Source organism: Streptomyces yangpuensis, from assembly GCF_001005295.1.
Taxonomy (GTDB): domain Bacteria; phylum Actinomycetota; class Actinomycetes; order Streptomycetales; family Streptomycetaceae; genus Streptomyces; species Streptomyces yangpuensis.
Genome location: NZ_LBMK01000005.1, coordinates 355,284 through 412,161 on the forward strand (window position 1 = coordinate 355,284; position 56,878 = coordinate 412,161).

Annotated in this window: 52 protein-coding genes and 4 tRNA genes (1 of these 56 running past the window's edge); 17 read left to right on the top strand and 39 right to left on the bottom strand. The window is 70.7% G+C overall.

The features are described 5' to 3' along the window. From AAT21_RS25460 to AAT21_RS25505, 10 genes are all read right to left on the bottom strand, one after another. Positions 1-3,775 (bottom strand): DNA-directed RNA polymerase subunit beta' (locus AAT21_RS25460; RefSeq protein ID WP_046779251.1); only part of this gene is annotated, 3,775 nt, incomplete at its 3' end. A gap of 101 nt (positions 3,776-3,876) precedes the next feature. After that, a complete protein-coding gene (rpoB, locus tag AAT21_RS25465; RefSeq protein ID WP_030026653.1) occupies positions 3,877-7,359 on the bottom strand; it encodes a DNA-directed RNA polymerase subunit beta in 3,483 nt (1,160 codons plus the stop codon). Between the two features lie 568 nt (positions 7,360-7,927). After that, positions 7,928-8,311 carry a 50S ribosomal protein L7/L12 gene (gene rplL / locus AAT21_RS25470; protein WP_046779252.1) on the bottom strand — a complete coding sequence of 128 codons (384 nt, stop codon included), beginning with the start codon at positions 8,309-8,311 and terminating at the stop codon, positions 7,928-7,930. 111 nt (positions 8,312-8,422) lie between these two features. Next, positions 8,423-8,953, bottom strand: coding sequence for a 50S ribosomal protein L10 (gene rplJ, locus AAT21_RS25475; RefSeq protein WP_030026650.1), 531 nt, complete (start codon positions 8,951-8,953; stop codon positions 8,423-8,425). A gap of 246 nt (positions 8,954-9,199) precedes the next feature. After that, entirely contained in the window at positions 9,200-10,096 is an 897-nt protein-coding gene (locus AAT21_RS25480) for a hypothetical protein (protein WP_046779253.1), read from the bottom strand. A 174-nt stretch (positions 10,097-10,270) separates the two neighbouring features. Beyond that, positions 10,271-10,999: a 50S ribosomal protein L1 gene (gene rplA, locus AAT21_RS25485; protein ID WP_030773774.1), complete on the bottom strand. Its 729-nt coding sequence runs from the start codon at positions 10,997-10,999 to the stop codon at positions 10,271-10,273. 88 nt (positions 11,000-11,087) lie between these two features. Then, a complete protein-coding gene (gene rplK / locus AAT21_RS25490; protein WP_030773771.1) occupies positions 11,088-11,522 on the bottom strand; it encodes a 50S ribosomal protein L11 in 435 nt (144 codons plus the stop codon). 184 nt (positions 11,523-11,706) lie between these two features. Next, positions 11,707-12,585 (bottom strand): transcription termination/antitermination protein NusG, encoded by an 879-nt coding sequence (nusG, locus tag AAT21_RS25495; RefSeq protein WP_046779254.1) that lies wholly within the window; start codon positions 12,583-12,585, stop codon positions 11,707-11,709. An 82-nt stretch (positions 12,586-12,667) separates the two neighbouring features. Then, positions 12,668-12,949, bottom strand: a complete 282-nt coding sequence (secE, locus tag AAT21_RS25500; RefSeq protein WP_030825982.1) for a preprotein translocase subunit SecE — start codon at positions 12,947-12,949, stop codon at positions 12,668-12,670. A 106-nt stretch (positions 12,950-13,055) separates the two neighbouring features. Further along, positions 13,056-13,128, bottom strand: a tRNA-Trp gene (locus AAT21_RS25505). 193 nt (positions 13,129-13,321) lie between these two features. On the opposite strand from AAT21_RS25505, the gene AAT21_RS25510 reads away from it, so the two are divergent. Beyond that, entirely contained in the window at positions 13,322-14,548 is a 1,227-nt protein-coding gene (locus AAT21_RS25510; RefSeq protein ID WP_046779255.1) for a pyridoxal phosphate-dependent aminotransferase, read from the top strand. Between the two features lie 205 nt (positions 14,549-14,753). Next, on the top strand, positions 14,754-15,773 hold the full coding sequence (locus AAT21_RS25515) for an adenosine deaminase (RefSeq protein WP_046779256.1): 1,020 nt from the start codon (positions 14,754-14,756) through the stop codon (positions 15,771-15,773). Here the strand turns inward: AAT21_RS25515 and AAT21_RS25520 are convergent. From AAT21_RS25520 to AAT21_RS25565, 10 genes are all read right to left on the bottom strand, one after another. After that, the gene (locus AAT21_RS25520) at positions 15,763-16,134 is read right to left on the bottom strand and encodes a hypothetical protein (RefSeq protein ID WP_235439221.1); all 372 of its coding nucleotides are present in this window, start codon (positions 16,132-16,134) and stop codon (positions 15,763-15,765) included. The two genes, AAT21_RS25515 and AAT21_RS25520, sit on opposite strands and share 11 nt — an antisense overlap. Positions 16,135-16,195: 61 nt before the next feature. After that, positions 16,196-17,335, bottom strand: coding sequence for a UDP-N-acetylmuramate dehydrogenase (locus tag AAT21_RS25525; protein ID WP_268768204.1), 1,140 nt, complete (start codon positions 17,333-17,335; stop codon positions 16,196-16,198). Beyond that, positions 17,332-17,733, bottom strand: a complete 402-nt coding sequence (locus AAT21_RS25530) for a DUF3291 domain-containing protein (protein ID WP_046779259.1) — start codon at positions 17,731-17,733, stop codon at positions 17,332-17,334. Before AAT21_RS25530 ends, AAT21_RS25525 begins: the two co-directional genes overlap by 4 nt. Positions 17,734-17,841: 108 nt before the next feature. Continuing rightward, a complete protein-coding gene (locus AAT21_RS25535) occupies positions 17,842-19,263 on the bottom strand; it encodes an MFS transporter (RefSeq protein ID WP_079025971.1) in 1,422 nt (473 codons plus the stop codon). A 161-nt stretch (positions 19,264-19,424) separates the two neighbouring features. Then, entirely contained in the window at positions 19,425-19,994 is a 570-nt protein-coding gene (locus AAT21_RS25540) for a TetR/AcrR family transcriptional regulator (RefSeq protein ID WP_046779261.1), read from the bottom strand. 161 nt (positions 19,995-20,155) lie between these two features. After that, a complete protein-coding gene (locus AAT21_RS25545; RefSeq protein ID WP_046779262.1) occupies positions 20,156-20,584 on the bottom strand; it encodes a MaoC family dehydratase in 429 nt (142 codons plus the stop codon). 1 nt (position 20,585) lies between these two features. Further along, the gene (locus AAT21_RS25550) at positions 20,586-21,038 is read right to left on the bottom strand and encodes a MaoC family dehydratase N-terminal domain-containing protein (RefSeq protein WP_046779263.1); all 453 of its coding nucleotides are present in this window, start codon (positions 21,036-21,038) and stop codon (positions 20,586-20,588) included. Positions 21,039-21,173: 135 nt separating this feature from the next. Next, complete coding sequence (gene rpmG / locus AAT21_RS25555; RefSeq protein WP_007265873.1) at positions 21,174-21,338, bottom strand: 50S ribosomal protein L33; 165 nt, start codon at positions 21,336-21,338, stop codon at positions 21,174-21,176. A gap of 88 nt (positions 21,339-21,426) precedes the next feature. Next, positions 21,427-21,499 (bottom strand) — tRNA-Met (locus AAT21_RS25560). 48 nt (positions 21,500-21,547) lie between these two features. After that, positions 21,548-21,620 (bottom strand) — tRNA-Thr (locus AAT21_RS25565). A gap of 484 nt (positions 21,621-22,104) precedes the next feature. On the opposite strand from AAT21_RS25565, the gene AAT21_RS25570 reads away from it, so the two are divergent. Both AAT21_RS25570 and AAT21_RS25575 read left to right on the top strand, forming a co-directional pair. Then, complete coding sequence (locus AAT21_RS25570; protein WP_046779264.1) at positions 22,105-23,385, top strand: amidohydrolase family protein; 1,281 nt, start codon at positions 22,105-22,107, stop codon at positions 23,383-23,385. Between the two features lie 49 nt (positions 23,386-23,434). Then, a complete protein-coding gene (locus AAT21_RS25575) occupies positions 23,435-24,091 on the top strand; it encodes an SDR family oxidoreductase (protein ID WP_046779265.1) in 657 nt (218 codons plus the stop codon). A gap of 81 nt (positions 24,092-24,172) precedes the next feature. Here the strand turns inward: AAT21_RS25575 and AAT21_RS25580 are convergent, their stop codons facing one another. Both AAT21_RS25580 and AAT21_RS25585 read right to left on the bottom strand, forming a co-directional pair. After that, complete coding sequence (locus tag AAT21_RS25580; RefSeq protein ID WP_157879783.1) at positions 24,173-24,697, bottom strand: DUF3574 domain-containing protein; 525 nt, start codon at positions 24,695-24,697, stop codon at positions 24,173-24,175. A 35-nt stretch (positions 24,698-24,732) separates the two neighbouring features. Beyond that, positions 24,733-24,814 (bottom strand) — tRNA-Tyr (locus AAT21_RS25585). A gap of 439 nt (positions 24,815-25,253) precedes the next feature. Here AAT21_RS25585 and AAT21_RS25590 point away from each other — a divergent pair. The 3 genes from AAT21_RS25590 (at position 25,254) to AAT21_RS25600 (ending at position 28,626) form a co-directional block, all read left to right on the top strand. After that, positions 25,254-25,742, top strand: a complete 489-nt coding sequence (locus AAT21_RS25590) for a YajQ family cyclic di-GMP-binding protein (RefSeq protein WP_030030284.1) — start codon at positions 25,254-25,256, stop codon at positions 25,740-25,742. Between the two features lie 202 nt (positions 25,743-25,944). Beyond that, on the top strand, positions 25,945-27,372 hold the full coding sequence (locus AAT21_RS25595) for a SulP family inorganic anion transporter (RefSeq protein WP_046779266.1): 1,428 nt from the start codon (positions 25,945-25,947) through the stop codon (positions 27,370-27,372). Between the two features lie 18 nt (positions 27,373-27,390). Next, on the top strand, positions 27,391-28,626 hold the full coding sequence (locus tag AAT21_RS25600; protein ID WP_046779267.1) for an APC family permease: 1,236 nt from the start codon (positions 27,391-27,393) through the stop codon (positions 28,624-28,626). On the opposite strand, the gene AAT21_RS25605 is transcribed toward AAT21_RS25600, so the two are convergent. The 13 genes from AAT21_RS25605 to AAT21_RS25665 form a co-directional block, all read right to left on the bottom strand. After that, positions 28,610-29,134: an SMI1/KNR4 family protein gene (locus tag AAT21_RS25605; protein WP_046779268.1), complete on the bottom strand. Its 525-nt coding sequence runs from the start codon at positions 29,132-29,134 to the stop codon at positions 28,610-28,612. The genes AAT21_RS25600 and AAT21_RS25605 overlap by 17 nt on opposite strands. A gap of 111 nt (positions 29,135-29,245) precedes the next feature. Next, a complete protein-coding gene (locus tag AAT21_RS25610; RefSeq protein WP_030842592.1) occupies positions 29,246-29,638 on the bottom strand; it encodes a YccF domain-containing protein in 393 nt (130 codons plus the stop codon). Further along, on the bottom strand, positions 29,635-30,498 hold the full coding sequence (htpX, locus tag AAT21_RS25615) for a zinc metalloprotease HtpX (protein WP_046779269.1): 864 nt from the start codon (positions 30,496-30,498) through the stop codon (positions 29,635-29,637). The genes AAT21_RS25610 and htpX overlap by 4 nt, the downstream gene beginning before the upstream one ends. Before the next feature lie 205 nt (positions 30,499-30,703). After that, a complete protein-coding gene (locus tag AAT21_RS25620; protein WP_046779270.1) occupies positions 30,704-32,236 on the bottom strand; it encodes an NADH-quinone oxidoreductase subunit N in 1,533 nt (510 codons plus the stop codon). Beyond that, positions 32,233-33,810, bottom strand: coding sequence for a complex I subunit 4 family protein (locus tag AAT21_RS25625; protein WP_079025952.1), 1,578 nt, complete (start codon positions 33,808-33,810; stop codon positions 32,233-32,235). Before AAT21_RS25625 ends, AAT21_RS25620 begins: the two co-directional genes overlap by 4 nt. Positions 33,811-33,824: 14 nt before the next feature. Beyond that, positions 33,825-35,873, bottom strand: a complete 2,049-nt coding sequence (locus AAT21_RS25630) for an NADH-quinone oxidoreductase subunit 5 family protein (RefSeq protein WP_046779272.1) — start codon at positions 35,871-35,873, stop codon at positions 33,825-33,827. Next, positions 35,870-36,253 carry an NADH-quinone oxidoreductase subunit NuoK gene (gene nuoK, locus AAT21_RS25635; protein WP_046779273.1) on the bottom strand — a complete coding sequence of 128 codons (384 nt, stop codon included), beginning with the start codon at positions 36,251-36,253 and terminating at the stop codon, positions 35,870-35,872. Before nuoK ends, AAT21_RS25630 begins: the two co-directional genes overlap by 4 nt. Beyond that, positions 36,253-36,864 carry an NADH-quinone oxidoreductase subunit J family protein gene (locus AAT21_RS25640; RefSeq protein ID WP_046779274.1) on the bottom strand — a complete coding sequence of 204 codons (612 nt, stop codon included), beginning with the start codon at positions 36,862-36,864 and terminating at the stop codon, positions 36,253-36,255. Before AAT21_RS25640 ends, nuoK begins: the two co-directional genes overlap by 1 nt. Further along, entirely contained in the window at positions 36,861-37,475 is a 615-nt protein-coding gene (locus AAT21_RS25645; protein ID WP_046779275.1) for a NuoI/complex I 23 kDa subunit family protein, read from the bottom strand. Before AAT21_RS25645 ends, AAT21_RS25640 begins: the two co-directional genes overlap by 4 nt. Further along, positions 37,475-38,443, bottom strand: coding sequence for a complex I subunit 1/NuoH family protein (locus tag AAT21_RS25650; RefSeq protein ID WP_046779276.1), 969 nt, complete (start codon positions 38,441-38,443; stop codon positions 37,475-37,477). The genes AAT21_RS25645 and AAT21_RS25650 overlap by 1 nt, the downstream gene beginning before the upstream one ends. Then, entirely contained in the window at positions 38,440-39,699 is a 1,260-nt protein-coding gene (locus tag AAT21_RS25655) for an NADH-quinone oxidoreductase subunit C (protein ID WP_046779277.1), read from the bottom strand. Before AAT21_RS25655 ends, AAT21_RS25650 begins: the two co-directional genes overlap by 4 nt. Further along, complete coding sequence (locus AAT21_RS25660) at positions 39,696-40,289, bottom strand: NADH-quinone oxidoreductase subunit B (protein ID WP_046779278.1); 594 nt, start codon at positions 40,287-40,289, stop codon at positions 39,696-39,698. Before AAT21_RS25660 ends, AAT21_RS25655 begins: the two co-directional genes overlap by 4 nt. Further along, positions 40,280-40,687: an NADH-quinone oxidoreductase subunit A gene (locus tag AAT21_RS25665; RefSeq protein ID WP_030012240.1), complete on the bottom strand. Its 408-nt coding sequence runs from the start codon at positions 40,685-40,687 to the stop codon at positions 40,280-40,282. Before AAT21_RS25665 ends, AAT21_RS25660 begins: the two co-directional genes overlap by 10 nt. Before the next feature lie 147 nt (positions 40,688-40,834). Between AAT21_RS25665 and AAT21_RS25670 the strand changes: the two genes are divergently transcribed. The 8 genes from AAT21_RS25670 to AAT21_RS25705 all read left to right on the top strand — a co-directional run bounded on the left by AAT21_RS25670 (position 40,835) and on the right by AAT21_RS25705 (position 51,640). After that, the gene (locus tag AAT21_RS25670; protein WP_046779279.1) at positions 40,835-42,037 is read left to right on the top strand and encodes a sensor histidine kinase; all 1,203 of its coding nucleotides are present in this window, start codon (positions 40,835-40,837) and stop codon (positions 42,035-42,037) included. A 395-nt stretch (positions 42,038-42,432) separates the two neighbouring features. After that, the gene (locus AAT21_RS25675) at positions 42,433-43,743 is read left to right on the top strand and encodes a sensor histidine kinase (RefSeq protein ID WP_046779454.1); all 1,311 of its coding nucleotides are present in this window, start codon (positions 42,433-42,435) and stop codon (positions 43,741-43,743) included. Positions 43,744-44,158: 415 nt separating this feature from the next. Next, entirely contained in the window at positions 44,159-44,818 is a 660-nt protein-coding gene (locus AAT21_RS25680) for a response regulator transcription factor (protein ID WP_030026962.1), read from the top strand. Positions 44,819-44,969: 151 nt separating this feature from the next. Further along, positions 44,970-46,913 carry a 2-oxoacid:acceptor oxidoreductase subunit alpha gene (locus AAT21_RS25685; protein ID WP_046779280.1) on the top strand — a complete coding sequence of 648 codons (1,944 nt, stop codon included), beginning with the start codon at positions 44,970-44,972 and terminating at the stop codon, positions 46,911-46,913. Then, on the top strand, positions 46,906-47,985 hold the full coding sequence (locus AAT21_RS25690; protein ID WP_046779281.1) for a 2-oxoacid:ferredoxin oxidoreductase subunit beta: 1,080 nt from the start codon (positions 46,906-46,908) through the stop codon (positions 47,983-47,985). The genes AAT21_RS25685 and AAT21_RS25690 overlap by 8 nt, the downstream gene beginning before the upstream one ends. Before the next feature lie 166 nt (positions 47,986-48,151). Continuing rightward, positions 48,152-49,006, top strand: a complete 855-nt coding sequence (locus tag AAT21_RS25695; RefSeq protein ID WP_046779282.1) for an SDR family oxidoreductase — start codon at positions 48,152-48,154, stop codon at positions 49,004-49,006. Between the two features lie 142 nt (positions 49,007-49,148). Next, entirely contained in the window at positions 49,149-50,096 is a 948-nt protein-coding gene (gene rarD / locus AAT21_RS25700; RefSeq protein WP_046779283.1) for an EamA family transporter RarD, read from the top strand. Positions 50,097-50,323: 227 nt separating this feature from the next. Next, positions 50,324-51,640 (top strand): M28 family metallopeptidase, encoded by a 1,317-nt coding sequence (locus AAT21_RS25705; RefSeq protein ID WP_046779284.1) that lies wholly within the window; start codon positions 50,324-50,326, stop codon positions 51,638-51,640. Positions 51,641-51,737: 97 nt separating this feature from the next. Here the strand turns inward: AAT21_RS25705 and AAT21_RS25710 are convergent, their stop codons facing one another. The 4 genes from AAT21_RS25710 to AAT21_RS25725 form a co-directional block, all read right to left on the bottom strand. Then, on the bottom strand, positions 51,738-52,154 hold the full coding sequence (locus tag AAT21_RS25710) for a translin family protein (protein ID WP_235439222.1): 417 nt from the start codon (positions 52,152-52,154) through the stop codon (positions 51,738-51,740). Then, complete coding sequence (locus tag AAT21_RS25715) at positions 52,151-52,354, bottom strand: ribbon-helix-helix domain-containing protein (RefSeq protein WP_225884906.1); 204 nt, start codon at positions 52,352-52,354, stop codon at positions 52,151-52,153. Before AAT21_RS25715 ends, AAT21_RS25710 begins: the two co-directional genes overlap by 4 nt. Before the next feature lie 105 nt (positions 52,355-52,459). Continuing rightward, positions 52,460-53,674, bottom strand: coding sequence for a LolA family protein (locus tag AAT21_RS25720; protein WP_046779285.1), 1,215 nt, complete (start codon positions 53,672-53,674; stop codon positions 52,460-52,462). Positions 53,675-53,912: 238 nt separating this feature from the next. Next, positions 53,913-54,923 carry a polyprenyl synthetase family protein gene (locus tag AAT21_RS25725; protein WP_046779286.1) on the bottom strand — a complete coding sequence of 337 codons (1,011 nt, stop codon included), beginning with the start codon at positions 54,921-54,923 and terminating at the stop codon, positions 53,913-53,915. Positions 54,924-55,172: 249 nt separating this feature from the next. On the opposite strand from AAT21_RS25725, the gene AAT21_RS37755 reads away from it, so the two are divergent. After that, positions 55,173-55,352, top strand: a complete 180-nt coding sequence (locus AAT21_RS37755; RefSeq protein ID WP_157879784.1) for a hypothetical protein — start codon at positions 55,173-55,175, stop codon at positions 55,350-55,352. Next, on the top strand, positions 55,349-56,878 hold the 5' portion of the coding sequence (locus AAT21_RS25735) for a CocE/NonD family hydrolase (protein ID WP_046779288.1). 477 nt of this gene lie beyond the right edge of the window; the window shows 1,530 of its 2,007 coding nt (coding positions 1-1,530); its start codon is at positions 55,349-55,351; its stop codon lies off the right edge, out of view. The genes AAT21_RS37755 and AAT21_RS25735 overlap by 4 nt, the downstream gene beginning before the upstream one ends.

A 56,878-nucleotide genomic window follows, 5' to 3' on the forward strand; every position in this document is an offset into this window, starting at 1 on the left:
CGGTGGGCTCCACCCGGATGTTGCGGTAGCGGGCGAGGCCCGTACCGGCCGGGATGAGCTTACCGATGATGACGTTCTCCTTGAGGCCGATCAGGGAGTCGGACTTGGCGTTGATCGCCGCGTCCGTCAGGACCCTGGTCGTCTCCTGGAAGGACGCCGCCGACAGCCACGACTCGGTCGCGAGCGAGGCCTTGGTGATACCCATCAGCTGCGGACGGCCGGAGGCGGGGTGACCGCCCTCGGTGACCACGCGACGGTTCTCGGTCTCGAACTTCGACCGCTCGACCAGCTCGCCCGGCAGGAGCTCCGCGTCGCCGGACTCGATGATCGTCACGCGGCGCAGCATCTGCCGGATGATGATCTCGATGTGCTTGTCGTGGATCGACACGCCCTGCGAGTTGTAGACCTTCTGGACCTCGCCGACCAGGTGGACCTGGACGGCACGCTGGCCGAGGATGCGCAGCACGTCGTGCGGGTTGGTGGCACCCATGGTGAGCTTCTGGCCCACCTCGACGTGGTCGCCCTCGTGCACGATGACCTTGGCGCGCTTGGAGATCGGGAACGCCGTCTCGTCGCTGCCGTCGTCGGGCGTGATGACGATCTTCTTCGTCTTCTCGGTCTCCTCGATCCGCACGCGGCCGGCGGCCTCGGAGATCGGGGCGACACCCTTCGGGGTACGGGCCTCGAAGAGCTCGACGACACGCGGCAGACCCTGCGTGATGTCGTCACCGGCCACACCACCGGTGTGGAAGGTACGCATCGTCAGCTGGGTACCGGGCTCACCGATGGACTGGGCGGCGATGATGCCGACCGCCTCACCGATGTCGACCAGCTTGCCGGTGGCCAGCGAGCGTCCGTAGCAGAAGGCACAGGTGCCGACCGCGGACTCACAGGTCAGGACCGAGCGGGTCTTGACCTCCTCGACGCCGTTGGCGACCAGGGCGTCGATGAGGACGTCACCGAGGTCGACGTTGGCCGGCGCGATGACCTTGCCGTCGATGACGACGTCCTCGGCCAGCATGCGGGCGTAGATCGAGGTCTCGACGTCGTCGGCCTTGCGCAGCACGCCGTCCTCGCCGCGGACGGCGATCTTCAGCTTCAGGCCGCGCTCGGTGCCGCAGTCCTCCTCGCGGATGATCACGTCCTGCGAGACGTCCACCAGACGACGGGTCAGGTAACCCGAGTCGGCGGTACGCAGGGCGGTGTCCGCCAGACCCTTACGGGCACCGTGCGTGGAGATGAAGTACTCCAGAACGGTGAGGCCCTCACGGAAGGACGCCTTGATCGGACGCGGGATGGTCTCGTTCTTCGCGTTCGACACCAGACCACGCATACCGGCGATCTGTCGCATCTGCATCATGTTTCCTCGGGCACCCGAGTCAACCATCATGAAGATGGGGTTCGTCTTGGGGAAGTTCGCGTTCATCGCCTCGGCAACCTCGTTGGTCGCCTTGGTCCAGATCGCGATGAGCTCCTGCGTGCGCTCGTCCTTGGTGATCAGACCGCGCTCGTACTGCTTCTGGACCTTCTCGTCCTGCGCCTCGTAGCCCGCGACGATGGCCTTCTTGGCCTCGGGCACGACGACGTCGGAGATGGCCACGGTGACGCCCGAACGGGTCGCCCAGTGGAAGCCGGCCGCCTTCAGGTTGTCGAGCGTCGCCGCCACGATGACCTTGGGGTAGCGCTCCGCCAGGTCGTTGACGATCTCGGAGAGCTGCTTCTTGCCCACCGAGTAGTCGACGAACGGGTAGTCCTCGGGCAGCAGCTCGTTGAAGAGCGCGCGGCCCAGGGTGGTGCGCAGGCGGAAGCTGTCGCCCGGCTGGAACTCCTGCTCGCCCTCCTCGGCGACCGGCGGCACCCAGCCGCGCGGCGGGATGGTGCCCACCGGGAAGCGGATGTCGACGGACGACTGCAGCGCGAGCTCGCCGGCGTCGAACGCCATGGTCGCCTCGGCCGTGGAGCCGAACGCGCGGCCCTCGCCCTTGGTGTCACGGAGTTCACCGTCGGTGGTCAGGAAGAACAGACCGAGGACCATGTCCTGGGTCGGCATCGTGACCGGACGGCCGTCGGCCGGCTTGAGGATGTTGTTCGAGGACAGCATCAGGATGCGGGCCTCGGCCTGCGCCTCCGCGGAGAGCGGCAGGTGCACGGCCATCTGGTCACCGTCGAAGTCCGCGTTGAACGCGGTGCAGACGAGCGGGTGGATCTGGATGGCCTTGCCTTCGACCAGCTGGGGCTCGAAGGCCTGGATGCCGAGACGGTGCAGCGTGGGCGCACGGTTCAGGAGAACCGGGTGCTCGGCGATGACCTCTTCGAGCACGTCGTACACGACCGTGCGGCCGCGCTCGACCATGCGCTTCGCGCTCTTGATGTTCTGCGCGTGGTTCAGGTCGACCAGGCGCTTCATCACGAACGGCTTGAAGAGCTCCAGCGCCATGGCCTTGGGCAGACCGCACTGGTGCAGCTTGAGCTGCGGGCCGACGACGATCACGGAACGCGCGGAGTAGTCCACACGCTTACCGAGAAGGTTCTGACGGAATCGACCCTGCTTGCCCTTCAGCATGTCGCTGAGGGACTTCAGCGGACGGTTGCCGGGGCCCGTCACCGGGCGGCCGCGACGACCGTTGTCGAAGAGGGCGTCCACGGCCTCCTGGAGCATGCGCTTCTCGTTGTTCACGATGATCTCGGGGGCACCGAGGTCGAGAAGGCGCTTCAGGCGGTTGTTGCGGTTGATCACGCGGCGGTACAGGTCGTTCAGGTCGGAGGTCGCGAAGCGGCCACCGTCGAGCTGCACCATCGGACGGAGGTCCGGCGGGATGACCGGGACGCAGTCCAGAACCATGCCCTTGGGCTTGTTGCTGGTCTGCAGGAACGCGGAGACGACCTTGAGGCGCTTGAGCGCACGGGTCTTCTTCTGGCCCTTGCCGGTACGGATGATCTCGCGGAGGCGCTCGGCCTCCTCCTCGAGGTCGAAGGACTCCAGGCGCTTCTGCAGCGCGGCGGCGCCCATGCAGCCGTCGAAGTACGTGCCGAAGCGGTCACGCAGCTCGCGGTAGAGCAGCTCGTCGCCCTCCAGGTCCTGGACCTTGAGGTTCTTGAAGCGGGCCCACACCTCGTCGAGGCGGTCGATCTCGCGCTGGGCGCGGTCACGGAGCTGCTTCATCTCGCGCTCGGCGCCTTCGCGCACCTTGCGGCGCACGTCGGCCTTGGCGCCCTCGGCCTCCAGCTCGGCCAGGTCGGACTCGAGCTTCTTGGCACGGCCTTCGAGGTCGGCGTCGCGGCGGTTCTCGATCTGCTGGCGCTCGACGGAGACGTGGGCCTCCAGCGACGGCAGGTCGCGCTGACGGCGCTCGTCGTCGACGAACGTGATCATGTACGCGGCGAAGTAGATGACCTTCTCGAGGTCCTTCGGCGCGAGGTCCAGCAGGTAGCCCAGGCGCGACGGGACGCCCTTGAAGTACCAGATGTGGGTGACGGGAGCGGCAAGCTCGATGTGGCCCATGCGCTCACGGCGCACCTTGGCGCGCGTGACCTCGACGCCACAGCGCTCACAGATGATGCCCTTGAAGCGGACACGCTTGTACTTGCCGCAGTAGCACTCCCAGTCCCGGGTCGGACCGAAGATCTTCTCGCAGAAGAGTCCGTCCTTCTCGGGCTTGAGGGTGCGGTAGTTGATGGTCTCCGGCTTCTTGACCTCGCCGTGCGACCAGGTTCGGATGTCGTCCGCGGTGGCAAGGCCGATCCGCAGCTCGTCGAAGAAGTTGACGTCGAGCACTGTGCGTCAATCCCTCTTTCGGGGTCGTGTCTCTTGATCAGTGGTCTGAACGGTCCCGGGGATGACGGGGGGCTCAGGGTGTGAGCCCCCCGTCAGGCCCGTCAGACCTCTTCGACGCTGCTCGGCTCGCGCCGGGACAGGTCGATACCGAGCTCCTCCGCCGCGCGGAAGACGTCCTCGTCGGTGTCGCGCATCTCGATGGACATGCCGTCCGAGGACAGCACCTCCACGTTGAGGCAGAGCGACTGCATTTCCTTGATGAGCACCTTGAAGGACTCGGGAATGCCCGGCTCGGGGATGTTCTCGCCCTTGACGATGGCCTCGTAGACCTTCACGCGGCCGGTGACGTCGTCGGACTTGATGGTCAGCAGCTCCTGGAGGGCGTAGGCGGCGCCGTACGCCTCAAGCGCCCACACCTCCATCTCACCGAATCGCTGGCCACCGAACTGTGCCTTACCACCCAGCGGCTGCTGCGTGATCATCGAGTACGGACCGGTCGAACGGGCGTGGAGCTTGTCGTCGACCAGGTGGTGGAGCTTGAGGATGTACATGTACCCGACCGAGATCGGGTCCGGGAACGGCTCACCGGAGCGGCCGTCGAACAGGCGCGCCTTGCCGGACGGGAGGACCAGGCGGTCACCGTCGCGGTTCGGGATGGTGTGCTCGAACAGGCCGGCGAGCTCGTCCTCGCGGGCGCCGTCGAACACGGGGGTGGCGACGTTGGTGCCGGGCTCGACGCGGTCGGCGCCGATGGCCTTCAGTCGCTCGGCCCACTCCTCACCCAGACCGGAGACGTCCCAGCCGCGGCTGGCGAGCCAGCCGAGGTGGATCTCCAGGACCTGTCCCGGGTTCATTCGGGACGGGACACCCAGCGGGTTCAGGATGATGTCGACCGGGGTGCCGTCCTCCAGGAACGGCATGTCCTCGATCGGGAGGATCTTGGAGATGACACCCTTGTTGCCGTGACGGCCGGCGAGCTTGTCACCGTCGGTGATCTTGCGCTTCTGGGCGACGTAGACGCGGACCAGCTGGTTCACGCCCGGGGGAAGCTCGTCGCCCTCCTCGCGGTCGAAGACGCGGACACCGATGACCTTGCCGATCTCACCGTGGGGGACCTTGAGCGAGGTGTCACGCACCTCGCGGGCCTTCTCACCGAAGATCGCGCGGAGCAGACGCTCCTCCGGGGTCAGCTCGGTCTCACCCTTGGGCGTGACCTTGCCGACCAGGATGTCGCCGGCGACGACGTCCGCACCGATGCGGATGATGCCACGCTCGTCGAGGTCCGCGAGGACCTCCTCGGAGACGTTCGGGATGTCCCGGGTGATCTCCTCGGGGCCGAGCTTGGTGTCACGGGCGTCGACCTCGTGCTCCTCGATGTGGATCGAGGAGAGGACGTCGTCCTGCACGAGGCGCTGCGACAGGATGATCGCGTCCTCGTAGTTGTGGCCTTCCCACGGCATGAACGCGACGAGCAGGTTCTTGCCGAGGGCCATCTCGCCCTCTTCGGTCGCCGGTCCGTCGGCGAGGACCTGGGACTCGACGATTCGGTCACCCTCGTTGACGATGACCTTCTGGTTGACCGAGGTGCCCTGGTTCGACCGGGAGAACTTGGCGACGCGGTACGTGGTGTACGTGCCGTCGTCGTTGGCGACGGTGATGTAGTCGGCCGAGACCTCCTGGACGACACCGTCCTTCTCCGCGCGGATCGAGTCACCGGCGTCGACCGCACAGCGGTACTCCATGCCGGTGCCGACGAGCGGGGCCTCCGCCTTGATGAGCGGAACGGCCTGGCGCATCATGTTCGCGCCCATGAGGGCACGGTTGGCGTCGTCGTGCTCGAGGAAGGGGATCATCGCGGTCGCGACGGACACCATCTGGCGCGGGGAGACGTCCATGTAGTCGACGTCGCCGCCGGCGATGTAGTCGATCTCGCCGCCACGACGGCGGACCAGGACGCGGTTCTCCGTGAAGCGCATGTCCTCGGACAGGGCCGCGTTGGCCTGCGCGATGACGAAGCGGTCTTCCTCGTCGGCCGTCAGGTAGTCGACCTCGTCGGTGACGACACCGTCGATGACCTTGCGGTACGGGGTCTCGACGAAACCGAACGCGTTGACGCGGCCGTAGGACGCGAGCGAGCCGATCAGACCGATGTTCGGGCCTTCGGGCGTCTCGATCGGGCACATGCGGCCGTAGTGCGACGGGTGCACGTCACGGACCTCGAAGCCGGCCCGCTCACGGGACAGACCGCCGGGGCCCAGCGCCGACAGGCGGCGCTTGTGGGTCAGGCCCGAGAGCGGGTTGTTCTGGTCCATGAACTGAGACAGCTGGCTGGTGCCGAAGAACTCCTTGATGGAGGCGACGACCGGCCGGATGTTGATCAGGGTCTGCGGCGTGATCGCCTCGACGTCCTGGGTGGTCATGCGCTCGCGCACGACGCGCTCCATACGAGCCAGACCCGTGCGGACCTGGTTCTGGATGAGCTCGCCGACGTTGCGCAGACGACGGTTGCCGAAGTGGTCGATGTCGTCGGTCTCGACGACGATCGAACGGCCGGACTCACCGATCGTCTCGGTCTCGCCGGCGTGCAGCTTGACCAGGTACTTGATCGTGGCGATGACGTCGTCGGTGGTGAGCACACCGGCGTCGAGCGGCTCGTCGGCGCCGAGCTTCTTGTTCACCTTGTAGCGGCCGACCTTGGCGAGGTCGTAGCGCTTGGGGTTGAAGTAGAGGTTCTCGAGCAGCGTCTGAGCGGCCTCACGGGTCGGCGGCTCACCCGGGCGCAGCTTGCGGTAGATGTCGAGCAGCGCGTCGTCCTGACCCTGGGTGTGGTCCTTCTCCAGGGTGGCGCGCATGGACTCGTACTCGCCGAACTCCTCGAGGATCTGCTCGGTGGTCCAGCCGAGAGCCTTCAGGAGGACGGTGACGGACTGCTTGCGCTTGCGGTCGATGCGGACGCCGACCATGTCGCGCTTGTCGATCTCCATCTCCAGCCAGGCACCCCGGGAGGGGATGATCTTGGCGGAGAAGATGTCCTTGTCGGACGTCTTGTCGATGGAGGAGTCGAAGTAGACACCGGGGGAACGGACGAGCTGCGACACCACGACACGCTCGGTGCCGTTGATGACGAAGGTGCCCTTGTTGGTCATGAGCGGGAAGTCGCCCATGAAGACCGTCTGAGACTTGATCTCTCCGGTCTCGTTGTTCGTGAACTCGGCCGTGACGAACAGCGGAGCCGCGTACGTGAAGTCGCGCTCCTTGCACTCGTCGACGGAGTTCTTCGCCGGCTCGAAACGGTGGTCGCGGAAGGTCAGCGACATCGACCCGGAGAAGTCCTCGATCGGCGAGATCTCCTCGAAGATCTCTTCCAGACCGGACTTGGTGGGGACGTCCTGTCCACTCTCGAGCGCCGACTCGACGCGAGACTTCCAGGCGGCATTGCCGAGCAGCCAGTCAAAGCTCTCGGTCTGCAGCGCCAGGAGGTTCGGAACCTCGAGGGGCTCCTTGATCTTTGCAAAGGAGATGCGCAGCGGGGCGGTGCTGGCACCGTTGTTCGTATTGGTCGAGGCGTTGCGCGAGGCGGCCAAGAGGGGGTCCTTCCGAGGGCTCGGACTCACTACGCGCGTACCGGTCCCAGCAGACACAGAAGACGACGCCCCCCGATTCCGGCCAAAACACCAGGTCAGGGTGGATCAATCAAGTGTGCTCAAGCGTGGGCATGTCCCTGGCGACGGGCAGGGGACAGCTAACAGGCAGCGCAAAGGGTCAGTGTAGCCACTTGGCTCACTGATGTCCAGACCGCGTTTCCGGAAACCGGCAACAGGCCTTCCCCATGTCGTTCAACCCTGCGTCCAACGCTGCGGCTCTCGTGTACAGAGCGCGTATCAGTACTGCCCTCTTCGTAGTCGATCCATGCCTCGGATCTCGGATCGAGGCGGGCCGACCTCCCGACGGGTCTGAGAATTGCGCGCCGCGACCCGTTCGTCAAGGCCCCCTGCTCCGAGCGGATCATCTCCGGACCCTGCGTCGGGGCAACGATGATCACCCTACTCCCCAACGAGACCAGGGCAAGTCAGGCACTGCGCATACGCCAAAGGGCGACCACCCTTACGGGTGATCGCCCCTCGGAGAGGCCGTCAGACGGCCTCAGAGGTGTTACTTGACCTCGACGGAGGCACCGGCACCCTTGAGGGCCTCGGCGGCCTTGTCAGCGGCCTCCTTGTTGACCTTCTCGAGGACGGGCTTCGGCGCACCGTCGACGAGGTCCTTGGCCTCCTTCAGGCCCAGGGAGGTCAGCTCACGCACGACCTTGATGACCTGGATCTTCTTGTCGCCGGCGCCCGCGAGGATGACGTCGAACTCGTCCTTCTCCTCGACGACCTCGGCAGCGGCACCCGGGCCGGCCGGACCGGCAACGGCGACGGCCGCGGCGGCGGTGACGTCGAACTTCTCCTCGAAGGCCTTCACGAACTCGGAGAGCTCGATGAGGGTCATCTCCTCGAACTGGGCGAGGAGGTCGTCCTGAGAGAGCTTCGCCATGATGGGCGATCCTTCCACTAATTCGGCAGGTGCCGATGTGTCTATAGAGGCGGGCGTAACGGCCCGCTACGACCCGCGCACTAGGCGGCGCGGATCAATGCGCGAGCCGAATTACTCGGCACCGCCCTGCTCGGCGAGCTTGACGCGAAGCGCTTCCGCGGTGCGGACGAACTTCGACGGCAGCGCCTGGAAGAGCGAGGCAGCCTGGGACTGCTTGCCCTTGAACGCGCCGGCCAGCTTGCTGAGCAGAACCTCGCGGGACTCGAGGTCCGCAAGCTTCTTGATGTCGTCGGCGGAGAGAGCCTTACCGTCAAGGACACCGGCCTTGATGATGAGGTTCGGGTTCTCCTTGGCGAAGTCACGCAGAGCCTTCGCCGACTCCACCGGGTCACCGGTGATGAAGGCGACCGCGGTCGGACCAGCGAAGTGCTCGTCCAGCGCGGTGATCCCGGCCTGGTTGGCCGCAATCTTGGTCAGCGTGTTCTTCACCACGGCGTACTGGGCGTTCTCACCGAGGGAGCGACGCAGCGTCTTGAGCTGCGCGACGGTGAGACCCCGGTACTCGGTCAGCACGGCGGCGTTCGAGCTCTGGAACGCGTCCGTGAGCTCGGCCACCGATGCAGCCTTGTTGGGCGTCGGCATGGTGCGTTCGCCTCCTTCCGGGTGATGAGGACCGCTCAGAAGGGGCTGACATACAAAACGCCCCGGCGCAGGCGCCAGGGCGTAGCTCGACCGGAACGAATTCCGGGAACATTCCACAGTCACCTGCGCGGGTCGTCCGCAGTAAGCGGATCCTTCGGCCACCGCACCCTGTCGGGCACAGCAACGACCAGCGGTCTTTGGCTTCCGGGGAAGACTACGTGAAGGGTTCCGGTCGAGGCAAATCGGTCAGCTGCGCAGCCCCGGGAACCCGGCTTCGCGGAGCTTCCTGTCGGCTTCCTCCAGGTCCTTGTCGGCCTGGTCGAGGTCCTTGTCGACCTGTTCGAGGTCGGCGTCGACGCCCTTCATGACGTCGTCGAAGGCGACGACCTGGTCCGCCGGCGGGGGCTGAACGGGGGCCGGCTTGCCGAAGCCGGAGAACTTCCCCGTGGTCTTCGTCGTGCCCTTGTCGTCCGTGCTGGAGCTGTCGACACGGACCGGGTAGCCGTCGGCGCCGATCCACAGGTCCAGCTCCAGGGCCGTGATGTGCTTCACGGCCTCGCGGAGGTACTGGCGGTCCTTCTCCTCCATGACCTTGGTGGACTCGTCCGCCCGGAGCAGGTCCGCGCCCGTGAGGCCGGCCCTGTAGCGCTGGGCGTCGACACCGTCGGTCTTCTCGGCCCCGACGTACGTGAGCTTCTCCTGGCCGAGCAGCATCGCCAGGAACTCCGCCGGGTCCTGGTTCAGCCGGACCCCCGGCTTGCCGTCCTTGGACAGGTTCATCTGCATCCAGGTCTTGCCCTTGAGGGGCTGGTCCAGCCGGCTGTAGACGGTGTCGCCCATCATGATCGAGCGGGTGTCGGGCTTGCCCTCGCCACGATCCCTCAGGACCACGTCCTGGGCGGAGGGATACCAGGCCTTCGTACCGGTCTCGTGGACGGTCCTGCCGTCGCTCCCGGTGGTGGCCATCTCCGCCGTGGCGGACTTGGCGGCCGCCGTCTTCAGGTAGGACGCCTTCACCGCCGCCGCGGGGTCGTGCGCCTTCTTCCCGGCCCCACCCCCACAGGCCGCGAGCGCCCCCACGAGAAGCCCGCCCCCGGCGATCACGGCAGCGCCCCGGATCCGGATCCGGACAGCCTTGTTCATCTGTTCTCCCCCTGCGTGGTTCTGTGTGCCGACCTGAGCGTCGGCGAAAGGCGCGGGAGGGGTCACACCCCCGCGCCCTCTGTTCGGGACACGGAAACGGGCCCCTCGCCGCCCGGGAAGGGGGCGAGGGGCCCGTTCAGTCACTCACTCGGCGAGCCGTGGGGCCCGGCCGGGTCAGACCGCGGCCGGGTCTTCCTCGACGAGGAGGTTCCGGGTGCGGTTCGGGTCCAGCTGGATGCCGGGGCCCATGGTGGTGCTGAGGGCGGCCTTCTTCAGGTAGCGGCCCTTGGCGGCGGACGGCTTCAGACGAAGGATCTCGTCCAGGGCCGCGCCGTAGTTCTCGACGAGCTGCTCATCGGAGAAGGAGACCTTGCCGATGATGAAGTGCAGGTTCGAGTGCTTGTCGACGCGGAACTCGATCTTGCCACCCTTGATCTCGGTGACAGCCTTCGCGACGTCCATCGTGACGGTGCCGGTCTTCGGGTTCGGCATGAGGCCACGGGGACCGAGCACGCGGCCGAGGCGGCCGACCTTGCCCATAAGGTCCGGGGTGGACACCACGGCGTCGAACTCGTTCAGGCGGTTGCCCTTGGCGATCTCGTTAATCAGCTCGTCGTCGCCGACGATGTCGGCGCCGGCGGCTTCCGCGGCCGCAGCACGGTCACCGGTCGCGAAGACCAGGACCCGGGCGGTCTTGCCGGTGCCGTGCGGGAGGTTCACGGTGCCGCGGACCATCTGGTCGGCCTTGCGCGGGTCGACACCCAGGCGGAAGGCGACCTCGACGGTGCTGTCGAACTTGGTCGAGGAGATCTCCTTGGCGAGACGGACGGCCTCGAGCGGGGCGTACTGCTTCTCCCGGTCGATCTTGGCGTCCGCAGCGCGGAGAGTCTTGCTGCGCTTCACTTCAGCTCCTGTATTTCGGATTCAGGCATGGAGTCGTGGTGCGGACCAGCGCTTGGTCCTACCACTGGTGGTGCTGGGGGTGGCTGGATCAGCCCTCGACCGTGACGCCCATCGAGCGCGCGGTGCCGGAAATGATCTTCACGGCGGCGTCGATGTCGTTGGCGTTCAGGTCGGGCATCTTCAGCTCGGCGATCTCGCGGACCTGGGCAGCCGTGAGCTTGGCGACCTTGGTCTTGTGGGGCTCGCCGGAGCCCTTCTCGATGCCCGCGTGCTTCAGGATGAGGCGCGCAGCCGGCGGCGTCTTGGTGATGAAGGTGAAGGTGCGGTCCTCGTAGACCGTGATCTCCACCGGCACGACCATGCCACGCTGCGACTCGGTCGCGGCGTTGTAGGCCTTGCAGAACTCCATGATGTTGACGCCGTGCTGACCGAGCGCGGGGCCGACCGGCGGAGCCGGGTTGGCCGCACCGGCCTTGATCTGGAGCTTGATAAGCCCCGTGACCTTCTTCTTCTTGGGAGGCATTGCTCTCTCCGGGTCCTAGTGAGAGTTTTCAGCCGCCGATCCGGTCATCCGGATGGAGGCATACCGCACCACGATAACGGGTATCAGTGCGGGGCTAAAAACCGAGCAGGTCAGACCACCCGTGAAGGGCGGTCTGACCTGTCCGGAAGCTGTGGCTCAGAAGCCGTGATCCACGCGGTGCGGATCAGTTCTTCTGGATCTGGTCGAAGCTGAGCTCGACCGGGGTCTCGCGACCGAAGATCTCGACGAGGCCCTTGACCTTCTTCGAGTCGGGGTTGATCTCGTTGATGGTCGCCTGGAGCGTGGCGAACGGACCGTCGGTGACGGTGACCGAGTCGCCGACCTCGAAGTCCAGGACCTCGATGGTGCGCTTGACCGCGGGAGCCGGCAGACCGGCTTCCTCGGCGGCCTGCTTGGCGGCCTTCTCCTGCGCCTCCGGGGCGAGCATCTTGACGATCTCGTCCAGGGTCAGGGGGTACGGGTCGTACGCGTTGCCCACGAAGCCGGTGACGCCGGGGGTGTTGCGGACGACGCCCCAGGACTCGTTCGTCAGATCCATGCGGACGAGAACGTAACCGGGCAGCTTGTTCTGCCGGACGTTCTTGCGCTCGCCGTTCTTGATCTGGACGATCTCTTCCTCGGGCACCTCGGCCTGGTAGATGAACTCCTCGACGTTCAGCGAGACGGCGCGCTGCTCCAGGTTGGCCTTCACGCGCTTCTCGTAGCCGGCGTAGGTGTGGATCACGTACCACTCGCCCGGGAGGAGGCGCAGCTCCTCGCGCAGGGCCTGGACCGGGTCGACCGGCTCGGCGGGCTCGGCCTCTTCGGCCTCCTCCGCGATCTCGGCGTCGTCGGCGGCCTCTTCGAGCTCGGTGTCGGCCTCGGCCTCGTCCGCCTCGTCGTCGGAGACGTGCAGCGCGGCCTCCTCGGCGGCGTCACCCGCCTCGACGTCGGCGAGCTCGGCCTCGTCGGGGTCCACAGCGTCTGCCGCCTCGACGATGTCGAGCTCGTCCTCGACGGACTCGACGGAGTCGTGGCTCGCGTTCAGGTTCGGGTCAGACACGGTGGCTGCTTCTTCCTGGAAAAAAGGTGGTGGAACATGCGAAAACGGGCGGCACCCATCAAGGCGCCGCCCTCCGCGGGGATCAGCCGAAGACGAACTTGATGGCTTCCTGGAACCCATAGTCAATCACGGTCACCAGACCGATCATGATGACCACGAAGACAATCACCACGGTGGTGTACGTCGTGAGCTGGTTGCGAGTGGGCCAGACAACCTTGCGGAGTTCCGCGACAATCTGGCGGTAGAAAAGCGCGAGACGGCCCAGAGGACCCTTCTTGCCGCGCTTGCCGCCCTTGCGGGCCTTCTTCTCGCGCGTCTCGTCCTCGGCGTCAGGCATGTCGATGGAGCCCAGGGCGTCCGTCACGTCTCTCACCTGAATCCGGGTCGTGGCCGTACCGCGCCCGGTTGCGCCGCACGGCGTTGCATCTAAGTACGTACCTGCGCACACACATCCGAGAAGGAGTGTGGAGCAGGGCCGGAGGGACTCGAACCCCCAACCGCTGGTTTTGGAGACCAGTGCTCTACCAATTGAGCTACGACCCTTTGCGTCCCCCAACCTACCGCATCCGGGCGAGTGCACGGAGTGCTCACGCTTTGCAGCGGCTGGCGAGGTCCAACGACAGGTGAGTGTACGTGAACTGCGCCGTGACGTCGAACAGCACCCGGCCTGACATGCTCCGGTCCGTTGACTGAAACGGTGTGCCGCGCTTCGGCGCGGTCTGGGACGATTGCCCGTATGACCTCTGCAACGCCTTCCTCCGAGCGCCGGGTGTCCGCCCGTATCGGCGCCATTTCCGAGTCCGCCACCCTCGCCGTGGACGCCAAGGCCAAGGCCCTCAAGGCCGCCGGACGCCCGGTGATCGGCTTCGGCGCGGGCGAGCCCGACTTCCCGACCCCGGACTACATCGTCGAGGCCGCGGTCGAGGCCTGCCGCAACCCCAAGTACCACCGCTACACGCCGGCCGGCGGTCTGCCCGAGCTCAAGGCCGCCATCGCCGCCAAGACGCTGCGCGACTCCGGCTACGAGGTCGAGGCGTCGCAGGTCCTGGTGACCAACGGCGGCAAGCAGGCGATCTACGAGGCCTTCGCGGCCGTCCTGGACCCGGGTGACGAGGTCATCGTCCCGGCCCCCTACTGGACCACCTACCCCGAGTCGATCCGTCTCGCCGGCGGTGTCCCGGTCGAGGTCGTCGCCGACGAGACCACCGGTTACCGGGTCTCCGTCGAGCAGCTGGAGGCCGCGCGCACCGAGCGCACCAAGGTCGTCCTGTTCGTCTCCCCCTCCAACCCGACCGGCGCGGTCTACAGCGAGGCCGACGCGAAGGCGATCGGCGAGTGGGCGGCCGAGCACGGTCTGTGGGTCCTCACGGACGAGATCTACGAGCACCTGGTCTACGGCGACGCGAAGTTCACCTCGCTGCCGGTCCTGGTTCCGGCCCTGCGCGACAAGTGCATCATCGTGAACGGCGTCGCCAAGACGTACGCGATGACCGGCTGGCGCGTGGGCTGGGTCATCGCCCCGCAGGACGTCATCAAGGCGGCGACGAACCTGCAGTCGCACGCCACCTCCAACGTCTCCAACGTGGCCCAGGTCGCCGCGCTGGCCGCCGTCTCGGGCGACCTGGACGCGGTCGCCGAGATGCGCAAGGCCTTCGACCGCCGCCGCCAGACGATGGTCAGGATGCTGAACGAGATCGACGGCGTCCTCTGCCCGACCCCCGAGGGCGCGTTCTACGCGTACCCGTCGGTCAAGGAGCTCCTCGGCAAGGAGATCCGCGGCAAGCGCCCGCAGACCTCCGTCGAGCTGGCCGCCCTGATCCTGGACGAGGCCGAGGTCGCGGTCGTCCCCGGCGAGGCCTTCGGCACCCCCGGCTACCTGCGCCTCTCGTACGCCCTGGGCGACGAGGACCTGGTCGAGGGCGTGTCCCGCATCCAGAAGCTCCTGGCCGAGGCCAAGGCCTAGGCCTCACGCGGCCCGCAGCACGAACTGGGCGGCGGCACCCCGAGGGGTGCCGCCGCCCGGCGTTTCCGGCCCCGCCGGCGTCTGAGGCGCGGGGGCCCGGGGGCAGCGCCCCCGCAGCGGCGGCGCGCCCGCTCACCCGTTCGCGCAAGCCCCCGATCGGTAAAACCCCCTCCCGCCGAGCGCAGCGGTACGGCAGGATCACCAGATGGAGCACGTACGCGATCTCACGCTTCTGCCGAAGGCCCACCTCCACCTCCACTTCACCGGGTCGATGCGACCATCGACCCTCCTGGAGCTCGCCGACAAGTACGGCGTGCGCCTCCCCGACGCGCTGACCGCCGGGGAGCCGCCCAAGCTGCGCGCCACCGACGAGCGCGGCTGGTTCCGCTTCCAGCGGCTCTACGACGCCGCCCGCTCCTGCCTGCGCGAGCCCGAGGACATCCAGCGCCTGGTCCGCGAGGCCGCGGAGGAGGACGTACGGGACGGCAGCGGCTGGCTGGAGATCCAGGTGGATCCCACCTCCTACGCCCCGCTGCTGGGCGGGATGATCCCGGCTGTCGAGATCATCCTCGACGCCGTCGACGCGGCCTCCCGCGAGACCGGCCTCGGCATGCGGGTCCTGATCGCCGCCAACCGTATGAAGCACCCGCTCGACGCCCGCACCCTGGCCCGGCTCGCCGTGCGCTACGCCGACCGGGGCGTGGTCGGTTTCGGCCTGTCCAACGACGAGCGCCGGGGCATGGCCCGCGACTTCGACCGGGCCTTCGCCATCGCCCGTGACGGCGGCCTGCTGGCGGCCCCGCACGGCGGGGAGCTCACCGGTCCGTCCTCGGTGCGTGACTGCCTCGACGATCTGCACGCGGCCCGCATCGGGCACGGCGTACGGGCCGCGGAGGACCCCCGGCTGCTGAAGCGGCTGGCCGACCGGCAGATCACCTGCGAGGTCTGTCCGGCGTCGAATGTCGCCCTGGGTGTGTACGAGCGCCCGGAGGACGTCCCGCTGCGCACGCTGTTCGAGGCCGGGGTGCCGATGGCGCTGGGCGCGGACGACCCGCTGCTGTTCGGGTCCCGGCTGGCGGCGCAGTACGAGATCGCCCGCCGCCACCACGGTTTCACGGACGCGGAGCTCGCCGAGCTGGCCCGCCAGTCGGTGCGCGGCAGCGCGGCGCCGGACGACGTACAGGCCAAGCTGCTGTCCGGGATCGACCACTGGCTCACCGGGTGAGCCGCAGGTCTCCCTCGTGGCAGTCGGCGCGCACCCGGCGGCCGTCGGGGAAGCCGATCTCCAGGTGGGTGCGGCCCTGCTCGGGCAGGGCGAACTCGGCGACGGAGGACACGGTCTCGCCGAGGTGCCGCAGGAAGGGGTGGTCGCCGAGGTCCTCGCCGACCTCGATGCGGCCCCACTCCCCCATGTCGTAGGGCGCGTGGGGCGAGGCGGACTCGACGATGAGGCACTGGTCGGAGCCGGTGGTGATCCGGATGGAGTCGCCGACGCTGTCGATCAGCCAGACGTCGAGGGGGGACTCGGAGCGTTCGCCGTCACTGACGTGCCAGGACGCGACGACCCTGCTGAGCGTGCGACCCACGAGCCGAGTGGGGTCCGTACCGGCCCCGTGACGGGGACAGAGCATGGGCGGCCGGAGCTCCTCAGATGCTGACGCCGACCGTCACCGGCTCGTTGACGAGGGTGACGCCGAAGGCAGCGTGGACGCCTGCGACGACCTCGCGGGCCAGGGTGAGGAGGTCCTCGGTGGTGGCCTCGCCGCGGTTGGTGAGGGCGAGGGTGTGCTTGGTGGAGATCCGCGCGGGGCCGGTGCCGTAGCCCTTGGTGAAGCCGGCCTTGTCGATCAGCCAGGCCGCACTGGTCTTCGTACGGCCCTCGCCGGCGGGGTAGGCGGGCGGGGCGGTGCCGGGGCCGAGGCGGTCCTGGACGCGGGCGAGGAAGGCGGCGTAGGCCTCGTCGGTCAGGATCGGGTTGTGGAAGAAGGAGCCGGCCGACCAGGTGTCGTGGTCGGCCGCGTCGAGGACCATGCCCTTGCCGGCGCGCAGCCGCAGGACGGTCTCCCGTGCGGTGGCGGCGGGGACCCGGTCGCCGGCCTCGACGCCGAGGGCGCGGGCGGTCTCGGGGTACTTGATCGGCGCCGAGAGCCCGCCGGCGTCCTCCAGGGCGAAGCGGACGCGCAGGACGACGTAGCGGTCGGGCTGGTCCTTGAAGGTGCTGTTGCGGTACCGGAAGGCGCACTCGGCGGCGGTCAGGGTGACCGTTTCGCCGGTGGTGCGGTCGTAGGCGACGACCTCGGTGATGGTGTCGCAGACCTCCTGGCCGTACGCGCCGACGTTCTGGATCGGGGTGGCGCCGGCCGAGCCGGGGATACCGGCGAGGCATTCGATGCCGGCAAGGCCGGCCTCGACGGTGCGGGCGACGGCGTCGCTCCAGTTCTCGCCGGCGGCGAGTTCCAGCCGGGTGCCGTCCAGGTCGAAGCCGGTGGTGGCGATGCGCAGGGCGGTGCCGTCGAAGCCCCGGTCGCCGATGACCAGGTTGCTGCCACCGCCGATGATCAGGAGCGGGGTGCCGCTCTGGTCCGCGGCGCGGACGGCGGCGATCACCTCGGCGTCGGTGGTCGCGGTGACCAGGCGGGCGGCGGGACCACCGAGGCGGAAGGTGGTCAGCGGGGCGAGGGGGGCGTCGTGGAGTTCCTGCACGTGGACAAGAGTACGGTCCGTGCCCCTCGCATCCCTGCGGGGCCACGGACCGTACTCGCTCGTCCTCCGTGCCGGCCGGGTCAGCGGTCCGCCTGCTGCTGTTCGGCGAGACGGCGCTCGGCCTCGTCCCAGCCGAGGGGCAGCTCGCCGGCCGGCACGGTCCACTCGGTGAAGACGGATTCCTTCATGTACGCGGCGGCGGCGCGGGCACTGGAGCGGTGGGGCTCGCTGCGGGCGAAGCGGTACAGCGCGTCGCGGTCCTCCCATGCGGAGAGGGTGAGGAAGGTGCGGCGCAGGACGCGGGCCCGGAGGGCGACGCCGTGGGCACCGGGGGCCTGGCGCATCTGGCGGATGATGCCGGGCGACCTGAGGAAGAACCGGACGGCGCCGGTGAGGGTGGCGGTCTCGAAGCGGGAGGCCATGACGTGGACCTCGGCGCCGGGCGCGGCCGGTGTGGGCGTGGACCAGGGGATGTCGGGCATGACGTGCTCTCCTTCCGTGGCGCGGCTTCGGGAGCCGCGGGGACCTGATCTGGCGTGCGGGTGCTGCGTCTGAGTGGGTACCGGTCACCGGGCTGGTCGCCCGAGGGGTCACCCGGCGGCCACGACCTTGTCCGCGGCCCCGGAGCGGGGCGTGGGGACGGTGGATGTGGGGACGGTGGACGTGGGGGCGGTGGGGGCGGTGGGCGTGGGGACGGGCGCGTTCTTGGGCTTGCGGGGCACCAGGAGGGCCAGCGCAGCGGCGAGGGCGACGGCCGCGGCGCCGATCCACAGGGCGGGGACAGTGCCGTCGGTGAAGGCCTGCGGGGTTTCGTAGCCACCCTGGGCGGAGAAGACCGAGGCCAGGACGGCGACGCCGAGGGCTCCGCCGACCTCGCGCAGGGCGTTGTTCGTGCCGGAGGCCTTGCCCTGGTCGGCGGGGGTCACGGTGGACATCAGGACGTTGGCCGCGGGGGCGAAGTAGAGGGCCATGCCGATCCCGCTGAGGATCAGCGGCGGCAGCTGGGCCGCGTACGAGACGTCCGTGCTCAGGATCGCGGCGAACCAGCCGAGGCCGAGTGCCTGGAACGCGAGGCCGGCGGCGACGACGGGGCGGCCGCCGACACGGTCGGACAGGATCCCGGCCAGCGGAGCGACGATCATCGGCATGCCGGTCCAGGGGAGCATGCGCAGGCCGGCTTCGGTGGGCGAGTAGCCGGCGACGCCCTGCAGGAACTGGCTGAGCAGGAAGATCGAACCGAACATGCCGAGGAACATCAGCAGGCTGGCCAGGTTGATCCCCAGAAAGCCGCGGTCACGGAAGAGCCGCATGGGGAGCATGGGGTCGGCGTTCGTGAAGCCGTGGTAAACGAAGCCCGCGACGAGGGCGGTGCCGAGGATCAGACCGGTGAGGACGGGGGTGCTGGTCCAGCCCTCGGAATTGGCGTTGACCAGGCCGTAGACGATGCCGAAGAGCCCGCCGCTGATGAGCAGGGTGCCGGGGATGTCGAGGCGGGCGCCGGGGGTGGTGGACTCGGCGAGGCGCAGCCGGGCGAGCGGGATCAGGGCCAGGCCTATGGGCACGTTGAGCCAGAAGATCCACTGCCAGGAGATGTGTTCGGTGAGGCTGCCGCCGATGAGGGGGCCGCTGGCGACGGCGAGGCCGGTGACGGCACCGTAGATGCCGAGGGCCGTGCCGCGCCGGGCGGCGGGGACGGCGGCGGTGAGGAGGGTGAGCGTGAGCGGCATCATGACGGCGGCTCCCACGCCCTGCACGGCGCGTGCGGCGATGAGCGCGTCGATCCCGGGCGAGAGGGCGGCCGCGGCGGAGGCGCCGGTGAAGACGGCGAGGCCGGCGATGAACAGCCGGCGGCGGCCGAAGCGGTCGCCCAGGGCGGCGCCGGACATGAGGAGGACGGCGAAGGTGAGCGTGTAGGCGTTCACCGTCCATTCCAGCTCCTCCAGCCCGCCGCCGAGGTCCGCGCGGATGGCGGGGAGGGCGGTGGTCACGACCAGGTTGTCGAGTGCCGCCATGAAGCCGGCCACGCCGGTGAGGACGAGAGCCCAGACGGCGGGTCCGCGGAGCCTGGTGTCGACGTCTTGCGCGTGCACGATTCCCCCTGCGAGTCGAGTTGTTAGTTATCGCTGACTAACTTTTCTGCCCATGTGTATGCGCGCACGGTGGCGCGCATCCTTCACCTCTCCAGGCGGCCCGTGGTGCGGGCCTGCGGGTAGAACCCCTCCCACACCCGGTGCCCGGGCGGGAACCCCATCGCGGCCAGCGTGTTGATCAGCATTCCGTAGGCCATGAAGGTCGTCGTCTCCCGCGGGTCCGCACCCAGCGGCAGGTGGACCGTGTCCCAGAGCTCCATCCAGCCCTGGCGGACCAGCTCGCCGAGCTCGTGATCACCGGCCGCCTCGGCGGCGGCGACGGTGACGTACATCTGGAGCTGCATCTGGAGCTTGTCGGGATCCTCCGTGATCAGCCGGGTGTAGGCGTTGGCCATGGCGCGCTCGGCCGCTTCACCGCTCAGCCCCTCGACGGCGGCGGCGAACACCTCACGCGTGTCCCGCAGGCAGCGCTCCGACGCGGCCAGGAAGATCGCCTGCTTGTTGGGGAAGAGCCGGAAGAGGTACGGCTGCGACACTCCCACCCGCTTGGCGATCGTCTCGGTGGAGGTCCCGTAGTACCCACCCCGGGCGAACTCGTGCATCGCCGCCCGGATGACGCTCTCGCGCCGCTCCTCTGCGCTCATCCTTGCCATGCAACGAAGTTAGTACTCAATCACTAACTTGGTCAAGGGGTGCTGTGCGCCGCTCCCGGGCGGTGAGGGGGGGCGGGCAGTGAGGGTGGGCAGGCGGTGAGGGGGCGGGCGGTGAGGGGGCGGGCGGGCCGCCCCCTCGTACACGCAGGTGCCGGCCGCGCTCAGGCCAGCGCGACCACCGCGCGGGACATGCCGAGGACCTTCTGGCCCGCGCTCATGGCCGTCAGGTCGACCCGTACGCGGTTGTCGTCCAGCTTCGCCGCGACCTTGGCGGTGACCTCGATCAGCCCGCCCAGGCCGTCGTTCGGGACGACGACCGGCTTGGTGAAGCGCACGCCGTACTCGACCACCGCGCCCGGGTCGCCGGCCCAGTCGGTGACTACGCGGATCGCCTCGGCCATCGTGAACATGCCGTGCGCGATCACGTCCGGCAGCCCGACCTCCTTGGCGAACTTCTCGTTCCAGTGGATCGGGTTGAAGTCGCCGGAGGCGCCTGCGTACTGGACGAGCGTGGCGCGCGTCACCGGGAAGGACGCCGCGGGCAGCTCCGCGCCGACCTCGACGTCGGCGTACTTGATCTGCGCTGCCATGTCAGGCCTCCTCGGGGGCGCGGGAGACGAGCTTCGTCCAGGCCGTCACCACGTGCTCGCCGGTCTCGTCGTGAACCTCGCCGCGGATGTCGATGATGTCGTTGCCCGCGAGCGACTTCACGGCCTCGATGGTGGAGGTCACCGACAGGCGGTCACCGGCACGCACCGGGCGGGAGTACGCGAACTTCTGGTCGCCGTGCACGACGCGGCTGTAGTCCAGGCCCAGCTGCGGGTCCGCGACGACCTGGCCGGCCGCCTTGAAAGTGATCGCGAACACGAAAGTCGGCGGGGCGATCACATCGGAGTGACCGTAGGCCTTGGCCGCTTCGGGGTCGGTGTAGACGGGATTGGTGTCACCCACCGCGTCCGCGAATTCGCGGATCTTCTCCCGGCCGACCTCGTACGGATCGGTGGGCGGGTAGCTCCGCCCCACGAAGGACTGGTCGAGAGCCATGACTCACTACCTCCTGTTGAAGGGACACGAAACACACAGGGACAAAGACGGGAACGGGCACGGAAACGACACAAGGCCGCCCCCAATGAAGGGGACGACCTCATGACGGTGCCTGTATTCGAGACTTCGCTGGGGTCAGCGGGTCTCGCGGTGCGCGGTGTGCGAGTTGCAGCGCGGGCAGTGCTTCTTCATCTCCATGCGGTCCGGGTTGTTACGCCGGTTCTTCTTGGTGATGTAGTTCCGCTCCTTGCACTCCACGCAGGCCAGCGTGATCTTCGGGCGGACGTCGGTGGCAGCCACGTGAGTGCTCCTTGACGGACTATGGGACGGATGAACGCATAAAAGAGTAGCCGATCGGGAGACCGACCCCGCAATCGGCTACTGTGGGTAGCGGCGACCGGACTTGAACCGGTGACACAGCGATTATGAGCCGCTTGCTCTACCGACTGAGCTACGCCGCTTTGATGTGATCGGCTCCCCACCCGAGGGTGGGGAACCTCTCTCACCAGAGCCCCAATGCGGAATCGAACCGCAGACCTTCTCCTTACCATGGAGACGCTCTACCGACTGAGCTATTGGGGCGAGCGATGAAGACATTACACGGTTGCCCGCCGATCGCCCAAATCCTTTGCGGGAACAGGGCTCGGAGGGGGTTCCGCAGCCTCTCTCGATCAACTCGCAGGCCACTCCCACCCCACTTCTCCTGCGGTTTGTGCGCGGGCTCACACCGGACGGGCCGGCGCACGCCCCGGTGCGGGGCGCGGAGGACACGAGGGGAAACGCGGGCACGAGGGGAACGGAGGGGGTGCGGGGACGTGAGGGGCGCGAGGGGCACAGGGGGCACAGGGGGCATGAGGGGCGCGAGGGCGCGGAGGCACCGTGGCGCGGGGCACGGAGGCGCGGGGGCACCACACCGGTACGACTATTGCCCTCTTCTGCCCTCTTCCGTGAAGCGGAGTGCGCCGCGCCCTAGGCTCTGAGCACGCTGCGTGATCTTGGGCGCGGGCCGCGGGCCGCAGGCCGCGGCCACGGCCCCGGGGACCGCCCGAGCCACCGCAGGAGCGCGATGTCCGACAGCCAGCCGCAGCAGCCGCCCCACTCCCCCCGCAGCGGCAACGGCGGCGGCCACGGCAACGCGGCCGCCGCCGACGCCGGCACCCTGCTCCTCGCCGGGGCCCGCCTCACGGACGGCCGCACCGTCGACGTCCGCCTCGGCGCCGGCCGGATCCAGGCCGTAGGCACCACGGGCAGCCTCTCCTCCCCCGTGCTGTCCCGGGTGGACCTCAGCGGCTACCTGCTGCTCCCCGCCCCCGCCGAGCCCCACGCCCACGGGGACACCGCGCTGACCGCCGACAGCGACGGACCCGTCTCGTACGCCCCCGACGAGGTGCAGCGCCGCGCCACCGAGGCGGCCCTGCTCCAGCTCGGCCACGGCGCGACCGCCCTGCGCTCCCACGTACGCATCGGCGACATGCACGGTCTCGGCCCCATGGAGGCCGTGCTCCAGGCCCGGCGCTCGCTGCGCGGGCTCGCCGACCTGACCGCGGTGGCCGTCCCCCGGCTGCTGACCGGGGTGGCGGGGGCCGACGGGCTCGCCATGCTGCGGGACGCCGTCAAGATGGGCGCCTCGGTGATCGGCGGCTGCCCGGACCTGGACCCGGACCCGGCCGGCTTCCTCGAAGCCGTCCTGGGGCTCGCCGACGAGCACGGCTGCCCCGTGGACCTGCACACCGACGGTGGCGACCCGGCCCGTCTCGCCCGGCTCGCCTCCATGGCCGGCGGACTGCGCCCCGGGGTGACCGTCGGCCCGTGCGGCGGCCTGTCCCGGCTCCCGCTGGACGCGGCCGCCCGCGCCGCCGACCAGCTGGCCGCGGCCGGCGTACGAGTGACCTGCCTGCCCCAGGGCGACTGCGCGGCCCTGGAACGCCGCGGCCTGCGCACCGCCCCCGTACGCCTCCTGCGGGCCGCCGGCGTACGGGTCGCGGCCGGCAGCGGGGCCCTGCGGGACGCCGGGAACCCGGTCGGCCGCGGCGACCCGCTGGAGGCCGCGTACCTGCTGGCCTCCCAGGGCGGGCTGCGCCCCGCAGAGGCCTACGACTCCGTCAGCGCCTGCGCCCGGGAGGCCATGGGCCTGCCGGAGGTACGGGTGGAGGCAGGATTCCCCGCGGAGCTGCTCGCCGTGCGCGGCGACCGGATCGCGGGCGTGCTGTCCCTCGCGTACAGCCGGATCGTGATCCACCGCGGACGGGTGGTGGCACGTACGAGCGCCGTACGGGAGTACTGCGACTCCGCCGTCGCGGTGGCCCTGGACCTGCCCCGGCAGGGCCGCACGGAGCCGGGCGCCTGAGCGGGTGTCTTCCCGGGCGGGGGCGCCCGGCTCGTCGTACCGTCGGGGCATGCGCATCGTCATCGCGGGTGGACACGGTCGGATCGCGCTGCGGCTGGAGCGCCTGCTCGCCGCGCGCGGATACGAGGTCGCGGGCATCATCCGCGACCTCGAACAGGGTGACGACCTCAGGGAGGCGGGCGCCGAACCGGTGCTGTGCGACCTGGAGTCGGCCACGGTAGAGCACGTGGCGGGGATCCTGCAGGGCGCCGACGTGGCGGTGTTCGCGGCGGGCGCCGGCCCCGGCAGCGGCGCCGGGCGCAAGGACACGGTGGACCGGGGCGCGGCGGTGCTGTTCGCCGACGCGGCCGAACGGGCGCGTGTACGGCGCTTCCTGATGGTCTCTTCGATGGGGGCGGACGCCCATCACGAGGGCGACGAGGTCTTCGACGTCTACCTGCGGGCGAAGGGCGAGGCCGACGACCACGTGCGGACGCGGCTGGGTCTGGAGTGGACCGTCCTGCGTCCCGGCTCGCTGCTCGACGACGCCGGGACGGGGCAGGTCCGCCTGGAGGCGCGAACGGGCCGGGGAGCCGTGCCGCGCGACGACGTGGCGGCCGTGCTGGCCGAGCTGGTGGAGACGCCCGCGACGGCGGGCCTGACCCTGGAGCTGATCTCCGGCTCGACGCCGGTCGAGGTGGCCGTGAAGGACGTGGCGGGCAACTGACGGCCCGCGGGCATGCCTCTCCGCTGGGAGGCATGCCCGCGGGGAGCCGGCTGCGGGCCGGGCCGGCTCCCCGCCGACGGCTCAGAACGCCGCGTCCACCTTGTCGTCGGAGCGCCCGACGGAGTCCTGCCGGTAGCGGCTCTCGTAGGCGTCGCGGATCCGCTCGATGCGCACGCTGCGATCGTCGGCGTCCTTCTCCGGGTACAGCAGGACCACCTCGTAGGAGGCCTCGCGGACGATCCTGCCGTTCTCGCCGCGCCACTGGCCGTACCCGTCGTGGACGGTCAGCCCCTCGGGGAAGGCGGGGGTGATCTCCTGGTCCAGGAACCGCATGAACTCCCGCTCCGCGACCGGTCCCCCGCCGTCGGTCCGTTCGGTGCCGAAGTACAGCCGGGTCTCCCGGTAGGGCTCCCCCACGTCCGTGTGCAGGGCGGCTCCCATGAGAGCCGGGATCCCCGCGCCGAGCAGGGCCATGAGCACCCCGCCGCCGACCTTCCCCCGCGTGTCAGATGTCCACTTCACCCCCGGTGAACGACGGGAGACCCCCGACGATGCGGCCGCCACCCGCCACACCCCGTCCAGGCGTACGAAAGAACCCCCGTCCACTGCGTTTCCGCAGATGAACGGGGGTTCCACTCGCGTGGCGGCGCCAGGATTCGAACCTGGGTAGGCTAAGCCGACGGATTTACAGTCCGCTCCCATTGGCCACTCGGGCACACCGCCATGGGATGTCACCTTCGATCACCGCTCGTCCGCGGTTCTCCCTGGCAACGACGTAAACGATACCTGATGACCGGGGGTGCTTCGCCACCGGATTGATCAGCGCCGCGGGTGGGTGTGGTGGCTAGTGCTGTGACCGGAAAGGTTCACCGGGGCACGGCGCCCGGCACGGCACCTCGCCGCGTTGTCGGACCACTCAAGTACGTCCAGTACGAGACGTGGCCCTCCGCCTTGCGATGCACCGCACCGGACACCGCGACCCGGCAAACCTTTCCGGTCACNTCCAGTACGAGACGTGGCCCTCCGCCTTGCGATGCACCGCACCGGACACCGCGACCCGGCAAACCTTTCCGGTCACAGCACTAGGCTTTGCCGAGCGGTCCGGGGTTGTCCGGCCGCGCCCTCCGGGGCGATCGCAATCGACTTCAAGGAGCCACAGCACATGGCCGACTCCAGTTTCGACATCGTCTCGAAGGTCGAGCGGCAGGAGGTCGACAACGCCCTCAACCAGGCCGCCAAGGAGCTCTCGCAGCGCTACGACTTCAAGGGCACCGGCGCCACCATCGCCTGGTCCGGCGAGAAGATCCTGATGGAGGCGAACTCCGAGGAGCGCGTCAAGGCCGTCCTGGACGTCTTCGAGACCAAGCTGGTCAAGCGCGGGATCTCGCTCAAGGCGCTGGACGCCGGCGAGCCGCAGCTGTCCGGCAAGGAGTACAAGATCTTCGCCACGATCGAGGAGGGCATCTCCCAGGAGAACGCCAAGAAGGTCGCGAAGATCATCCGTGACGAGGGTCCGAAGGGCGTCAAGGCCCAGGTCCAGGGCGACGAGCTGCGCGTCAGCTCCAAGAGCCGCGACGACCTCCAGGCCGTCCAGGCCCTCCTCAAGGGCAAGGACCTGGACTTCGCGATCCAGTTCGTGAACTACCGCTGACCCGAGGTCCGCGACCTGTCACCACGCCGGCCCGGCGGTCCTCACCGACCGCCGGGCCGCGGTGGTTGAGGGGTGCGTGGGGTGCGTGTGCCGGGCGCGTGCGGCGCGCGCGCTGCCGCGGGCTTCCGTGGGCACTTGGGGGGTGTGGAGTGCGCCCGGCACGGTGGTGGCATCACATCACCGCGTGGCAGGGGGTTCTCGCATGCCTGGGGCCGGCACGTTTCGCGAAGACTTCGCGGCGTCCGTCGTCGTCGCACTGGTCGCCATCCCCCTGTGCGTGGGGGTGGCGGTCGCCTCCGGAGTGCAGGCCGAGCTGGGCATCGTCACCGGGGTGGTCGGGGGGCTGGTCACCGGCTGGTTCCGCGGGAGCTCGCTGCAGGTGAGCGGGCCCGCCGCCGGGCTCACCGTGCTCGTCTACGAGGCGCTGCAGACGCACGGCGCGGCCGCCCTCGGGGTGCTGGTGCTGGCCGCCGGCGCACTGCAGCTGGGCATGGGGGTGCTGCGGCTCGGGCGGTGGTTCCGGGCGATCTCCGTGGCCGTCGTGCACGGGATGCTGGCCGGCATCGGGCTCGTACTGATCTCCGGGCAGCTCTACGCCCTGGGCGACGCGGACGCTCCCGGGCAGACCCTGGCGAAGCTGGGCGGGGTGCACGGGCTCGCGGCCCGGGCCGACTGGGCGGCGGTGCTGCTCGGGGTCGGGACCATCGCCGTCATGGTCGTCTGGCGCCGGGTGCCCGCCCGCCTGCGGCTGCTGCCGGGCGCCCTGGTCGGGGTGGCCGCCGCCGCCACCGTGGCCGGCCTGCTCCGGCTGCCTGTCGAGAAGGTGCGGGTGACGGGGGTTCTGGAGGCCGTTTCGCCGCCCGCCTGGGGCGAGTTCGGGGTGCTGGCCTCCTTCGGCGCGGCCGGGACGGTGATCGCGCTGGCACTGATCGCCTCCGCCGAGACCCTCTTCAGCGCGGCCGCCGTGGACCGGATGCACGACGGGCCCCGGACGGAGTACGACCGGGAACTGATCGCCCAGGGCGTCGGCAACAGCGTCTGCGGGCTGCTCGGGGCACTCCCGATGACCGCGGTGATCGTCCGCAGCGCCGCCAACGTGGAGGCCGGGGCGCGCACCCGTGCGGCCCGGGTGATGCACGGCGCCTGGCTGCTGCTCTTCGCCGTGGCCTTCCCTCAGGTGCTGGAGGCCGTGCCGCTGGCCGCACTGGCCGGGGTGCTCCTGTACGCGGGGTGGAAGCTGCTGCCGGTCAGGGCGGTGGCCGCACTGTGGCGCACGCACCGGGGCGAGGCGGTGGTGCTGGTCACCACGGCCTGCGCGATCGTCGTCACCAACCTGTTCGAGGGGGTGCTGATCGGGCTGGGGCTGGCCATCGCCAAGGCGGCCTGGGAGACCTCCCACGTGCACGTCGAGGAGGTGTGGCAGGACGAGGAGCTGTGCGTGCGGGTCATCGGGAACGCCAGCTTCCTGCGGCTGCCCAAACTGCTCGACGCGCTGGACGCGCTGCCGCACGACCGGCCGGTGCGGCTCGACCTGAGCGGTCTGCGCCACCTCGACCACGCCTGCCTGACGGCCCTGGAGGGATGGGAGCGCACCAGGACGCCGCTGCCCGGTAGGGAGGGCGTCACCTAGCCCGGTTACCCTCCGCCCGTGGAGAACGAGCTGAAGCGCACTCTGGGGGTTTCCGACGCGGTCGTCGTCGGGCTCGGCGCGATGGTCGGCGCCGGGGTCTTCGCGGCCTTCGCCCCGGCCGCCCGGGCCGCGGGCGGGGCGCTGCTCGCCGCCCTCGCCGTGGCGGCCGTGGTGGCCTACTGCAACGCGCACTCCTCGGCGCGGCTGGCCGCCCGCTATCCGGCCTCCGGCGGCACCTACGTGTACGGGCGGGAGCGGCTCGGGCCCTTCTGGGGCTTTCTGGCCGGCTGGGGGTTCGTGATCGGCAAGACCGCGTCCTGCGCGGCGATGGCACTGACGGTGGGTGCCTACGTATGGCCCGGGCGGGAGCACGCCGTGGCCGTGGCGGCGGTGGTGGCGATCACCGCCGCGGGCTACGGCGGTGTGCAGAAGTCCGCCCGGATCGCCCGGCTGATCGTGGCGGCGGTCCTCGCGGTCCTGGCCGCGGTGGTCGTGGTGTGCCTGTCCTCGGGGACGACGGAACCGGAGCCTCCGGGCGCGTCGGACTGGACTCTCTTCGGGCTGCTGCAGGGCGCCGGCCTGCTGTTCTTCGCCTTCGCGGGCTATGCGCGGATCACCACTCTGGGCGAGGAGGTGCGTGACCCGCAACGGACGATCCCGCGGGCGGTGCCGCTCGCGCTGGGGATCGCCCTGCTGGTGTACGCGGCGGTGGGCGTGGCGGTGCTGTCGGTGCTCGGTGTGGAGGCGCTGGCGGGGTCGTCGGCCCCGCTGGCCGACGCGGTCCGGGCGGCGGGGGCGCCGCAACTGGCGCCGGTGGTGCGGGTGGGTGCGGCCCTGGCCGCGCTGGGCTCGCTGCTGGCGCTCGTGCTCGGGGTGTCGCGGACCGCGCTGGCGATGGCCCGGGACGGCCATCTCCCGCGCGCGCTGGCCGCCGTCCATCCCCGGCATCAGGTGCCGCACCACGCCGAGCTCACGGTGGGTGCGGTCGTGACGGTGCTCGCGGCCACCGCCGATCTGCGGGGCGCGATCGGTTTCTCCTCCTTCGGGGTGCTCGCCTACTACGCGATCGCGAACGCTTCCGCGTGGACTCTCGATTCAGCTGTCAAGGGGCGGGCCGTGGCGGCGGTCGGGCTGTCCGGCTGTGTGGTGCTGGCGTGTGCGCTGCCTCTCGCGTCGGCGGTCGCGGGGGCCGCGGTGCTGGCCGTGGGCGTGGTGGCCTACGGGGTGCGGAGCCGGTTCAGATCCGGGATCTGAACTCCGCCCAGGGCGCCAGTTCCAGGTCGTAAGTGTCCCCCGCATCCGATTCCTCGCAGAACCAGGCGGTTCCGTCGAGCCAGCCACGCAGCCAGTCCGCCAGGCCGGCGGTGTCGACGGACCAGGCGAGGTCCGGCTCGCCCGGGTTGGGGTCGAACAACAGGACCTGGGCGGTGCCGGATCTGCAGTCGACGCAGGCGTACATGGCGCAGCCGAAGTCGGCGACGGGCAGGACCCCCTCGGGCCAGCGCCACCCGGATCCGCGCTGGGCCCGGTAGGCCCCGACGGCCTCACGCAGGGACAACAGGCCCTGCTCCGGGCCGAATCCGCCGTCCCCCACGCGCGTGTAGAGCAGGGCGAGCAGGGGCGGCAGCGGGAAGCCCAGTATGCCCTCGGCGCGGGCGATCTCCCCGGCGTCCAACGGCGCCGGCAGGGGCTTTCCGCGTCCGCGTGCGGAGTTGCGCGCGCGGCGTGCGACTTGCTGCAGCAACTGCTCGGTCTCGTTCATGCATTCATGGTGACGTACGCCACTGACAACTCGCCGGCCCTGTGGACAACTGCGCCGCGGACGGGCCTGGCCCGTCCGCGGCGCGGTGTCGAAGTGGGATGTCCGGTGCTGTCAGCGGGAGGCGAACGGGGCGTCCGTCGGGACGATTTCGCGGCCGAGCGGCAGCAGGGAGAGGGGGACCATCTTGAAGTTGGCGATGCCGAACGGGATGCCGATGATCGTGACGCAGAGGGCGATGCCCGTGACGATGTGGCCGAGGGCCAGCCACCAGCCCGCCAGCACCAGCCACAGGACGTTGCCGATGCAGGACGGGGCCCCCGCGTCGTGGCGCTCGACGGTGGTGTAGCCGAAGGGCCAGAGGGCGTAGACGGCGATACGGAAGGCGGCGATGCCGAACGGGATGCCGATGATGGTGATGCAGAGGAGCACACCGGCGAGCAGATATCCCAGGAACAGCCAGATGCCGCTGAGGATGAGCCAGATGACGTTCAGGATTGTCTTCATTGGCGGCGGCCTGCCATCTGTTCGAGCCGGGCGATGCGCTCGGCCATCGGAGGGTGGGTGGAGAACATCTTGGTGAGGCCCGCACCTGGCCGGAACGGGTTGGCGATCATCATATGGCTCGCCGTTTCCAGGCGTGGTTCCGGCGGCAGCGGGAGCTGCTTGGTCCCCGCGTCCAGCTTGCGCAGGGCGCTGGCCAGGGCGAGCGGGTCACCGGTGAGCTGGGCTCCGGAGGCGTCGGCCTCGTACTCGCGGGAGCGGCTGATGGCCAGCTGGATCACCGAGGCCGCCAGTGGGCCCAGGATCATGATCAGCAGCATGCCGAGCAGGCCGGGGCCCTCGTCGTCGTCCGACCGGCCGAGGGGGATGAGCCAGGCGAAGTTCACCAGGAACATGATCACCGAGGCGAGGGCGCCGGCCACCGACGAGATGAGGATGTCGCGGTTGTAGACGTGGCTGAGCTCGTGGCCGATGACCCCGCGCAGTTCCCGCTCGTCGAGGATACGCAGGATGCCCTCGGTGCAGCAGACCGCGGCGTTGCGCGGGTTGCGGCCGGTGGCGAAGGCGTTCGGGGCCTCGGTGGGCGAGATGTAGAGGCGGGGCATGGGCTGGCGCGCGGAGGTGGAGAGCTCGCGCACCATGCGGTAGAGCTGGGGAGCCTCGAATTCGCTGACGGGGCGGGCGCGCATCGCGCGTAGAGCCAGCTTGTCGCTGTTCCAGTACGCGTAGGCGTTCGTCCCGAGTGCGACGAGGACGGCCACGATCAGGCCGGTGCGTCCGAAGAAGCTGCCGATGAGGATGATGAGTGCGGACAGCCCGCCGAGGAGTACGGCGGTCTTGAGCCCGTTGTGCCGGCGGTGCACGGTACGCCCTCCAAGTGGTGCGGCAGGGGAGCCCGTCATGGATCTGAGGGTCTACGGTCCAGTGGACCCTCCCTTCCTGGTCAACGCGAGGTGAGGGCGTCTGGTTCCCAGGGCGTGCCGGGGCGGCGGCCCTTCGCCGCCCCCTCGGCGGGGCGGCGGGGCCGCTGCGGGCGTTGCTCCGGACGGGCGAGCGCCCGGGAAGGGGCTACTGCGTGAAGAGGCTCCCCGACGCGACGCGCAGGACGAGCTGCGGGGCGCCGGAAAGAACGACCGCGGTGATCGCGGTCGCGACGATGGCCGCCGCGACCGGCCAGGGGGCCTTCGTACGGGCCTGGGCGCCCGGTGCGCCCTCGGGCGCGCGGAAGAGCAGCGCCGTCCACCGCAGGTAGTAGTAGAGGGCGATGACGACATTGATCGCCATGAGCACGGCCAGCCAGCCGAGGCCCGCGTCGACGGCGGACTGGAAGACGGTGACCTTGGCGAAGAGCCCGATGATGCCCGGCGGCAGACCGGCCAGGCAGAGCAGGAAGAAGGCCAGGGACAGCGCGGCGAGCGGGCGCTCGGCGTACAGGCCGCGGTAGTCGCCGATGCGGTGGAGCGGCTTCGTGCGGGCGACAAGGGCGGCCACGGCGAAGGCGCCGAGGTTCACGGCGGCGTACATGAGGGCGTAGGCGAGGGTGGAGCCGATCTGGTCGCGCTCGGTGTACGCGGCCGCGGCGATCGGGACCAGGAGGTAGCCGGCCTGGCCGACCGAGGACCAGGCGAGCAGCCGTACGGCGCTGTTCGGGCGGTCCGCGGACTGCCGTACGGCGGCGGCGTTGCCGAGGGTCATGGTGAGCGCGGCGAGGACGGCGACGGCAGGGCCCCAGACCTGCGAGTACGCGGGGAAGGCGATCACCGTGACAAGGATGAGGCCGGTGAAGCCCACGGCCTTGCCGATCACGGAGAGGTAGCCGGCGATGGGCAGGGGGGCTCCGACGTAGGTGTCGGGGACCCAGAAGTGGAAGGGGACGGCCGCGGTCTTGAAGGCGAAGCCGACGAGGGTGAGCGCGACACCGGCCATGGCGAGGGTGTCGAGCTGCCCGGGGACGTCCTCCAGGCGGTCCGCGACCTGGGTGAGGTGCAGCGATCCGGTGACGGCGTAGACGAAGCTGACGCCCATCAGGGACACGGCGGTCGCGGTGACGGACGACAGGAAGAACTTCAGGGCGGCCTCGGAGGAGAGCCGGTCGCCGCGGCGCATGCCCACGAGCGCGAAGGCGGGCAGGGAGGCGACCTCCAGGGCGACGATCAGGGTGGCCAGGTCTCGGGAGGCGGGCAGCAGGGCGGCGCCGGCGGCGGAGGAGAGCAGCAGGAACCAGTACTCGCCGGCGGGCATCCGGGTGTCACGGACGGCGGTGACCGACAGGAGCGCGGTGAGCAGGGCGCCGGCCAGCACCAGGAACTGGACGACCACGGTGAAGCCGTCGGCGACGTAGCTGCAGGCCTCCGGGTCGGCGGTGAGGCAGAAGGTGGAGCGGTCTCCGGCGCGCAGCGGCAGCAGGGTGGCGGTCGCGGCGGCGAGGCCGGCCACGGAGATCCAGCCGAGGGCGGGCTTGTGGCGCTCGGCGACGAAGAGGTCGGCGACGAGGACGGCCAGGCCGACGACGGCGGTGATCACCACGGGTGCGATGGCGAGCCAGTCGACGGACTGGACGAGGCTGGGGGTGTCGGCCGCGAGGACCGTCAGGGCCGTCATGAGGTGCCTCCTGCGAGGAGCTGCTGGACGGCCGGGTCGGTGAGGCCGAGGAGGAGCGCGGGCCACAGGCCGGCGAGGACGGTGAGGGCGACGAGCGGGGTCCAGGCGGCGAACTCGTAGCGGTGGACGTCCGCGACGGTGAGCTCGGGGCCGGCCTTCGGGTCGCCCATGCAGACGCGCCGTACGACGACCAGCAGGTAGGCGGCGGTGAGCAGGGTGCCGAGCGCGCCGACGGCGGTGTACGTGAGGAACGCGGGGCGGGACAGGCCCTCGGCAGGGTCGAACGCGCCGAAGAGGGCCAGCATCTCGCCCCAGAAGCCGGCCAGGCCGGGCAGGCCGAGGGAGGCGACGGCGGCGAAGGCGAGGAGGGCGCCGAAGCGGGGGGCGCGGCCGTAGAGGGCGGCGCCGGTGGCTCCGGCGAGGGTGTCGAGATCGGCGGTGCCGTAGCGGTCCTTGAGGGCGCCGACCAGGAAGAAGAGGAGGCCGGTGATCAGGCCGTGGGCGATGTTGGCGAAGAGGGCGCCGTTGACGCCGGTGGGGGTCATGGACGCGATGCCGAGGAGGACGAAGCCCATGTGGCCGACGGAGGAGTAGGCGATGAGGCGCTTGAGGTCGCCCTTGTTCCCCTTGCGGGCCAGCGCGAGGCAGGCGAGCGATCCGTAGACGATGCCGACGACGGCGAAGGCGCCCAGGTAGGGGGCGAAGGCGGCCATCCCGTCGGGGGTGACGGGGAGCAGGATGCGGACGAACCCGTACGTGCCCATCTTGAGCAGGACGCCGGCCAGCAGGACGGATCCGACGGTGGGGGCGGCGGTGTGGGCGTCGGGCAGCCAGGTGTGCAGGGGCCACATCGGGGTCTTCACGGCGAGGCCGAGGCCGATGGCCAGGACGGCCAGCAGCTGCGTGGTACGGGACAGTTCGCGGCCGTTGTCAGTGGCGAGTGCCACCATGTCGAATGTGTCCGCCGTCACACCGATGAGGAGGAGGCCGAGCAGCATGACGACCGAGCCGAGCAGTGTGTAGAGGATGAACTTCCAGGCGGCGGCCTGCCGCTGGGCACCGCCCCAGCGGGCGATGAGGAAGTACATCGGGATGAGGACCATCTCGAAGGCGAGGAAGAAGAGCAGCAGGTCGAGAACGGCGAAGGTCGCGAGGGTGCCGGACTCGAGTACGAGGAGCAGTGCGACGAAGGCCTTCGGGGAAGGGCCCGCGGGCAGCTTGAAGTAGCTGTAGAGCGCGCAGAGGAAGAACAGCAGCGCGGTCATCACGAGGAGGGGGAGCGAGATGCCGTCGACACCGAGGTGGATCCGGACGTCCAGCGCCGGGATCCAGCTGATGTCCGTCGTCGCCTGGAAGCGGGCGGGGGCGTCGTGGTCGAAGCCGAGGGCGAGGGCGATCGCCGCGGCGAGGATCACGCCGGTCACGGTCACGCCGTGCCGGAGCACGGCCTGCTCGGGGCTGCGGCCCTTGAGGCCGGGCGGGGCCGGCAGGAGGGCCGCGACGGCGCCGAGGAGCGGTGCGGCCACGAGGAACGCCAGAAGGAACTGCATCACGGACGGGCTGATATCAATCACGGCTGACTCACGGCTCACGATCCGGCGTTGACGTTGGCGAGGACGGCGGTGGCGATCGCCAGGACCACGGCGCCGGCGAGCAGGGCGCTCAGGTAGCTCTGCACGTTGCCGGTCTGGGCGCGGCGTACGAGGCCGCCGAGCAGCCGGGTGCCGCTGCCCGCGCCGCGGACGTAGGTGTCCACGACCTCGCGGTCGAGGAAGCCGACGAGGCGGGCGGCGGCGCGGACGGGGCGCACGAAGAGCCGGTCGTAGAGGGCGTCCAGGTGGAATCCGTCGGCGGCGTGGCGGTGCAGGGGGCCCAGGAGGGCCCGGCCGGGGTCGGCGGCGGGACCCGCCGGGACGGCGGGGTGCTCGTGGGTGACCTCCGCGACCTCGGGCGTCTCGGCCGCGGACTCGGCCGCCGCGGTGGCCGCGGACACCGTGGCGGCCACGGCGGCGGGCTGCTCGGCGGCGGTGGCACGGCGGGCGGGTCCGGCGGCGGGGGCCGAGGCGGCCCTGGCCGTGGCCCGCTGCCAGAGGGCGTAGGTGAGCATCGCGCCGAGGAGGGCGGCGCCCGTGCCGAGGACCGATGTGGCCACGGTCGGGGTGAGGGCCCTGCCGTCGAACCAGTCGGCGAGGGAGTCCGCCGCGAGGCCGAAGGCGACCGACGGAACGGCGAGCAGCCACAGCACGCCGGTCATGGCGAGGGGCTCCTTGCCGTGGTCGGGGGCGGGGGTGCCCCGGCCGCGGAAGGCCATCAGCCACAGGCGGGCGGCGTAGGCGGCGGTGAGCAGGGCGGTGAGCACGCCGGAGATCAGCACCAGCCAGCCGGCGGCGCTGGGAGCGAGGTCCGAGTGGCCGGTGGCGGTCTGCTCGGCGGCGACGAGGACGGCTTCCTTGGAGAAGAAGCCGGCGAAGGGCGGGATGGCGGCGAGCGCGAGCAGCGCGATCGTCATCGTCCAGAAGGCGTCGGGAATGCGCTTGGCCAGGCCGTCCATCCGGGACATGGCGGCCAGGGAGTTCGTACCGGCGGCGTGGATGATCACGCCCGCACCCAGGAAGAGGAGCGCCTTGAAGGCGCCGTGGGACAGGAGGTGGAAGACGGCGGCACCGCGGTCGCCGACGGCCAGGGCGCCGGTCATATAGGCGAGCTGGCCGATCGTGGAGTAGGCGAGGACCCGCTTGATGTCGTCCTGGGCGAGGGCGGCGAGGGCGGAGCCGACCATCGTGACGGCCGCCATGACGGCCATGACGACCAGTGCGGCGGCGGAGGCCGCGAAGACGGGCAGGAGGCGGGCGATGAAGTAGACACCGGCGGCGACCATCGTCGCGGCGTGGATCAGCGCGGAGACGGGGGTGGGGCCGGCCATCGCGTCGGGGAGCCAGGTGTGCAGCGGGAACTGCGCGGACTTGCCCGCGACGCCGGCGAGCAGGAGCAGTGCGATCAGCGTGGGGTGGTCGAGTCCGCCGGCGGCGACGGTCCCGAGGATCTTCGTGATCCGGAAGGAGCCGGCGTCGGTGGCGAGCGCGAAGAGACCGATCAGGAAGGGGACGTCGCCGAGCTTGGTGACGAGGAAGGCCTTCAGGGAGGCGGAGCGGGCCGCTTCGGTCTCCCAGTAGTGGCCGACGAGGAAGTAGGAGCAGATGCCCATGACTTCCCAGCCGACCAGCAGCACCATCAGGTCGCCCGAGTAGACGACGAGCAGCATGGCGGAGGTGAACAGGGAGACGAGAGCGGCGTACGACGGGTAGCGCGGGTCCTCACGGAGGTACGCCGTGGAGTAGAGCTGTACGCAGGTGGCGACGACCCCGACCAGGACGGCGACCAGTGCGGCGAAGCCGTCGATGTAGAGCGAGAGGTCGATCGGCACCGAGCCGGTCGGGGTCAGCTCGGTCGCGGTGCTGATCGGCTGTCCGCCGCCCTGGCGGACGGCGACGGTCACGGCCAGTACGGCGGCGGCGAGCGTCGGCAGGATCGCGAGGGGGCGGACGAATCCGGGGGCGGTGCGGCCGAGGAGCAGGCCCGCCACCGCGCCCAGGAAGGGGAGCAGCGGGACGAGGACGGCGAGGGTCGTGGTGCTCACGCGGCGACCTCCGGCCGGGCGGTGCTGGTGGTGTCTGCGGTGCTGTCGCCGGTGGCGTTCGGGTCGGGCTCGTGGCCCTCGGCGGTGTCGCGCAGGCGGTCGACGTCCGAGGTACCGCGGTTGCGGTAGACCATCAGCACGATCGCGAGGCCGATGCCGATCTCGGCGGCGGCGATGGCGATGGTGAAGAGGGTGAGGGCCTGGCCGGCGTGCAGGGTGTCGCGCAGCCAGACGTCGAAGGCCACCAGGTTGAGGTTGACGGCGTTGAGCATCAGCTCGACGGACATCAGGACCAGGATGGCGTTGCGGCGGGCGAGCACTCCGTACAGGCCCGTGCAGAAGAGGAGCGCCGCGAGCACGGCGGGGTAGGCGAGGTGCATCAGCGCTTCCCCTTGTCACGGGCGTCGGCGTCACCGGCGTCACCGGCGTCGGCGGGGTCGTTGCGGCGGGACAGCACGATGGCGCCGATCAGGGCGGCGAGGAGGAGGACGGAGAGCGCCTCGAAGGGCAGCACCCAGTGCTGGAAGAGGATCTCGCCGGAGACCTTGGTGGAGCCCTGGACCGGCCCGTCGAGGTCGATCCAGGTGGTGCGGAAGGCGTCGACGACCACCCAGACCAGGGCGACGGCAGCGACGACGGCGACGCCGAGGGCGATCGGGCGGTTGCCGGAGTCGGCGTCCGGGGAGCGGCCGATGGGGGCCTTGGTGAGCATCAGTCCGAACAGGAGGAGGACGATCACGGAACCGAGGTAGATCAGGACCTGGACCCAGGCGATGAACTCGGCGGTGAGCAGCAGGTACTCGACGGCGATGCCGCCGAGGGTGACGACCAGCCAGAGGGCGGCGTGCACCAGTTGCCTGGTGGTGACCGTGACGAGGGCCGCGCCGAGGGTGGCGAGGCCCACGAGGAGGAAGGCGATCTCGACGCCGGTCGGGGACAGGAAGCCGGGCCCGGTGGTGGCGGCTGCGGCCAGGGTGGCGGCGGGGGTCACGCGTCTGACTCCGGGGTCGGGGTGGTCGGCGGTTCGTTCTCGGCCGCCCGGGAGGCGGCTTCGGCTGCGGCGGCGGCCGCAGCGGCTGACGCTGCCGCTTCGGCCTTCTCCACCGCCTTGCGGGCGGCGGCGATCTCCTTGGGTTCCTCGGCGGCCGGGTCCAGGGCGGGCGGGGCCGGGACGGTCCACATCCACTCGCGGAGTTTGTCCCGCTCATGGGTCAGCTCGTGGATGTCGGTCTCCGCGTACTCGAACTCCGGCGACCAGAAGAGGGCGTCGAAGGGGCACACCTCGATGCAGATACCGCAGTACATGCAGAGGGAGAAGTCGATGGCGAAGCGGTCGAGCACGTTGCGGCTGCGCTCGCGGCCACCGGGGGTGGAGGCGGGGACCGTCTCCTTGTGGGAGTCGATGTAGATGCACCAGTCGGGGCACTCACGGGCGCAGAGCATGCAGACCGTGCAGTTCTCCTCGAACAGGCCGATGACCCCGCGGGAGCGGGGCGGGAGTTCGGGCTGGACGTCGGGGTACTGGGCCGTGTGCGAGCGCTTCGTCATCGTGCGCAGTGTGACGGCCAGGCCCTTGGCGAGGCCGGATCCGGGGATGGGCATTACTGGATCGCCACCTTCACGATGCCGGTGAGCGCGATCTGGGCGAGCGCGAGCGGGATGAGTGTGGTCCAGGCGAGCTTCTGGAGCTGGTCCTCGCGCAGGCGCGGGTAGCTCACGCGGAGCCAGATCACGACGAAGGCGAGGACCGCGGTCTTGAGCAGGGTCCAGACCCAGCCGAGGTCCTCGGCGCCGAAGGGGCCGTGCCAGCCGCCGAGGAAGAGGACGGTGGTGAGGAAGCAGAGGACGACGATGCCGGCGTACTCGGCGAGCAGGAAGAGCGCGAAGCGCAGGCCGGTGTACTCGGTGTACGCGCCGAAGATGATCTCGGAGTCGGCCACGGGCATGTCGAAGGGGGGCCGCTGGAGTTCGGCGAGGCCGGCGGTGAAGAAGACGAGCGCGCCGACGATCTGCCAGGGCAGCCACCACCACTCGAAGGCCTCCACGATGCCGGGGAGGGAGACCGTCCCGGCGGCCATCGCCACGGAGGCGGCGGCGAGCAGCATGGGGAGTTCGTAGGCGAGCAGCTGGGCGGCGGTGCGGAGGCCGCCGAGCAGGGAGAACTTGTTCGCGGAGGCCCAGCCGGCCATGAGGGAGCCGAGGACTCCGACGCCCATGACGGCGAGTACGAAGAACACTCCGGCGTCGATGACCTGGCCGACCGCGCCCTCGCCCGGGCCGATGGGGATGGCGAGGAGGACGAGGAGGTACGGCAGCAGGGCGACGGCGGGGGCCAGCTGGAAGATCCGGCGGTCGGCGCCCGCGGGGACGACGTCCTCCTTCTGCGCGAACTTCACTCCGTCGGCGACGAGCTGGGCCCAGCCGTGGAAGCCGCCGGCGTACATGGGGCCGAGGCGGCCCTGCATGTGGGCCATCACCTTGTGCTCGGTCTGCCCGACGACGAGCGGGAGCACGAGGAAGACGGCGAAGACGACGATCAGCCGCAGGGCGACGTCGAGGACGTCGTTCACGCGTCGCCTCCGTTGTCGGTGGTGGGGTGGTCGGTCTCGGGGGACGGGGATTTCCCGGGCCCGGCCTTCGGGGCGGTCTCGGGGGCCGGCTCGTCGAAGGCGGGCTTCGGGTCGTGCCAGGGGGCGTCAGAGCTGCGGGGTGCCGTGCGGCGCGGTGCGCGCGGCGCGGGCTCCGCGGCCGGAGCCGCGTCGGTGGCCTGGCTGGCGGAGCCGTCCGCCGCCGAGCGGGTGCGGCGCGGCGGGCGCGGCGCGGCTTCGGGAACCTCTGTGGCCGGAGCGGCCTCCGCGGCCTGGCCGGCCGAGCCGTCGTCGGCGGCGGCGGCGGAGCGGGCGGGGCGGGCCGGGGCTTCGGGGGCGTCCGCGGCAGCGGCGTCAGCCGCCTGGCTCGCGGAACCGTCCGCCGCCGAGCGGGTACGGCGCGGCGGGCGCGGCGCGGCTTCGGGAACCTCTGTGGCCGGAGCGGCCTCCGCGGCCTGGCCGGCCGGGCCGTCCGCCGCCGAGCGGGTGCGGCGGGCCGGAGCGTCCGCCTGCGGGGCCGTCTGCGCGGCCTGGGTCGCCGAGCCTTCGGCCACCGAGCGGGTGCGGCGGACGGGGGCGCCCTCGCGCGGAGCGCGGGCCGCTGCACCGGCCGCTCCCGCGGCGCGCGGGGTGCGGGCCGGGCGGGCCGGGGCGGGCGGGAGCTGGCCCTTCATCGGGCCCCAGTCGTTGGGGTCCGGCACACCGGGCGGCAGCATCTGACGGCGCTTCGGGGCGTCGGGGTCGTGGGCCTCGCCCGGTTCCTTCGCACCCGGCCAGGCCTTCGCGACGCGCGCGGCCAGCACGAAGTCCTTGCGCAGCGGGTGCCCCTCGAAGTTCTCCGGGAGCAGGAGGTGCACCAGGTGCGGGTGGTCGGTGAAGGTGATCCCGAACATCTCGAACGTCTCGCGCTCGTGCCACTCCGCCCCCGCGTAGACGGCGACGGCCGACGGCAGGGAGGGGGCGCTGTGCGGAACGGTCGTGCGCAGCAGGAGCCGGCGTACCCGGTGGTTCTCCAGCGAGGCGACGTGCGCGCAGACCCGCAAGCCGGTGCCGGGCTCGTCCACGGCGCTCAGCCAGTCGAAGTACGTGCAGCCCAGTTTGTCCCGGGCGATCTCCAGGGCGGAGATCCAGCTGCCCACGGGCACGTCCACGGTGAGGACGTCGTAGGAGAGCTCGGCGACGGCCTCGGCACCGAAGACCGTCGGGGCGGCGTCGGGAAGGGAGTCGTAGAGGTTCACGCGCCGGCCTCCCGGGCGGGCGCGGGCGGGGGCGTGACCAGGCCGCTGGTGAGCTGGGAGACGGACGGGCCCGCGGCGTACCGCTCGGCCAGCGACTCGCGGGCGATCTTCTCCTGGAGCTTGAGGATGCCCTGGAGGAGCGCCTCCGGCCGGGGCGGGCAGCCGGGCACGTAGACATCGACGGGGATGATCTGGTCGACGCCCTTCGTCACCGAGTACGAGTCCCAGTACGGGCCGCCGCAGTTGGAGCAGGCGCCGAAGGAGATGACGTACTTCGGCTCCGGCATCTGCTCGTAGAGCCGCTTGACGGCGGGGGCCATCTTGTCCGTGACGGTGCCCGAGACGATCATCAGGTCGGCCTGGCGCGGACCCGGCGCGAAGGGGATGACCCCGAGCCGGATGAAGTCGTGCCGGGCCATCGACGCGGCGATGAACTCGATCGCGCAGCAGGCGAGGCCGAAGTTGAAGACCCACAGGCTGTACCGGCGGCCCCAGTTCAGGACCACCTTCATCGGTTCCGGGGCCAGACGGGAGAGGACTCCGAGGCGCTTGGGCTCCGGGAGCAGCTCCGGCTGAGGTGTCACGTCCATTCGAGGACGCCCTTCTTGTACGCATAGAGCAGGCCGACGGCCAGGAAGCCCAGGAAGATGAACATCTCGACCAGGGTCGTGGCGCCGTAGCCGGCGGCGGCGAACACCGTCGCCCACGGGAACAGGAAGATCGAGTCGACGGCGAAGATGACGTAGAGGAAGGCGTAGACGTAGTAGCGGACCTGGGTGTGTGCCCAGCCCTCGCCGACGGGGTCCACGCCGCACTCGTAGGTCAGCAGCTTCTCGGGGGTCGGGACGACAGGCCGCAGCAGGCGGCCCGCGCCGAAGGCGACGGCCACGAAGAGCACGCCGAGGGCGGCCAGCAGACCGACGACCGAATAACTCCGGAAGTAGTCCGCCGCGAGCACGGTTACGGTCGATACCGTTGGTTCGGGCACGTCCGTTCCTCGCTCCTCGGTCACTGTCGTCGATCTGGTACGGACGGGAGTCTAGGGCCTGCCTCACACGGGGTGGGGTTATCCCCCGTTCACAGCACCCCGGCCACCCCATGGCATCAGCGAGCCGCGCTTGACAGCCTGTGGCGCATGACGACGAGCCTTGCCATCGCCGACAACGACGCGCCTCCCCGCGTACGGCCCGTATTCAGCGCGGACACCTGGAAGGAAATCGCCCATCTGGTGACCAATCTGCCGGAGGCGATCCTCGGTTTCGTTTACGCGGTTGTCATGGTTTCCACCGCGGGCGGTCTTTCCGTGACCGCGATCGGACTTCCTCTGCTTGCGGCCGGTCTCTTTTTGTCTCGGCAGATGGGACGGCTGGAGCGGGCCCGAGCACGGCTGCTGCTGGGCGTCCGGGTGGAGGAGCCGACCCCGATCCCCGGGCCGCGCCGGTCCGGCGGATTCTTCCCCTGGTTGTGGACGAGCATCAAGGATCCGGTCGGCTGGCGGACCGTGCTGTACCAGCTGATCCGGCTGCCCTGGGGGGTGCTCACCTTCACGGTAGTCCTGACCGGGCTGTTCGTGCTGTGGCCGGTGCTGCCGTATCTGGTGCGGCTGCTGGCGAACGCGGACCGCGCGATGGTACGGGGGCTGCTGTCGCCCTCCGACGACCTGGAGCGGCGGATCGCGGAGCTGGAGTCCGACCGGGGCGTGGTGGTCGACACCGCGGCGGCGGACCTGCGGCGCATCGAGCGGGACCTGCACGACGGGGCGCAGGCGCGGCTGGTGGCGCTGGCGATGGGGCTGGGCCTGGCGAAGGAGAAGCTGCTGGAGGACCCGGAGGGCGCGGCGGCGATGGTCGACGAGGCCCACGGGGAGGTGAAGCTGGCGCTGCAGGAGCTGCGGGACCTGGCGCGGGGGATCCATCCGGCCGTGCTGACCGACCGGGGGCTGGACGCGGCGCTGTCGTCGGTGGCGGCGCGGTGCGTGGTGCCGGTGAAGGTGGTCGTGGACCTGCCGTCGGGGCAGGAGGCGCGGCCGGCGGAGGCGATCGAGGGGATCGCGTACTTCGTGGTGTCCGAGCTGCTGCAGAACGTGAGCAAGCATGCGGGGCCGGGGGCGCGGGGTGCGACGGTGGAGGTGTGGCGGGCGGGCGCCCGGCTGATGCTGCGGGTGTCCGACGACGGGCGGGGCGGGGCGGACACGTCCGGCGGGACCGGGTTGGCGGGGCTGGCGGAGCGGCTGGACGCGGTGGACGGGGTGCTGGTGGTGGACTCCCCCGAGGGGGAGGGGACGGTGGTGACGGCGGAGCTGCCGTGGCGTGACCGGGGCCTCGCCGGCCGTGGCTGAGGCCGTGGTCGTGGCCGTGGCCGTGGCCGTGGCCGTGGCCGTGGCCGTGGCCGTTCGGTGACGCGGGACTCCCGTCCGGGGTGGGCGGGGGTCCCGCTCGTCCGCCTGGCGCGGCGCCGCTTCCCGGGGCGCTGCCCCGGACCCCGCACCTCAACCGCCGGCGGGGCTGGATCTGTCGGCGCAGGCCCTGGAGGAGTCGGACCCGGTGGGGTGCCTGCAGCGGTCGCTCTGACGGCCTGGAAGCAGGGATGCCCGCGGGGCTGGATTTGCCGGGCTCGGATGTCGGCGGGGTGGGGTTATCCCCCGGGGGGAGAGGCCTACCTGCTGCATGGTCCGGGGGTGGGGGTGGGGCGCAGGGTTGGGGTGTGGTCGAGGAGCGGAAGGGCGGGTCGGAGATGGACGACGGCAAGGGCGGGCGGCATGGCGGTGTCGGCGCGGTGCTGTGGGCCCCGGTGGCGGGGCGGACCTGGCGGGAGTTCGCGTACCTGCTCGTCGGGCTGCCGCTGAGCACGGTGTACTTCTCACTCGTCATCACCGGCATGAGCCTCGGCGCGGGGCTGCTGGTGACCTTCCTCGGCGTACCGGTCCTGGCGGGCACCCTGGCCATGTGCCGCGGGTTCGGGCGGCTGGAGCGGGCCCGGGTACGCGCGCTGCTCGGGGCGGACATCGCCGAGCCGGCGCCGGCCCGGGCGAAGAAGAGCGGGCCCCTCGCCGCCATGGGCGCGGTGCTCCGCAGCGGGAGCGCCTGGCGGCACGTGCTGTACTCCGTGATCCACTTCCCGTGGGCGGTGTTCGGTTTCTGCCTGGCACTGACGTTCTGGGCGGCGGGTTGGGCGTACCTGCTGTACCCGGTGTGGTTCTGGGTCTTCCCGGCCTACACCGACCAGCCGGGGCTCCAGCTCTTCCAGAACGACGACTACAGCCTCTACCTCGACTCCCCCGTGGAGATCGCCCTGACCTGCCTCGTCGGGCTGGCCTTCACGCTCGCCACGCCGTGGGTGATCCGGGCCCTGACCACCGTCGACCGGGTCATGGTCGGCGGTCTGCTCGGGGCGTCCCGGCTGGACCACCGGGTCACAGAGCTGGAGTCCGACCGCGGGGTCGTCGTGGACACCGCCGCCGCCGACCTGCGGCGCATCGAACGGGATCTGCACGACGGCGCACAGGCCCGGCTCGTGGCGCTCGCGATGGACCTGGGGATGGCGAAGGAGAAGCTCGGCGAGGACCCGCGGGCCGCGGCCCGCATGGTGGACGAGGCGCACGGCGAGGTGAAGATCGCTCTGCAGGAGCTGCGGGACCTGGCCCGGGGCATCCACCCGGCGGTGCTGACGGACCGCGGGCTGGACGCGGCGCTGTCCTCGGTGGCGTCGCGGTGCGCCGTGCCGGTACGGGTGGCCGTGGACCTCCCGGCCCGGCCGGCCGCGGCCATCGAGGGGATCGCGTACTTCACGGTCTCGGAACTGCTGCAGAACATCAGCAAGCACTCAGCTGCCCGGTCGGCCTCGGTGGACGTGTGGAAGTCCGGGGGACGGCTGCTGCTCCAGGTCGCCGACGACGGGCGGGGCGGCGCGGATGCGGGCCGGGGCGGCGGGGGCGGGCTGGCGGGGCTCACCGAGCGGCTGGACGCGGTGGACGGGGTGCTGGTCGTCGACTCCCCCGAGGGGGGCGGGACGACGGTCACCGCCGAGCTGCCGTGGCGGGCGTAGGCCCGCCTGTGCACAACGTGGGGGCTCCCGCCCGGGTGGGCGGGGGCCCCTCCCGTGTGCCGAGCGCCGCGCCGCAGCCCGGGCTGCTGCCCCGCTGTCCCGGAACCTGCCCCGCCTCCTGCGGCTCCGCCCCGGACCGGGAGCCGCGAACTCTCGCCGTCCACCGCCGGGACACCCAGGCGGGGCCGAGTACGGGGACGGGCCCTCCCGGAGGAGCCGGGCGTGGCGGCCGTGGGCGTCCCGGACTGCGCGGGGTCCGGAGCGGGATGGGGGGCTCCGGATGCGAAGACTGGCCGCGTACGCCCACGGGTTGTTCCGGCTCTGCCTTCGGCAGGACGCGAGGCTGGGATGCTTGGCTGAGTCGGGCGGTACGGGAACGAGTGGACGCGGGAGCTGCTGAGTCGTGGAAGACAGGGTGCGGGTGGTCATCGCCGAGGATTCAGTGCTGCTGCGCGAGGGCCTGACCCGGTTGCTGACCGACCGGGGGCATGACGTCGTGGCGGGCGTCGGGGACGCGGAAGCCCTGATCAAGACGGTGGCGGAGCTGGCTGCCGAGGACGCGTTGCCGGACGTGGTGGTGGCGGACGTGCGGATGCCGCCGACGCACACCGACGAGGGGGTGCGGGCTGCCGTGCGGCTGCGGCGCGATCACCCCGGGATAGGCGTGCTCGTGCTGTCGCAGTACGTGGAGGAGCAGTACGCCACCGAGCTCCTGGCCGGTTCCAGTACCGGCGTGGGGTATCTGCTCAAGGACCGGGTGGCCGAGGTACGGGAGTTCCTGGACGCGGTGGTCCGGGTGGCCCGGGGCGGCACCGCCCTGGACCCCGAGGTCGTCGCCCAGCTGCTCGGGCGCAGCCGGAAGCAGGACGTGCTGGCGGGCCTGACGCCGCGCGAGCGCGAGGTGCTCGGGCTGATGGCCGAAGGACGCACCAATTCCGCCGTGGCGAAGCAGCTGGTCGTGAGCGACGGAGCGGTGGAGAAGCACGTCAGCAACATCTTCATGAAACTGGGCCTGTCGCCGAGTGACGGGGATCACCGGCGTGTACTGGCCGTTCTCACCTACCTGAAATCTTGATCGACTGACACTCTGTCAGATACGGCATACCGGTCGGGCCGTCTCGAAGGGCGGTCCTACGGTCCAGAATGTGATCGCTCCTGGGGGCCCGATCCCTACGGTCGTAGGGTGGGTTATGGGGGTGCTCACGCCTCGAAGGAGGTCCAGTTCAGTGACCAGCCAGGTCAGCAGCCCAGCCGAACAGGCCGACGGGGCCGGGGGTGCGGTTGTCGGTGGACAGCGCGCTCCGGGGACCCCGGACGGCAAGGAAGTACGACGTCTCGATCGGGTGATCATCCGGTTCGCGGGTGACTCCGGTGACGGTATGCAGCTCACCGGTGACCGGTTCACCTCGGAGACCGCGTCGTTCGGGAACGACCTGTCGACGCTGCCGAACTTCCCGGCCGAGATCCGCGCCCCCGCCGGCACCCTGCCGGGCGTCTCCTCCTTCCAGCTCCACTTCGCCGACCACGACATCCTCACGCCGGGCGACGCCCCGAACGTGCTGGTGGCCATGAATCCCGCGGCGCTGAAGGCGAACATCGCCGACGTGCCGCGCGGCGCGGAGATCATCGTCAACACGGACGAGTTCACCAAGCGCCCCATGGCCAAGGTCGGGTACGAGACCTCGCCGCTGGAGGACGGCTCGCTGGCCGCCTACAACCTGCACCCGGTGCCGCTGACCACCCTGACGGTGGAGGCGCTGAAGGACTTCGGCCTCTCCCGCAAGGAGGCCGAGCGCAGCAAGAACATGTTCGCGCTGGGCCTGCTGTCGTGGATGTACCACCGGCCCACCGAAGCCACGGAGAGCTTCCTGCGGCAGAAGTTCGCAAAGAAGCCGGAGATCGCCGAGGCGAACATCGTGGCCTTCCGGGCCGGCTGGAACTTCGGGGAGACGACGGAGGACTTCGCGGTCTCCTACGAGGTCGCGCCCGCGACTCAGGCCTTCCCCACCGGCACCTACCGCAACATCTCCGGGAACCTGGCCCTCTCCTACGGCCTGATCGCCGCGAGCCAGCAGGCCGATCTGCCCCTCTACCTGGGCTCCTACCCCATCACCCCGGCCTCGGACATCCTCCACGAGCTGTCGAAGCACAAGAACTTCGGCGTGCGGACCTTCCAGGCCGAGGACGAGATCGCCGGCATCGGGGCGGCGCTCGGCGCGGCCTTCGGCGGGGCGCTCGGGGTCACCACCACCTCCGGGCCGGGCGTGGCGCTGAAGTCCGAGACCATCGGGCTGGCGGTGTCGCTGGAACTCCCGCTGCTGATCGTGGACATCCAGCGCGGCGGCCCCTCCACCGGCCTGCCGACCAAGACGGAGCAGGCGGACCTGCTGCAGGCCATGTACGGCCGCAACGGCGAGGCGCCCGTCCCGATCGTGGCGCCGAGGACCCCGGCGGACTGCTTCGACGCCGCCCTCGACGCCGCCCGCATCGCCCTGACCTACCGGACGCCGGTCTTCCTGCTCTCCGACGGCTATCTCGCCAACGGCTCGGAGCCGTGGCGGATCCCCGACGTCGCGGACCTGCCCGACCTGAAGGTCAAGTTCGCCGCCGCCACGAACCACACGCTCGCCGACGGCACCGAGGTCTTCTGGCCGTACAAACGGGATCCGGAGACCCTGGCCCGGCCCTGGGCGGTCCCCGGCACCCCCGGCCTGGAGCACCGCATCGGCGGCATCGAGAAGCAGGACGGTTCGGGCAACATCTCCTACGACCCGGCCAATCACGACCTCATGGTCCGTACCCGCCAGGCCAAGATCGACGGCATCGAGGTGCCCGACGTCGCCGCCGACGACCCGGACGGCGCTTCCACCCTGGTCCTCGGCTGGGGCTCCACCTACGGCCCCATCACCGCGGCGGTCCGCCGCCTCCGGGCCGCCGGAAGCCCCGTCGCGCAGGCGCATCTGCGCCATCTCAACCCGTTCCCGAGGAATCTCGGGGAGGTCCTGCGGCGTTACGAGAAGGTAGTGGTGCCGGAGATGAACCTCGGGCAGCTGGCCACCCTGATCCGGGCGAAGTACCTGGTGGACGCCCGGTCGTACAACCAGGTCAACGGAATGCCGTTCAAGGCCGAGCAGCTCGCCAAGGTTCTGAAGGAGGCCATCGATGACTGAGGTGACGGAGGCGACCGACGGGGCGCGGACCCTGCTCTCGCTGGTACCCAAGGCCGAGAGCAAGCAGTCGATGAAGGACTTCAAGTCGGACCAGGAGGTCCGCTGGTGCCCGGGCTGCGGCGACTACGCCGTGCTCGCCGCCGTGCAGGGCTTCATGCCGGAGCTCGGACTGGCGAAGGAGAACATCGTCTTCGTCTCCGGCATCGGATGCTCCTCCCGCTTCCCGTACTACATGAACACCTACGGGATGCACTCGATCCACGGGCGGGCCCCCGCCATCGCGACGGGCCTGGCCACCTCCCGCCGCGACCTGTCGGTGTGGGTCGTCACGGGTGACGGCGACGCGCTGTCCATCGGCGGCAACCACCTCATCCACGCCCTGCGCCGCAACGTCAACCTGAAGATCCTGCTCTTCAACAACCGGATCTACGGGCTGACCAAGGGCCAGTACTCCCCCACCTCCGAGCTCGGCAAGATCACCAAGTCGACGCCGATGGGGTCGCTCGACGCGCCCTTCAACCCGGTGTCGCTGGCGATCGGCGCGGAGGCCTCCTTCGTCGCCCGCACCGTCGACTCCGACCGCAAGCACCTCACCGAGGTGCTCCGCCAGGCGGCCGACCACCCGGGCACGGCGCTCGTCGAGATCTACCAGAACTGCAACATCTTCAACGACGGCGCCTTCGAGGTCCTCAAGGACAAGGACCAGGCCCGCGAGGCGGTGATCAGGCTGGAGCACGGCCGGCCGATCCGGTTCGGCGCGGACGACGAGAAGGGCGTCGTGCGCAACGAGGTCACCGGGGACCTGGAGGTCGTCGACGTGACCCCCGCCAACGAGGGCCGGGTCCTGGTCCACGACGCCCGGGCCGCCAGCCCCACCACGGCGTTCGCGCTCTCCCGCCTCGCCGACCCGGACACCCTCCACCGGACCCCGATCGGCGTCTTCCGCAGCGTCGAACGGCCGGTCTACGACACGCTCATGGCCGACCAGCTCGACGCGGCCATCGACCGCAGCGGCAAGGGCGACCTCGGCGCGCTGCTGAACGGCAACGACACCTGGACCGTCGTCGGCTGAGCCCCACCTGCGCCACGGCCGCCGGAAGCCCGGGCCCCGCACGGGGCCCGGGCTTCGGCATGCACCCACTGAGCGCACCCCCGGCGCACCCACTCCACCACAGCGCTTTCGAAAAGTTAGCGCTTACCGTAGGCTGGCACTCTCGACCAATGAGGGAGAAGCAGCCATGAGCATCGTCGTCACCGCGGCCACCGGAGCACTCGGCCGTCTCGTCGTGGAGGAACTGCTGGAGCGGGTCCCCGCCGGCCGCGTCGCCGTCGTCGTCCGGGACGCGCGGAAGGCCGCCGACCTGGCCGCCCGCGGGATCGAGGTGCGCGTCGCCGACTACGGCGACCCGGCGGCACTGAAGGACGCCTTCCGGCCCGGCGACCGGGTACTGCTGATCTCCGGCAACGAGATCGGGCGGCGCGTCGCACAGCACACCGCCGTGATCGACGCGGCGAAGGCGGCGGGCGTGGCGCAGCTCGCCTACACCGGCATCCTCGGCGGCCCGGAGGCGGACTTCGAGCTGGCCGCCGAGCACACCGCCACCGAGCGGACCGTCCTCGCCTCCGGGCTGCCGTACACCTTGCTGCGCAACGGCTGGTACCACGAGAACTACACCCGTGAGCTGCCGGCCGTCCTCGGGCACGGTGCGGTCGTGGGCAGCGCGGGCGAGGGCCGGATCGCCTCCGCGGCGCGCGCCGACTACGCGGCCGCGGCGGCCGAGGTGCTGACCGGCGAGGGTCACCTGAACCGGGTCTACGAGCTCTCCGGCGACACCGCGTGGAGCCTCGCGGAGTACGCGGCCGAGGTGTCCGCGCAGAGCGGCAAGGAGATCGCGTACACCGAGGTACCGGCCGGGGAACACCTGCGGATCCTGACGGGCGCCGGGGTGCCCGAGGGCTTCGCGGCGGTCATCGTCGACGTGGACGCGGCGATCGCGCGCGGCCGGCTGGCGGGCACCGGCGGGGACCTGGCCCGGCTGATCGGGCGGCCGACGACCCCGGTCGCGGTGGCGATCGGCGCCGCGCTGGCCTGACCGCGCCACCTCCGGACCCGGACGACCGGACGGCCACACGGACCCCCGGAGATGTCATGAGTATCTCGCCATTACGAGCATGACATCCGGGCCGCGCGGCGATACCGTCGTGAAGTTGGCTGGAAGTCGCACAGGAGGCCCCGTGAAGGCACAGAACGAGCAGCGCGCGGGTTTGCTCTACGGATTCGGCGCCTACGGGATCTGGGGGCTGGTCCCCCTCTTCTGGCCACTCCTGATGCCCGCCGGGGCCGTCGAGATCCTCGCCCACCGCATGACGTGGTCCCTGGCCGTGGTCGGGGTGGCCCTGCTCGCCGTCCGCCGGTGGGGCTGGATACGGGAGCTGCTGCGCCGGCCGCGCAAGCTGGGCCTGACCGCCCTGGCCGCGTCGGTGATCAGCGTGAACTGGGGCCTGTACATCTGGTCGGTCAACAACGGCCACGTCGTCGAGTCGAGCCTCGGGTACTTCATCAACCCGCTGGTCAGCATCGCGATGGGGGTGCTGGTGCTGGGCGAGCGGCTGCGGCGCGCACAGTGGGCGGCCGTCGGCCTCAGCTTCCTCGCCGTCCTCGTGCTCGCCGTCGGCTACGGGCGGCCGCCGTGGATCTCACTGGTCCTGGCCTGCTCCTTCGCCACGTACGGGCTGATCAAGAAGAAGCTCAACATGGGCGGGCTGGAGTCGCTGGCCGCCGAGACGGCCATGCTGTTCCTGCCGGCCCTCGGCTACCTGCTGTGGCTGGGCGCGCAGGGCCGGTCCTCCTTCGCCTCGCAGGGCGTCGGCCACGCCCTGCTGCTGGCCGCGACCGGCCTGGTCACGGCGATACCGCTGGTGTTCTTCGGGGCGGCCGCCATCCGGGTCCCGCTGTCCACCCTCGGGCTGCTCCAGTACATGGCCCCGGTGTTCCAGTTCGGACTCGGCGTCCTGTACTTCCACGAGGCCATGCCGCCCGAGCGCTGGGCCGGCTTCTCCCTGGTCTGGGCCGCCCTGGCGATCCTGACCTGGGACGCCCTGCGGACGGCGCGGCGCTCCCGCGCACGGCTGGAGGCGGCCCCGGTGGCCGCCGCCCCGGCACCGGCCCGCGAACCCGCGTAACGACCGCCCCGCGGGGCGCGCACCAGCAAACGCCCCGAACCCCACGATCCCCGGTACGGACCCTCCGCACCGGGGATCGTCCGTTTTCCGAACGGCCCTGACCGAATTCTGGTCTTGACGGACAGTCATATCCTCACTGACCATCAGGCTCGCACTGACGCACTAACGCTCACCCGCTCTATCTCGCTCGTTCCGTCATATCCCCAGCGGAATCCCGGAGCCCCCACATGAGCCTGTCCGTCTCCCGGCGCCTCGCTGCCGTGACCGCGTTCGCGGTCGCCGGCCTGTTCGCCTCCGCCGCCCCCGCCGCACTCGCCGCCCCCACGGCGGTCGCCGCGGCACCGACCCCGCCCGACATCCCGCTGGCCAACGTCAAGGCCCACCTGTCGCAGTTCTCGACGATCGCCGCCAACAACGGCGGCAACCGCGCCCACGGCCGGGCCGGCTACAAGGCGTCGATCGACTACGTGAAGGCCAAGCTCGACGCGGCGGGCTTCACCACCACGCTGCAGACCTTCACCACCAGCGGCGCCACCGGCTACAACCTGATCGCCGACTGGCCGGGCGGCGACCCGAACTCGGTCCTGATGGCCGGCGCGCACCTGGACTCCGTCAGCTCGGGCGCGGGCATCAACGACAACGGCTCCGGCAGCGCGGCCGTCCTGGAGACCGCCCTCGCCGTCTCCCGGGCCGGGCTGCAGCCCACCAAGCACCTGCGCTTCGGCTGGTGGGGCGCGGAGGAGCTGGGCCTGATCGGGTCGAAGTACTACGTCAACAACCTGCCGACGGCCGAGCGGGCCAAGTTCGCCGGGTACCTGAACTTCGACATGATCGGCTCGCCGAACCCGGGCTACTTCGTCTACGACGACGACCCGACGATCGAGCAGACCTTCAAGAACTACTTCTCGGGCATCGGCGTCCCGACCGAGATCGAGACCGAGGGCGACGGCCGCTCCGACCACGCCTCCTTCAAGAACGTGGGCATACCGGTCGGCGGCCTGTTCACCGGTGCCAGCAACACCAAGACCTCGGCGCAGGCGCAGAAGTGGGGCGGCACGGCCGGCCAGTCCTTCGACCGCTGCTACCACTCCTCCTGCGACAACACCGCGAACATCAGCGACACCGCCCTGGACCGCAACACCGACGCCGCCGCGTACGCGATCTGGACCCTGGGCGCCTCCACCCCGGTCCCGCCGGGTCCGTCCTTCGAGAACACGGCGGACGTGAACATCCCGGACTCCCCCGCCGCCGCGGTCAGCTCGCCGATCACGGTCTCGGGCGTCGCGGGCAACGCGCCGGCCACCACCAAGGTGGACGTGAACATCGTCCACACCTACCGCGGTGACCTGGTGGTCGACCTGGTCGCCCCGGACGGAACGGTCTACAACCTGCACAACCGCTCCGGCGGCAGCGCCGACAACATCGTGGCGTCGTACACCGTCAACGCCTCCAGCGAGGTCGCGAACGGGGTCTGGAACCTCCGGGTCAGGGACACGGCCGCGCAGGACATCGGCTACATCAACAGCTGGAAGATCACCTTCTAGGCGACGGCGGTTCCGCTCCCGCTCCAGGGCCCCGGCACTCTTCCTCCCGAATCGTGCCGGGGCTCAGCCCTGCGCCGGCCCTCCGGCTCGCGCAGGCTCAGCCGTCCTCGGCGCGGCCCTGGGACGAGGTCTCCAGCGGCTCCCTCATCCGGGCCCGCAGTTCCTCGGCCACGGCCGCGACGTCCGCGAGGCCCAGCTTCGCCGCCTCGACCAGATCGCCGAGCTCCTCCGGCGAGGGCAGCTTCGCGGCCCCTGCCACGCGCAGGTACGAGCGTGTCGCGGCGGCGGCGTAGAACTCGTTCATCGGTGATTCCAGGGCCGGGCAGACCGCGAGGGTGTGCAGAAACGCGGCGGCCCGCCACGCGGTGTCCGGGGCGGGCTGCTCTGGCACCAGAACCAGGTCGTTCTGGTGACGGGCGACCGCGGCGGCCACCCCGGAGGGATCCCACACCGCGGGATCCGAAGGGAGATGGTGGGCCAGAGCGGTCCAGGCCCACTCCATGGTGATCTTCAATTGCCGAACCGCTCCTGGAAGTAGCCCCAGTGATCGGCGAACTCCTCGATGCCGGAGAGGAAGTTCTTCCGGTCCTCGTCGAGTTCGCGCTCCGTCACCTCTGTGATCAGCGCGGTGACCGTCGTCCCCAGTGCCGCCGCGCGCGCCTTGAGGCGCTCGTGGAACTCTTCGTCCAGGCGGATGGTGACGTGTCTCGACATACCCAACACCGTACAGCGGACGCGCTGTACAGGGAGCGGTAAAGCCGCAAGGGTGGGCAGGGACACAGTCCCTGCCCACCCTTGCGGCACCCGCGAGCGCCGTGGCTACTTGTTGGCGTCGGCCGCCTTCACCAGCGCGTCCTTGGTGACGGCACCGGCGTAGACCTTGCCGTCATCGGTGACCAGGACGTTGAACAGACGGGTCGACATGACCCGGCCCTCGCCGAAGCCGCCCTTGACCTTGTCCCCGAGGGAGTCGAGGAACTGCTTGGCCTCCTTCGGCGCGTTCTTGTCGTTCTCCAGTTCCTTGAGGCCCTTGCCCGCACCCGAGTCGATCCGCGCGATCGTCGTCCAGCCCTCGCCGAGGACCTTCACGTCGCCCTTGCCGCCCGGACCGCCGGCCAGCCCGTCCAGGCCCGGGAAGGACTCCAGCGCCTTGAACGCACCGTCCTTGTCGCCCTTGCCGTGCCCGTCCGTGCCCTCGGTCACCCTGGCGCCCTTGGGCGGGGTGAAGGCGAAGGTGTCGGCGGCCGGCTTGGCGAAGTCCACCTTGGTGAAGCCGGCGTCCACGATCGGCTTGCCGCCCTGCGCCGAGAGCAGCTGCACGCGCAGCGGCACGCCGTTCCTGGCGTCCACCGCGATCTGCACCGATCCGACGGTCGAGCCGGCCTGCTTGGGCTTGAGGACCAGCTGGTAGGCGTCGCGCCCGGCCACCTGCGCGGTCTCGCCGACGCTGACGTCCGTGGTGGGACCGGCGGCCGCGAGGACCTCCTCGGCCAGCTTCTGGGGGGAGGCGTTCAGCCGGTCGCCGGTCTTGTGCTCCTTGCCCGCGCCCTTGCCGGCCGCCTTGTCCGACGGGGCCGCCTTCTCGTGGAAGACCTCGTTCGACTTGGAGTCGTAGCCCCACACGTCGTCGCCGTTGTGGATGAGGCTGTACTCGTCCTTGCCGTCCAGGAAGGTGATCTTCTGGCGGTCCTCTCCGTCGGCCGCGACCCGGAGGGTGTGCGTGCCGTTCGCGAGCTGCGCGACCTTGTCCTCCGGGTTGGCGGAGCCGCCCGTGACCCCACCGCCGCCGAGCAGACCGGACGCGATCTTCGGCAGGCCCAGGTCGGTGCTGATCTTCGCCGTGCCCGACAGCTGCTCCACGTCCGAGGCGGCGATCTTCTCGATCAGCTGCTGGGCCGTCACCTTGGGCAGGTCGGGCCCGCCGGCGTTGGCGAAGGCCGGGACCATCGCCACGGTCGCCGCGGCAACACCTGCCACCGCCACCGGTACGGCGTACCGGGCGACCTTGCGAGAAGTCTTCGTGTTCGCTGCCATGTCAGTGCCCTGCCCTCTGTGTCGACTGCGGCGATCCGCGTGTCGCCGCGCTCACCCGATTCGGTGGGGTTGATGACTCCATCTGACCAAATCGGCGGCGCCCGGGCGTCAGTCCCCGGAAGCAACTGGACGTACAACCGTGGGATGACACGGAACGGGCCCCCCACCCCCGACCCGTAGGGGTCGGCGGGCGGAGGGCCCGTCCGGTGCCGTCGGGCGCGGCGGCCCGTGGGAAACGTCAGCCGGCGCGGTGCACCACCGCGTCGCACAGCTCCTCCAGAGCCGCCTTCGCGAAGCACTCCGGGAGCGGCGCGAGCGTGGCCCGCGCGTCCTCCGCGTACCGGATGGTGTCCCGGCGGGCCTGCTCCAGGGCGGGGTGCGCCCGCAGCCGGGTGAGCACCTCGGCGTGGCGGGCGTCGTCCGTCAGGTCGCCGTCCAGCAGCGCCACGAGCTCCAGGTCCTCCGGACGCCCGTCCCGCGCGGCCGTCTCGCGCAGCCGCAGCACGGGCAGCGTCGGGATGCCCTCGCGCAGGTCGGTGCCCGGGGTCTTGCCGGACTCGTGCGCGTCGGAGGCGATGTCGAGGACGTCGTCGGCGAGCTGGAAGGCGGTGCCGAGCCGCTCCCCGTACTGGGTCAGGATGTCGACGACGGACTCGTCGGCGCCGGACATCAGCGCGCCGAAGCGGCCGGAGACCGCGATCAGCGAGCCGGTCTTGCCGGCGATGACGTCGAGGTAGTGGGCGACGGGGTCGCGGCCGTCGCGCGGACCGGCCGTCTCCAGGATCTGGCCCGTCACGAGCCGCTCGAAGGCCTCCGCCTGGATGCGTACGGCCTCGGGTCCGAGGTCGGCCAGGATGTGTGAGGCGCGGGCGAAGAGGAAGTCACCCGTGAGGACGGCCACCGAGTTGCCCCAGCGGGCGTTGGCGCTCTCCACGCCCCGGCGCACGTCCGCCTCGTCCATGACGTCGTCGTGGTAGAGGGTCGCCAGGTGGGTGAGCTCGACCACCACGGCGGACGGGACGATCCCGGGCGCGTAGGGGTCGCCGAACCGGGCCGCGAGCATGACCAGCAGCGGCCGGAACCGCTTGCCGCCGGCCCGGACCAGGTGCTGTGCGGCCTCGGTGATGAAGGGGACTTCGCTCTTGGTGGCTTCCAGCAGACCCGCCTCGACGGCGGCCAGTCCGGCCTGGACATCGGTCTCAAGAGCCTGGTCCCGCACGCTCAGTCCGAACGGCCCGACGACGGTCACGAGGGGTACTCCTGTCTGCTGACGATCACGCTGACGATCACATGGATTGTCGATGTGTCGCTGCCATCACTCAAGCCAGCGTATCGGGTCTGTTTTCGATCACCGAGAGGGCCTTCCCGGCCACCCTCCCACACTGCCCGATAAGCCCCGGTATGTTCGGGAGGAGCAGAAACAACCGGAGAGTATGTTTTGCCCAGAACTGCGACCGAGATGGACAAGCCCCCGGATCCGGCGGACGGAGGCCCGGGCATGCCCGCGGGCACCACGGCCTCCGTCACGCCCGCGGCGCCCGCGGCGCCCGCCACTCTTCCGGCGGTCGTCGGCCGGTTGACGACGGACCGTTTCGCCGGCCTGCTCACCCTCGCCCCGGCCGGCTGCTTCGCGCTGGTGTTCCGCAGCCCCCGAGGCGATTGGCGGCAGAACCGATGATCATCCGCACCGAGTTCCCGTACGGATCCACCCATGAGGATGTCCGGATCCCGCTCCCCGACGGAGTGGAGCTGTACGCGCGGATCTGGCGGCCCGTGACCGACGAGCCCGTCCCGGCCCTGCTGGAGTACCTCCCGTACCGGCTCACCGACTGGACCTCACCGCGCGACTGGCAGCGCCACCCCTGGTACGCCGGGCACGGCTACGCCTCCGTACGGGTGGACGTGCGCGGGCACGGGTGCAGCGGCGGCCGGCCCGGCGACGAGTACGACGCCCGCGAGCTCGCCGACGGCGTCGCGGTGGTGGAGTGGCTGGCGGCGCAGGAGTGGTGCACGGGATCGGTGGGGATGTTCGGGATCTCCTGGGGCGGATGCAACTCCCTCCAGATCGCCGCCCTCGCCCCCGAACCGCTGAAGGCCGTCGTCACCGTCTGCTCCACGGACGACCGCTACGACAACGACGTCCACTACATGGGCGGCTCGGTGCTCGCCGTGGACATGCACGCCTGGGCGGCGACCATGCTGGCCTTCGCCTCCCGGCCGCCGGACCCGCGGTACGCCGGCGACGGCTGGCGCGCCCAGTGGCTGGACCGGCTGGAGGCGGTGGAACCGCTGATCCACACCTGGCTCTCGCACCAGACCCGCGACGCCTACTGGCGCCACGGCAGCGTCTGCGAGGACTACGGGGCGATCGGCGCGGCCGTGCTCGCCGTCGGCGGCTGGCACGACCCGTACCGGGACACCGTGCTGCGGCTGGTCGAGCACCTGCCGAAGGCGCGCGTACGGGGCCTGATCGGCCCCTGGTCGCACCAGTACCCGGACCGCGGGCTGCCGCCGGGACCCGCGATCGGCTTCCTCCAGGAGACCCTGCGCTGGTGGGACCACTGGCTGAAGGGCGCCGACAACGGGGTGATGGACGAGCCGCTGCTCCGCGCCTGGATCAGCGAGGCGCATCCGCCGGCGACCGTGTACGAGGAGCTGCCGGGCCGCTGGGTCGGCGAGAGGGCCTGGCCGTCGCCGTCCGTGATCCCCGTCCCGTACGTGTTCCGGGGCGCGCCGGTGGCCGTCGCCTCCCCGCAGCACACCGGGCTGGACGCGGGCCGCTTCTTCCCCTTCGGCAACGACGCCGACCTGCCGCCCGACCAGCGGGAGGAGGACGCGAAGTCGGCCTGCTTCGAGTTCCCGGTGGCCGGGGCGGAACCGGTGGAGATCCTGGGCCGGCCGTCGGTGACCCTGCGGCTGCGGCTCGACGTGCCGTACGGGCAGGTCGTGGCCCGGCTGTGCGACGTCGCCCCGGACGGGTCCTCGACGCTGGTCACGCGGGGCGCGCTTAACCTCTCCGCCCGCCAGGGGCGCGACCGGGCCGTCCCGTGGCCGGTGGGCTCCTACGAGGACGTCACCTTCGAGCTGAACGGCATCGGCCACGTCTTCCCGCCGGGGCACCGGATCCGCCTCGCGGTGTCCTCCGCGTACTGGCCGTGGATCTGGCCGCGGGCCGGGTCGGAGGCCGGCTGGACGCTGGACCCG

Excerpts from the sequence above, each read along its gene's own strand:
- AAT21_RS25620 (WP_046779270.1), bottom strand. The coding sequence starts at position 32,236 with ATGACGGCCCTGACGGTCCTCGCGGCCGACACCCCCAGCCTCGTCCAG.
- AAT21_RS25595 (WP_046779266.1), top strand. The coding sequence starts at position 25,945 with ATGCCTGGGGCCGGCACGTTTCGCGAAGACTTCGCGGCGTCCGTCGTC.
- rplL (WP_046779252.1), bottom strand. The coding sequence starts at position 8,311 with ATGGCGAAGCTCTCTCAGGACGACCTCCTCGCCCAGTTCGAGGAGATG.
- AAT21_RS37755 (WP_157879784.1), top strand. The coding sequence starts at position 55,173 with ATGCCCGCGGGCACCACGGCCTCCGTCACGCCCGCGGCGCCCGCGGCG.
- AAT21_RS25660 (WP_046779278.1), bottom strand. The coding sequence starts at position 40,289 with ATGGACGTGACACCTCAGCCGGAGCTGCTCCCGGAGCCCAAGCGCCTC.
- AAT21_RS25575 (WP_046779265.1), top strand. The coding sequence starts at position 23,435 with ATGCGCATCGTCATCGCGGGTGGACACGGTCGGATCGCGCTGCGGCTG.
- AAT21_RS25535 (WP_079025971.1), bottom strand. The coding sequence starts at position 19,263 with ATGGCGGCACTCGACAACCTGGTCGTGACCACCGCCCTCCCCGCCATC.
- AAT21_RS25720 (WP_046779285.1), bottom strand. The coding sequence starts at position 53,674 with ATGGCAGCGAACACGAAGACTTCTCGCAAGGTCGCCCGGTACGCCGTA.
- AAT21_RS25515 (WP_046779256.1), top strand. The coding sequence starts at position 14,754 with ATGGAGCACGTACGCGATCTCACGCTTCTGCCGAAGGCCCACCTCCAC.
- AAT21_RS25690 (WP_046779281.1), top strand. The coding sequence starts at position 46,906 with ATGACTGAGGTGACGGAGGCGACCGACGGGGCGCGGACCCTGCTCTCG.
- AAT21_RS25605 (WP_046779268.1), bottom strand. The coding sequence starts at position 29,134 with ATGAACGAGACCGAGCAGTTGCTGCAGCAAGTCGCACGCCGCGCGCGC.
- rplK (WP_030773771.1), bottom strand. The coding sequence starts at position 11,522 with ATGCCTCCCAAGAAGAAGAAGGTCACGGGGCTTATCAAGCTCCAGATC.
- AAT21_RS25480 (WP_046779253.1), bottom strand. The coding sequence starts at position 10,096 with ATGAACAAGGCTGTCCGGATCCGGATCCGGGGCGCTGCCGTGATCGCC.
- AAT21_RS25705 (WP_046779284.1), top strand. The coding sequence starts at position 50,324 with ATGAGCCTGTCCGTCTCCCGGCGCCTCGCTGCCGTGACCGCGTTCGCG.
- AAT21_RS25610 (WP_030842592.1), bottom strand. The coding sequence starts at position 29,638 with ATGAAGACAATCCTGAACGTCATCTGGCTCATCCTCAGCGGCATCTGG.
- AAT21_RS25550 (WP_046779263.1), bottom strand. The coding sequence starts at position 21,038 with ATGGCTCTCGACCAGTCCTTCGTGGGGCGGAGCTACCCGCCCACCGAT.
- AAT21_RS25540 (WP_046779261.1), bottom strand. The coding sequence starts at position 19,994 with ATGGCAAGGATGAGCGCAGAGGAGCGGCGCGAGAGCGTCATCCGGGCG.
- AAT21_RS25570 (WP_046779264.1), top strand. The coding sequence starts at position 22,105 with ATGTCCGACAGCCAGCCGCAGCAGCCGCCCCACTCCCCCCGCAGCGGC.
- nuoK (WP_046779273.1), bottom strand. The coding sequence starts at position 36,253 with ATGCACCTCGCCTACCCCGCCGTGCTCGCGGCGCTCCTCTTCTGCACG.
- AAT21_RS25695 (WP_046779282.1), top strand. The coding sequence starts at position 48,152 with ATGAGCATCGTCGTCACCGCGGCCACCGGAGCACTCGGCCGTCTCGTC.
- AAT21_RS25675 (WP_046779454.1), top strand. The coding sequence starts at position 42,433 with ATGGACGACGGCAAGGGCGGGCGGCATGGCGGTGTCGGCGCGGTGCTG.
- AAT21_RS25715 (WP_225884906.1), bottom strand. The coding sequence starts at position 52,354 with ATGTCGAGACACGTCACCATCCGCCTGGACGAAGAGTTCCACGAGCGC.
- AAT21_RS25645 (WP_046779275.1), bottom strand. The coding sequence starts at position 37,475 with ATGCCCATCCCCGGATCCGGCCTCGCCAAGGGCCTGGCCGTCACACTG.
- rplJ (WP_030026650.1), bottom strand. The coding sequence starts at position 8,953 with ATGCCGACGCCCAACAAGGCTGCATCGGTGGCCGAGCTCACGGACGCG.
- AAT21_RS25670 (WP_046779279.1), top strand. The coding sequence starts at position 40,835 with ATGACGACGAGCCTTGCCATCGCCGACAACGACGCGCCTCCCCGCGTA.
- AAT21_RS25530 (WP_046779259.1), bottom strand. The coding sequence starts at position 17,733 with ATGCCCGACATCCCCTGGTCCACGCCCACACCGGCCGCGCCCGGCGCC.
- AAT21_RS25545 (WP_046779262.1), bottom strand. The coding sequence starts at position 20,584 with ATGGCAGCGCAGATCAAGTACGCCGACGTCGAGGTCGGCGCGGAGCTG.
- AAT21_RS25510 (WP_046779255.1), top strand. The coding sequence starts at position 13,322 with ATGACCTCTGCAACGCCTTCCTCCGAGCGCCGGGTGTCCGCCCGTATC.
- AAT21_RS25590 (WP_030030284.1), top strand. The coding sequence starts at position 25,254 with ATGGCCGACTCCAGTTTCGACATCGTCTCGAAGGTCGAGCGGCAGGAG.